The organism is Saccharopolyspora halophila (genome assembly GCF_039531955.1).
Classification (GTDB): domain Bacteria; phylum Actinomycetota; class Actinomycetes; order Mycobacteriales; family Pseudonocardiaceae; genus Saccharopolyspora; species Saccharopolyspora halophila.
The window spans coordinates 511612-569282 of the sequence record NZ_BAAARA010000004.1 but is presented as its reverse complement, the minus strand read 5'-3'; the positions used below and the strand labels follow the sequence as shown (position 1 = coordinate 569282).

54 protein-coding genes (2 of these 54 only partly in view) are annotated in these 57671 nt (G+C 69.9%); 22 read left to right on the top strand and 32 right to left on the bottom strand.

Annotated features, from left to right (window positions below):
- The 6 genes from pheT to infC all read right to left on the bottom strand — a co-directional run.
- Window positions 1-461, bottom strand: partial view of a phenylalanine--tRNA ligase subunit beta gene (gene pheT, locus ABD289_RS10165; RefSeq protein WP_344129130.1) — the start only. The gene continues 2032 nt to the left of window position 1, outside the view; 461 of the gene's 2493 nt are visible here — the first part of the coding sequence; the start codon lies at window positions 459-461; the stop codon falls past the left edge of the window.
- A 45-nt stretch (window positions 462-506) separates the two neighbouring features.
- Window positions 507-1568 (bottom strand): phenylalanine--tRNA ligase subunit alpha, encoded by a 1062-nt coding sequence (pheS, locus tag ABD289_RS10160; protein WP_344129128.1) that lies wholly within the window; start codon window positions 1566-1568, stop codon window positions 507-509.
- Window positions 1569-1779: 211 nt separating this feature from the next.
- The gene (locus ABD289_RS10155) at window positions 1780-2622 is read right to left on the bottom strand and encodes a TrmH family RNA methyltransferase (RefSeq protein ID WP_344129233.1); all 843 of its coding nucleotides are present in this window, start codon (window positions 2620-2622) and stop codon (window positions 1780-1782) included.
- A complete protein-coding gene (gene rplT, locus ABD289_RS10150; RefSeq protein WP_344129126.1) occupies window positions 2619-2987 on the bottom strand; it encodes a 50S ribosomal protein L20 in 369 nt (122 codons plus the stop codon). Before rplT ends, ABD289_RS10155 begins: the two co-directional genes overlap by 4 nt.
- A 99-nt stretch (window positions 2988-3086) precedes the next feature.
- The gene (gene rpmI / locus ABD289_RS10145) at window positions 3087-3281 is read right to left on the bottom strand and encodes a 50S ribosomal protein L35 (RefSeq protein WP_344129124.1); all 195 of its coding nucleotides are present in this window, start codon (window positions 3279-3281) and stop codon (window positions 3087-3089) included.
- An 87-nt stretch (window positions 3282-3368) separates the two neighbouring features.
- Entirely contained in the window at window positions 3369-3944 is a 576-nt protein-coding gene (infC, locus tag ABD289_RS10140) for a translation initiation factor IF-3 (RefSeq protein WP_344129122.1), read from the bottom strand.
- Between the two features lie 299 nt (window positions 3945-4243).
- On the opposite strand from infC, the gene ABD289_RS10135 reads away from it, so the two are divergent.
- Window positions 4244-4600: a DUF1844 domain-containing protein gene (locus ABD289_RS10135; RefSeq protein ID WP_344129231.1), complete on the top strand. Its 357-nt coding sequence runs from the start codon at window positions 4244-4246 to the stop codon at window positions 4598-4600.
- 100 nt (window positions 4601-4700) lie between these two features.
- Here the strand turns inward: ABD289_RS10135 and ABD289_RS10130 are convergent, their stop codons facing one another.
- Window positions 4701-5444, bottom strand: coding sequence for an IclR family transcriptional regulator (locus ABD289_RS10130; RefSeq protein WP_344129120.1), 744 nt, complete (start codon window positions 5442-5444; stop codon window positions 4701-4703).
- Window positions 5445-5634: 190 nt separating this feature from the next.
- Here ABD289_RS10130 and ABD289_RS10125 point away from each other — a divergent pair, with 190 nt between their 5' ends.
- Window positions 5635-6870 carry an amino acid deaminase gene (locus ABD289_RS10125; RefSeq protein ID WP_344129229.1) on the top strand — a complete coding sequence of 412 codons (1236 nt, stop codon included), beginning with the start codon at window positions 5635-5637 and terminating at the stop codon, window positions 6868-6870.
- A 40-nt stretch (window positions 6871-6910) separates the two neighbouring features.
- Here ABD289_RS10125 and ABD289_RS10120 read toward each other — a convergent pair whose 3' ends face one another.
- Window positions 6911-7300: a RidA family protein gene (locus tag ABD289_RS10120; RefSeq protein ID WP_344129118.1), complete on the bottom strand. Its 390-nt coding sequence runs from the start codon at window positions 7298-7300 to the stop codon at window positions 6911-6913.
- 150 nt (window positions 7301-7450) lie between these two features.
- On the opposite strand from ABD289_RS10120, the gene ABD289_RS10115 reads away from it, so the two are divergent.
- The 8 genes from ABD289_RS10115 (at window position 7451) to ABD289_RS10080 (ending at window position 17115) form a co-directional block, all read left to right on the top strand.
- Window positions 7451-9031 carry an N-acyl-D-amino-acid deacylase family protein gene (locus tag ABD289_RS10115; RefSeq protein ID WP_344129116.1) on the top strand — a complete coding sequence of 527 codons (1581 nt, stop codon included), beginning with the start codon at window positions 7451-7453 and terminating at the stop codon, window positions 9029-9031.
- A 163-nt stretch (window positions 9032-9194) separates the two neighbouring features.
- Complete coding sequence (locus tag ABD289_RS10110; RefSeq protein WP_344129114.1) at window positions 9195-10607, top strand: GntP family permease; 1413 nt, start codon at window positions 9195-9197, stop codon at window positions 10605-10607.
- A gap of 385 nt (window positions 10608-10992) precedes the next feature.
- Window positions 10993-11982, top strand: a complete 990-nt coding sequence (locus ABD289_RS10105; RefSeq protein ID WP_344129112.1) for a lactonase family protein — start codon at window positions 10993-10995, stop codon at window positions 11980-11982.
- A gap of 155 nt (window positions 11983-12137) precedes the next feature.
- A complete protein-coding gene (locus ABD289_RS10100) occupies window positions 12138-13424 on the top strand; it encodes an extracellular solute-binding protein (RefSeq protein ID WP_344129110.1) in 1287 nt (428 codons plus the stop codon).
- Window positions 13425-14303 (top strand): carbohydrate ABC transporter permease, encoded by an 879-nt coding sequence (locus ABD289_RS10095; protein WP_344129108.1) that lies wholly within the window; start codon window positions 13425-13427, stop codon window positions 14301-14303.
- A 5-nt stretch (window positions 14304-14308) separates the two neighbouring features.
- On the top strand, window positions 14309-15151 hold the full coding sequence (locus ABD289_RS10090; protein WP_344129227.1) for a carbohydrate ABC transporter permease: 843 nt from the start codon (window positions 14309-14311) through the stop codon (window positions 15149-15151).
- Window positions 15148-16614, top strand: coding sequence for a beta-N-acetylhexosaminidase (locus tag ABD289_RS10085; RefSeq protein WP_344129106.1), 1467 nt, complete (start codon window positions 15148-15150; stop codon window positions 16612-16614). Before ABD289_RS10090 ends, ABD289_RS10085 begins: the two co-directional genes overlap by 4 nt.
- A 72-nt stretch (window positions 16615-16686) precedes the next feature.
- Complete coding sequence (locus ABD289_RS10080; RefSeq protein WP_344129104.1) at window positions 16687-17115, top strand: hypothetical protein; 429 nt, start codon at window positions 16687-16689, stop codon at window positions 17113-17115.
- Between the two features lie 33 nt (window positions 17116-17148).
- Here ABD289_RS10080 and ABD289_RS10075 read toward each other — a convergent pair whose 3' ends face one another.
- From ABD289_RS10075 to uvrA, 3 genes are all read right to left on the bottom strand, one after another.
- Window positions 17149-17592, bottom strand: coding sequence for an SRPBCC family protein (locus ABD289_RS10075; protein WP_344129102.1), 444 nt, complete (start codon window positions 17590-17592; stop codon window positions 17149-17151).
- A gap of 107 nt (window positions 17593-17699) precedes the next feature.
- Complete coding sequence (locus ABD289_RS10070) at window positions 17700-19139, bottom strand: alanine/glycine:cation symporter family protein (RefSeq protein WP_344129100.1); 1440 nt, start codon at window positions 19137-19139, stop codon at window positions 17700-17702.
- 322 nt (window positions 19140-19461) lie between these two features.
- On the bottom strand, window positions 19462-22317 hold the full coding sequence (gene uvrA / locus ABD289_RS10065) for an excinuclease ABC subunit UvrA (protein WP_344129098.1): 2856 nt from the start codon (window positions 22315-22317) through the stop codon (window positions 19462-19464).
- A 324-nt stretch (window positions 22318-22641) separates the two neighbouring features.
- On the opposite strand from uvrA, the gene ABD289_RS10060 reads away from it, so the two are divergent.
- From ABD289_RS10060 to ligD, 3 genes are all read left to right on the top strand, one after another.
- Complete coding sequence (locus ABD289_RS10060) at window positions 22642-23409, top strand: maleylpyruvate isomerase N-terminal domain-containing protein (RefSeq protein ID WP_344129096.1); 768 nt, start codon at window positions 22642-22644, stop codon at window positions 23407-23409.
- 145 nt (window positions 23410-23554) lie between these two features.
- Window positions 23555-24232 carry an MBL fold metallo-hydrolase gene (locus ABD289_RS10055; RefSeq protein ID WP_344129094.1) on the top strand — a complete coding sequence of 226 codons (678 nt, stop codon included), beginning with the start codon at window positions 23555-23557 and terminating at the stop codon, window positions 24230-24232.
- A 78-nt stretch (window positions 24233-24310) separates the two neighbouring features.
- Complete coding sequence (gene ligD / locus ABD289_RS10050) at window positions 24311-25312, top strand: non-homologous end-joining DNA ligase (RefSeq protein WP_344129092.1); 1002 nt, start codon at window positions 24311-24313, stop codon at window positions 25310-25312.
- 161 nt (window positions 25313-25473) lie between these two features.
- On the opposite strand, the gene ABD289_RS10045 is transcribed toward ligD, so the two are convergent.
- Window positions 25474-25707 carry an HC3 family zinc finger protein gene (locus tag ABD289_RS10045; protein WP_344129090.1) on the bottom strand — a complete coding sequence of 78 codons (234 nt, stop codon included), beginning with the start codon at window positions 25705-25707 and terminating at the stop codon, window positions 25474-25476.
- 255 nt (window positions 25708-25962) lie between these two features.
- On the opposite strand from ABD289_RS10045, the gene ABD289_RS10040 reads away from it, so the two are divergent.
- Together ABD289_RS10040 and ABD289_RS10035 are read left to right on the top strand one after the other, a co-directional pair.
- Window positions 25963-26820: a helix-turn-helix domain-containing protein gene (locus ABD289_RS10040; protein WP_344129088.1), complete on the top strand. Its 858-nt coding sequence runs from the start codon at window positions 25963-25965 to the stop codon at window positions 26818-26820.
- 2 nt (window positions 26821-26822) lie between these two features.
- Window positions 26823-27017 (top strand): DUF397 domain-containing protein, encoded by a 195-nt coding sequence (locus ABD289_RS10035; protein WP_344129225.1) that lies wholly within the window; start codon window positions 26823-26825, stop codon window positions 27015-27017.
- Window positions 27018-27204: 187 nt separating this feature from the next.
- Here ABD289_RS10035 and bla read toward each other — a convergent pair whose 3' ends face one another.
- From bla to ABD289_RS09965, 14 genes are all read right to left on the bottom strand, one after another.
- Window positions 27205-28095, bottom strand: coding sequence for a class A beta-lactamase (bla, locus tag ABD289_RS10030; protein ID WP_344129086.1), 891 nt, complete (start codon window positions 28093-28095; stop codon window positions 27205-27207).
- A gap of 149 nt (window positions 28096-28244) precedes the next feature.
- Window positions 28245-29138, bottom strand: a complete 894-nt coding sequence (locus ABD289_RS10025; protein WP_344129084.1) for a serine hydrolase — start codon at window positions 29136-29138, stop codon at window positions 28245-28247.
- Entirely contained in the window at window positions 29135-30010 is an 876-nt protein-coding gene (locus ABD289_RS10020; protein WP_344129082.1) for a LysR family transcriptional regulator, read from the bottom strand. Before ABD289_RS10020 ends, ABD289_RS10025 begins: the two co-directional genes overlap by 4 nt.
- A 115-nt stretch (window positions 30011-30125) precedes the next feature.
- The gene (locus ABD289_RS10015) at window positions 30126-31259 is read right to left on the bottom strand and encodes a L,D-transpeptidase (RefSeq protein WP_344129080.1); all 1134 of its coding nucleotides are present in this window, start codon (window positions 31257-31259) and stop codon (window positions 30126-30128) included.
- Window positions 31260-31585: 326 nt separating this feature from the next.
- On the bottom strand, window positions 31586-33439 hold the full coding sequence (gene dnaK, locus ABD289_RS10010; RefSeq protein ID WP_344129078.1) for a molecular chaperone DnaK: 1854 nt from the start codon (window positions 33437-33439) through the stop codon (window positions 31586-31588).
- Window positions 33440-33520: 81 nt separating this feature from the next.
- Window positions 33521-34666: an MCE family protein gene (locus ABD289_RS10005; protein ID WP_344129076.1), complete on the bottom strand. Its 1146-nt coding sequence runs from the start codon at window positions 34664-34666 to the stop codon at window positions 33521-33523.
- The gene (locus tag ABD289_RS10000; RefSeq protein ID WP_344129074.1) at window positions 34663-35805 is read right to left on the bottom strand and encodes an MCE family protein; all 1143 of its coding nucleotides are present in this window, start codon (window positions 35803-35805) and stop codon (window positions 34663-34665) included. Before ABD289_RS10000 ends, ABD289_RS10005 begins: the two co-directional genes overlap by 4 nt.
- Window positions 35802-37007 carry an MCE family protein gene (locus ABD289_RS09995; RefSeq protein ID WP_344129072.1) on the bottom strand — a complete coding sequence of 402 codons (1206 nt, stop codon included), beginning with the start codon at window positions 37005-37007 and terminating at the stop codon, window positions 35802-35804. Before ABD289_RS09995 ends, ABD289_RS10000 begins: the two co-directional genes overlap by 4 nt.
- Entirely contained in the window at window positions 37004-37975 is a 972-nt protein-coding gene (locus ABD289_RS09990) for an MCE family protein (protein WP_344129070.1), read from the bottom strand. The genes ABD289_RS09995 and ABD289_RS09990 overlap by 4 nt, the downstream gene beginning before the upstream one ends.
- Before the next feature lie 38 nt (window positions 37976-38013).
- Window positions 38014-39054 carry an MCE family protein gene (locus ABD289_RS09985; protein ID WP_344129068.1) on the bottom strand — a complete coding sequence of 347 codons (1041 nt, stop codon included), beginning with the start codon at window positions 39052-39054 and terminating at the stop codon, window positions 38014-38016.
- Window positions 39051-40364 (bottom strand): MCE family protein, encoded by a 1314-nt coding sequence (locus ABD289_RS09980; RefSeq protein ID WP_344129066.1) that lies wholly within the window; start codon window positions 40362-40364, stop codon window positions 39051-39053. The genes ABD289_RS09985 and ABD289_RS09980 overlap by 4 nt, the downstream gene beginning before the upstream one ends.
- Window positions 40365-40396: 32 nt before the next feature.
- Window positions 40397-41263 carry an MlaE family ABC transporter permease gene (locus tag ABD289_RS09975; protein WP_344129064.1) on the bottom strand — a complete coding sequence of 289 codons (867 nt, stop codon included), beginning with the start codon at window positions 41261-41263 and terminating at the stop codon, window positions 40397-40399.
- Window positions 41263-42045: an MlaE family ABC transporter permease gene (locus tag ABD289_RS09970; protein WP_344129062.1), complete on the bottom strand. Its 783-nt coding sequence runs from the start codon at window positions 42043-42045 to the stop codon at window positions 41263-41265. The genes ABD289_RS09975 and ABD289_RS09970 overlap by 1 nt, the downstream gene beginning before the upstream one ends.
- 50 nt (window positions 42046-42095) lie before the next feature.
- The gene (locus ABD289_RS09965; protein ID WP_344129060.1) at window positions 42096-42980 is read right to left on the bottom strand and encodes a 3-oxoacyl-ACP reductase; all 885 of its coding nucleotides are present in this window, start codon (window positions 42978-42980) and stop codon (window positions 42096-42098) included.
- A gap of 394 nt (window positions 42981-43374) precedes the next feature.
- Between ABD289_RS09965 and ABD289_RS09960 the strand changes: the two genes are divergently transcribed.
- The 5 genes from ABD289_RS09960 to kstR all read left to right on the top strand — a co-directional run bounded on the left by ABD289_RS09960 (window position 43375) and on the right by kstR (window position 47791).
- The gene (locus ABD289_RS09960) at window positions 43375-44553 is read left to right on the top strand and encodes an acyl-CoA dehydrogenase family protein (RefSeq protein ID WP_344129058.1); all 1179 of its coding nucleotides are present in this window, start codon (window positions 43375-43377) and stop codon (window positions 44551-44553) included.
- A gap of 12 nt (window positions 44554-44565) precedes the next feature.
- Entirely contained in the window at window positions 44566-45663 is a 1098-nt protein-coding gene (locus ABD289_RS09955) for an acyl-CoA dehydrogenase family protein (RefSeq protein WP_344129056.1), read from the top strand.
- Window positions 45664-45757: 94 nt separating this feature from the next.
- Complete coding sequence (locus tag ABD289_RS09950) at window positions 45758-46906, top strand: 3-ketosteroid-9-alpha-monooxygenase, oxygenase component (protein ID WP_344129054.1); 1149 nt, start codon at window positions 45758-45760, stop codon at window positions 46904-46906.
- Window positions 46903-47199 carry a hypothetical protein gene (locus ABD289_RS09945; RefSeq protein ID WP_344129052.1) on the top strand — a complete coding sequence of 99 codons (297 nt, stop codon included), beginning with the start codon at window positions 46903-46905 and terminating at the stop codon, window positions 47197-47199. Before ABD289_RS09950 ends, ABD289_RS09945 begins: the two co-directional genes overlap by 4 nt.
- A 13-nt stretch (window positions 47200-47212) precedes the next feature.
- Complete coding sequence (kstR, locus tag ABD289_RS09940) at window positions 47213-47791, top strand: cholesterol catabolism transcriptional regulator KstR (protein ID WP_344129223.1); 579 nt, start codon at window positions 47213-47215, stop codon at window positions 47789-47791.
- Between the two features lie 199 nt (window positions 47792-47990).
- Here the strand turns inward: kstR and ABD289_RS09935 are convergent, their stop codons facing one another.
- Genes ABD289_RS09935 through ABD289_RS09925 form a run of 3 tightly spaced genes read right to left on the bottom strand, consistent with a single transcriptional unit; the run spans window position 47991 to window position 51183 of the window.
- On the bottom strand, window positions 47991-48749 hold the full coding sequence (locus ABD289_RS09935) for a glucose 1-dehydrogenase (RefSeq protein WP_344129050.1): 759 nt from the start codon (window positions 48747-48749) through the stop codon (window positions 47991-47993).
- 8 nt (window positions 48750-48757) lie between these two features.
- Window positions 48758-49603 (bottom strand): LLM class F420-dependent oxidoreductase, encoded by an 846-nt coding sequence (locus ABD289_RS09930; protein WP_344129048.1) that lies wholly within the window; start codon window positions 49601-49603, stop codon window positions 48758-48760.
- Window positions 49600-51183 carry an FAD-binding protein gene (locus ABD289_RS09925; protein ID WP_344129046.1) on the bottom strand — a complete coding sequence of 528 codons (1584 nt, stop codon included), beginning with the start codon at window positions 51181-51183 and terminating at the stop codon, window positions 49600-49602. The genes ABD289_RS09930 and ABD289_RS09925 overlap by 4 nt, the downstream gene beginning before the upstream one ends.
- A gap of 133 nt (window positions 51184-51316) precedes the next feature.
- Here ABD289_RS09925 and kstD point away from each other — a divergent pair, with 133 nt between their 5' ends.
- Complete coding sequence (kstD, locus tag ABD289_RS09920; RefSeq protein WP_344129044.1) at window positions 51317-52990, top strand: 3-oxosteroid 1-dehydrogenase; 1674 nt, start codon at window positions 51317-51319, stop codon at window positions 52988-52990.
- A gap of 77 nt (window positions 52991-53067) precedes the next feature.
- Window positions 53068-53874, top strand: coding sequence for a crotonase/enoyl-CoA hydratase family protein (locus tag ABD289_RS09915; RefSeq protein ID WP_344129042.1), 807 nt, complete (start codon window positions 53068-53070; stop codon window positions 53872-53874).
- Window positions 53875-53941: 67 nt separating this feature from the next.
- Here ABD289_RS09915 and ABD289_RS09910 read toward each other — a convergent pair whose 3' ends face one another.
- The 3 genes from ABD289_RS09910 to ABD289_RS09900 all read right to left on the bottom strand — a co-directional run.
- On the bottom strand, window positions 53942-56263 hold the full coding sequence (locus tag ABD289_RS09910; RefSeq protein WP_344129040.1) for an acetyl-CoA acetyltransferase: 2322 nt from the start codon (window positions 56261-56263) through the stop codon (window positions 53942-53944).
- 50 nt (window positions 56264-56313) lie between these two features.
- Window positions 56314-57414, bottom strand: coding sequence for an NAD(P)H-dependent flavin oxidoreductase (locus tag ABD289_RS09905; protein ID WP_344129038.1), 1101 nt, complete (start codon window positions 57412-57414; stop codon window positions 56314-56316).
- 72 nt (window positions 57415-57486) lie between these two features.
- Window positions 57487-57671 carry the 3' portion of an acyl-CoA synthetase gene (locus ABD289_RS09900; RefSeq protein WP_344129037.1) on the bottom strand. 1459 nt of this gene lie beyond the right edge of the window, so 185 of the gene's 1644 nt are visible here — the last part of the coding sequence; its start codon lies beyond the right edge, outside the window — the gene reads right to left on this strand; it ends in the stop codon at window positions 57487-57489.

Below are 57671 nucleotides of genomic sequence, written 5' to 3'. Positions count from 1 at the left end.
GCGCCGGGGTCGGCCGAACCGGGCGGCAGCACCAGGATGCCGTCGTGATCCTCGCCCAGGCCGAGCTCCTTGGCCGAGCAGATCATGCCCTCGCTCGTCCTGCCGTAGGTCTTGCGCGCGGTGATCTCGAACTCACCGGGCAGCACCGCACCGGGCAGCGCGACGACGACCAGCTCGCCCTCGGAGAAGTTGCGCGCACCGCAGATGATGCTCTGCAACTTCGGTTCGTCGTCCTCGGTCTTGCCCACCTCGACCTGGCAGTACCGGATCGGCTTCTTGAATTCGGTGAGCTCTTCGATCTCGACGACTCGACCGGCCACGAGCGGGCCGCGCACCTGGGTCAGGTGCTCGACCTCCTCGACCTCCAACCCGACCCGGACGAACGCCTCAGCCAGCGTCTCCGCGGTCGTCTCCTCGGGCAGCTCAAGGTGCTCGGCCAGCCAGGAAACCGGAATCCGCACTTGGTCAGGCCCTTCTCTCGTTCAGGTGGGTGGTTTGGACGGGCATCAGATGCCGAACGGCAGGGTGAAGCGGATGTCGCCCTCGACCATGTCGCGCATGTCCGGGATGCCGTTGCGGAACATCAGGGTGCGTTCCAGGCCCATGCCGAAGGCGAAGCCGGTGTAGACGTCCGGGTCGATACCGCTGGCGCGCAGCACGTTCGGGTTGACCATGCCGCAGCCGCCCCATTCGACCCAGCCGGCGCCGCCCTTCTTCTCCGGGAACCAGATGTCCATCTCGGCCGACGGCTCGGTGAACGGGAAGTACGAGGGCCGCAGCCGGGTCCCCGAGTCGGGGCCGAACATCGAACGCGCGAAGGCGTCCAGCGTGCCCTTCAGGTGCGCCATGGTCAGGCCCTTGTCCACGGCCAGACCCTCGACCTGCGAGAACACCGGGGTGTGGGTGGAATCGAGCTCGTCGGTGCGGTAGGTCCGGCCCGGGCAGACCACGTAGACCGGAAGCTCCCGCTCCAGCAGCGCGCGGATCTGCGACGGCGAGGTGTGCGTGCGCAGCACCAGGCCGGAGTCCTCCGGCGCCACGTAGAAGGTGTCCTGCATGGTGCGCGCCGGGTGGTCCTTGCCGAAGTTCAGCGCGTCGAAGTTGAACCACTCGGCCTCGAGCTCCGGGCCTTCGGCCACCTCCCAGCCCATGGCCACGAAGGTGTCCTCGATCTGCTCGGCGAGCTGGGTGAGCGGGTGCCGGGCACCGGCCGCGACGCGATCCCAGGGCAGGGTCACGTCGACGGTCTCCTCGCGCAGCACCTTCTCGTCGCGCTCCGCCTGCAGCGCGGCGCGGCGCTCGTCGAAGGCGTTCTGGATTGCCTCGCGCGCCTGGTTGACCCGCTTGCCCGCGTCGGAACGCGCCTTCGGCGGCAGCGCGCCGATCTCGCGCCGCGCGGTCAGCAGCGGCGATTTGTCACCGAGGTGAGCGGGCTTGACCGCGGCGAGCTCGTCCAGGTCGGCGGCTTCCGCGAAGGCCTTGGTCGCGTCGGCGACCGCTTGGTCGAGCGTCTCCGGCGACAGCGCGGCGACCTCTTTCGGGTCGTACGAGTCGTTGGCTCCAGACATCGTTAGTGCGTGACTCCCGTTGGTCCCGCAGGCAGCACCGCCCCGGCTGACCGGGCCGGCGAACCTGCTTGCGTTGCGTCCGGCTTGGATTGCATACGACTGCCGCCTGCGCCCCCGCGTCGCGCGGAGGCATCCGACTCAGAGCCGCGAGCTTGACCTTCGATTCTAAGCGACGGTCTCCAGCGCATTACGCGGAGATCTCCCGCTCGCGTCAGCGGCGCTGGGCGCGAGCTGAGGCGTAGAGGCACACGGCCGCGGCGGTGGCCAGGTTGAGGCTCTCCGCGCGCCCGTGCAGCGGCACCCGCAAGGTGGTGTCCAGCTGGGCCGTGACCTCCTCGGACAGGCCGTGCGCTTCGCTACCGAACACCCACGCGGTGGGTTCGGCCAGTTCACCGGACGCATCGGCGGTGTCGAGGTCGCCGGTGGCGTGACCATCGGCACCGACCAGGCGCAGCCCGGCCTCCCGGCAAGCGGCGAGCACGGCCGCGACATCGCGGTTCCTGGCGACCGGCAGGTGGAACAGGCTGCCGGTGGAAGCGCGCACCGCCTTGCCGTTGTAGGCGTCGACGGCGTCCCCGGCGAACAGCACCGCACCGGCTCCGGCGGCGTCGGACACGCGCACCACTGTCCCCGCGTTGCCCGGGTCGGCGATGCCGACCAGCACCGCGACCAGGCGCGGGCGCTGGGCGAGCGCGGTCGCCAGGTCCGTGCCGGGCTGGTCGCAGACCGCGACCAGGCCCTGCGGGGTGACGGTCTCGGACAGCGACGCGGCCGCCCGCTCGGTCACCTCGTGCACGGGGACGCCGGCCGCGCGGGCGCGATCGGCGAACTCGGCGTGCCGAGGTGCGTCGGTGACGAACACGTCGCGCACGCGCAGCTCGTCCGCCTCGTGCGCGGAGAGCGCCTCACCCACTGCCTGAGCGCCCTCGGCGAGGAACGCTCCGGCCTTGTCCCGGCCGGCGCGGCGGGTGAGCTTACGAGCGACCGCGACCCGGGAGGACCGCTCGGTGAGCGGGTTCCCGGGTCGCGGATCGGAGGTGTGCTCGACGCTCAGGCCGCACTCTCCGGCAGGTTCTTGCGCGCGACCTCGACCAGGCCCTCGAAGGCCTGCGGGTCGTTGACGGCGAGCTCCGCCAGGATCTTGCGGTCCACCTCGACCTCGGCGGCCTTGAGGCCCTGCACGAACCGGTTGTAGCTCATGCCGTGCTGCCGGGTCGCCGCGTTGATGCGGGTGATCCACAGCTTGCGGAACTCACCCTTGCGGGCGCGGCGGTCCCGGTAGGAGTAGGTGAAGGAGTGGAGCATCTGCTCCTTGGCCTTGCGGTACAGCCGGGAACGCTGACCGCGGTAGCCGCGGGTCGACTCGAGAATCGTGCGGCGCTTCTTCTGGGCGTTGACTGCCCGCTTGACGCGTGCCACGGGGTCCGTCCTGTTATCTCATCGGGGGCGGGTGCCCGCCCGTGCGGGTGGTTGGGTTCTCACGACTCGCGCTGTCCCGTCCGGGAAGCAGCGGCGTCGTCAGCGACCCAGCAGCTTGTTGACGCGCGGAGCGTCGTTCTTGGACACCTGCTCGGTGCCCTCGAGGCGACGGGTGACACGGCTGGACTTCTTCTCCAGGATGTGCCGGCGTCCCGCCTGCTCGCGCCGCAGCTTGCCCTTGCCGGTCACCTTGAAGCGCTTCGCAGTGCCCTTGTGGGTCTTGTTCTTCGGCATGCTCTCGTCCTCGTTTCGTACTGAGGCCGGGTGGGCGCGGAGTCGCGTCCAGCCCGGCGTCACATCACGAGCCCTGACGAATTCGTCTTACGCGTTCGCCTTGGGCTTGGTCTTGTTCGTCTTGTGCGGCGCAAGAACCATGATCATGTTGCGACCGTCCTGCTTCGGGTTCGACTCGATGAACCCGAGGTCGGCAACGTCATCGGCCAGTCGCTGCAGCAGGCGGAAGCCCAACTCGGGACGCGATTGCTCGCGACCGCGGAACATGATCGTCACCTTGACCTTGTGACCCTGACCGAGGAAGCGGGACACGTGGCCCTTCTTCGTCTCGTAGTCGTGCGGGTCGATCTTCGGACGGAGCTTCTGCTCCTTGATGACGGTCTGCTGCTGATTGCGGCGCGATTCGCGAGCCTTTTGCGCGCTCTCGTACTTGAACTTGCCGTAGTCCATGAGCTTGCAGACCGGCGGGCGCGCCTGCGGGGCGACCTCGACAAGGTCCAGATCCGCTTCCTGTGCCAGCCGGAGCGCGTCCTCGATGCGGACGATTCCGACCTGCTCACCGTTGGGTCCGACCAGTCGGACCTCCGGTACCCGGATGCGGTCATTGATGCGCGTCTCGGAGCTGATGGGGCCTCCTCGGTTCGATGGCTGTTGTAACTGCACCGCGGCGTGTAGAGCTCACCCCGGAATGCAAAAGTCCCGCTGGCTCCGCTCGACGCGGACCCGCGGGACCCTGACTCCAAACCGATCGAACCGGCGTCCAAGACACCGTTCGCACCACCGACAACCGCATGGACGTCGGTAGGACCGGAACCCGGAGACCTCTACGGCCTCGCGGGTGGGAGCGGGGCTCCACTTTGCCGCCCCCGGCTGAGCAGGGGCTGGTCGTGCGTGTCAGGGTAGCAGGCGTGACCGAACCGCAGCCAACCACTCCCCCCGACACCGCGACCTCCACCGATTCGATCGGCGAGCATGCGCACGACGCGGGCGACGATTCTAACGTCCGCGCGCTTCCCGATGTTCCCAGCGTCGAGGTGATCAGCCGGGCCGCGGTGATGCTGATGTCCGCCGCCGCCGAGAAGCTCGGCCTCTCCGACGAGGACCCGGACAACGCGCCCACGCGCGACCTGGACGAGGCCCGCCGCCTGATCACGGCGCTGGCCGGCCTGGTGACCTCCTCGGTCGAGTACCTCGGACCGCACGCCGGTCCGATCCGCGACGGTCTGCAGTCCCTGCAGCGGGCCTTCCGCGAAGCATCCGCCCACCCGGACGCTCCCGGCCAGGGGCCGGGCGAGAAGTACACCGGCCCGGTTTACTGACCGAACCCGGAACCCGCGCGAAAGAGAGGCGCCCGCGACCTTCCCGGCCGCGGGCGCCTCTTCGCGTTCGAGGGACCGCCGCGCGATCCGCGCGAACGGCTCAGTCCCGGCGCCCCAGCTCCGCCGAGATCGCGTTCGCCGTCGCCCGGAGGTCGTCGAGCCAGGTGAACAGCTCGGAGAGCGGGAGGATGACCTTCGGCACCGACATGGACACGGCCGCCACCACCTCGCCGCGGTGGTTGCGGATCGGCGCGGCCACGCAGTGCGTGAAGTCCTCGTGCTCGTTGCGGTCGACGGCGTAGCCCTGGTTGTGCACCCGATCGAGCTCGACGCGGAACCGCTCCGGCGAGTCGATCGTGTTCGGGGTGAACCTCGGATAGCCGATGCGCTGCACCAGGCGCTGCCTGCGCGATGCCGGCAGGTCGGCCACGAGGACCTTGCCCACCGCGGTGCAGTGCACCGGCGCCCGGCGGCCGATCCGGGAGTACATGCGCACCGGGTGCACGCTGTCGACCTTGTCGATGTAGACGACCTGGTCCTCGTCCAGCATCGCCAGGTGCGCGGTGTGACCGCTGCGCTCCCCCAGCCCTTGCAGGTGCGCGCGGGCGACGTCGCGGACGTCGAGGTCTTCGAGCGCTCGGTGCGCGAGGTCGAACACGGTGCTGCCGAGCCGGTAGCGGTGCGCGTCCTCGCGACGGACGAAACGGCCCGCCTCCAGAGTGCGCAGCAGCCGCATCACCGTCGTCTTGTGCACGCCGAGCCGCTCGGCGAGCTCGTCGAGCGTGCGCGGGCCGTCGGCGAGCGCGCTCAGCACCGCGAGTCCGCGTTCCAGGCTCTGGCTCACCGGCCCCTCCGATCAGCGTTGACGCACCGCAGCGCGCAGTGGTACATACCTCTTCGCCATTTGTGCAACGCGTGTTGCACCCTACGCAATGGGAGGCGCCGTGGCGGCATCGGGCAACGACCTGACGGGCATCGACACCAGCGCGGTCCGCGCGTTGCACGACGAGCGCATCGACTGGCGCTTCAAGGGCATGCCCTCGTCGTCCTTCGGCTCCACCGTCGGGGAGTTCCTCGGAACCCGGCCGAAGCTGTTCGAGGCGGGGTTCGTCGGACCGATCCTCACGCTCGACGACGCCGCGATGGAGCACAACCTCGCGACCATGGCCGGCTGGTGCGCCGAGCACGGGCTGCGGCTCGCGCCGCACGGCAAGACGACGATGGCACCGCGGCTGTTCGAGCGGCAGCTGGCGCACGGGGCGTGGGGCATCACCGCGGCCAACATCAGCCAGCTGCGGGTGTACCGGGCGTTCGGCGTGCGGCGGATCCTGCTGGCCAACGAGCTGGTCGATCCGCACGGACTGACCTGGCTGGCCGATGAGCTCGACGCCGACCCCGACTTCGCGTTCTGCTGCTACGTGGACTCGCCGCGCGGCGTGGAGCTGATGGCCGCCGCGCTGGCCGAGCACGGCGGCTCGCGCCCGGTGGACGTGCTGGTGGAGCTCGGCAACGAGGGCGGGCGCACCGGCGCGCGCACGGCCGCGCAGGCCCGCGAGCTGGCCGAGGCGGTGCGGGCCCGGCCAGAGCTGCGGCTGGTCGGTGTTGCCGGCTACGAGGGCGAGGTCGCGCACGACGTCGAGGAGTCGTCGCTGTCCGCAGTGGATGGTTACCTGCGCGAATTGCGCTCGCTGGTCGCCGAACTCGCCGCGGACGGGCATTTCGACGGGCTGGACGAGGTGATCGTCAGCGCGGGCGGCAGCGCGTACTTCGACCAGGTCGCCGAGGCGCTGACCCGCCCCTGGCCGGAAGGCCTGCCGGTGGTGCCGGTGCTGCGCAGCGGCGGGTACCTGCTGCACGACGACGGCTTCTACCGGATCCGCTCCCCGTTCGGCCGCCAGCACCGGCTCGCCAGCAGCGAAGCACCGTTCCACCCGGCGATGCGCATCTGGGCGCAGGTCATCTCGCGCCCGGAACCCGATCTGGCCCTGCTGACCATGGGACGCCGCGACGTCTCCTTCGACCAGGGACTCCCCGAGCCCCAGCTGCTGCGCGCGGCCGACGGAAGCGCCCGGGAGCTGCCCACCGGCTCGTGCCGGGTGCGGGGCCTGGCGGACCAGCACGCCTTCCTGGAGCTCGGCGGCGCCGAGCCGGAGGTCGGCGACTGGATCGCCTTCGGCCTCTCGCACCCGTGCACGGTCCTGGACAAGTGGACCCTCATCCCGGTGACGGAGGGGGACGAGGTCACCGATCTCGTCCGCACCTTCTTCTGATCCGCCCGGGGAACGCCTGCGGGCGCCCCGGGCGCGTCGATCAGTCCAGGACGGCCAGCGCGTCGATCTCGCAGAGGAGCCCCGCGGGCAGCCCGACGTAGACGGTGGTGCGCGCCGGGAACGGTTCGCCGACCACCCTCGCGTAGGTCTCGTTCATCTCGGCGAACTGCGAGGTGTCGGTGAGGTACACGCGCAGCATCAGGACGTCCTCGAGCGAACCGCCCTCGGCCTCGATCACCGCGATGACGTTCCGCAGGCACTGCTCGGTCTGCTCGGCGACACCGCCCTCGACGAGCTTGCCGGTTTCCGGGTTCACCGCGGTCTGCCCGGAAACCTGCAGCATGTTGCCCTTGCGCACGCCCTGCGACAGCGGAATGTGCGCGGGCGGCTTGGGTGCGTTGTCAGTGCTGACGACGGTCCTGCTGCTCATCGGGTGAATCCTCCCATTCGGCGATTCCGGCTGAGACGCACCGAAATCCGGCGGTAACGAGTACCGCGCGCGAGCCATTGCCATTCGCGATCGATCCTACCTAGGATCGCCCAATCTGGTGCAGACCAATCCACGTCGGAAGGACCACGGTTGGACCTCATCATCCGGGGAGCGCACATCGTCGACGGCGACGGCGGACCGCGCTACTTCGCCGACGTCGGGATCTCCGCGGGACGCATCGCCGAGATCGGCCACCGGCTCAGCGCCGAGCGCAGCATCGACGCGGGTGGATTGGTCCTGGCGCCGGGTTTCGTGGACATGCACGCGCATTCGGACCTGCAACTGCTGGCCGAGCCCGATCACACGGCCAAGGTCTCGCAGGGCGTGACGCTCGAGGTCATCGGCCAGGACGGCCTGTCCTACGCGCCCGTCGACGACGAGACGCTGGCGACCCTGCGCCAGCAGATCGCGGGCTGGAACGACGATCCGCCCGGTTTCGACTGGAACTGGCGCAGCGTGGCCGAATACCTCGACCGCCTGGACGAGGGCATCGCCACCAACGCCGCCTACCTGGTCCCGCAGGGCACCCTCCGGCTGCTGTGCGCGGGCTACGAGGACCGGCCGGTCACCGCCGACGAGCTCGACCGGATGCGCGAGGTGTTGGCGGAATCCCTGCGGCAGGGCGCCTTCGGGATGTCCTCGGGTCTGACCTACACCCCGGGCATGTACGCCGACACCGCGGAGCTGACCGCGCTGTGCGAGGTGGTGGCCGCCCACGGCGGGTTCTACAGCCCGCACCACCGCAGCTACGGCGCGGGCGCGCTGCAGGCCTACGCCGAGATGCTGGAGGTCGCCGAGCGCTCGGGCTGCCCGCTGCACCTGGCGCACGCGACCATGAACTTCGGGGTGAACGAAGGTCGCGCGAGTGAGCTGCTGACCATGCTCGATCGCGCCATCGACGACGGCCGCGACGTCACCCTGGACAGCTATCCGTACCTGCCGGGCGCCACCTCGCTGCACGCGCTGCTGCCGAGCTGGGCCATGGCCGGCGGCGTGTCGTCCACTCTGGACAGGTTGCGGGATCCCGGGCAGCGGGCCCGGATTCGTCACGAGCTCGAGATCACCGGATCCGACGGCTGCCACGGCGTTCCGGTGGAGTGGGACACCATCGTCATCAGCGGGGTCCGCGAGCCCGGCAACGCGCACCTGGTGGGGCGCAGCGTTGCCGATGCCGCGCGGGCCGCGGCCGAGCAGCCGACCGAGTTCTACCTCGACGTGCTGATCAACGAGCAGCTGGGCAGCTCCTGCTTGATGCACGTGGGCCACGAGGACAACGTGCGCGCGATCATGCGCCACCGCGCGCACACCGGGGGCAGCGACGGCCTGCTGGTCGGGGCGCGCCCGCACCCGCGCTCGTGGGGCACCTTCCCGCGCTACCTCGGGCACTACGTGCGCGAGACCGGCGTGCTGGAGCTCGAGGAGTGCGTCGCGCACCTCACCTCGCGTCCCGCCGACCGGCTCGGGCTCACCGACCGCGGCCGCATCCGCGCCGGCAACGTCGCCGACCTGGTGCTGTTCGATCCGGACGAGGTCGCCGACACCGCGACCTTCGAGGAACCGCGGCAGCAGGCCGCCGGAATCCCGCACGTTCTGGTCGGCGGGGTCGCGGTGATCCAGGACGGTCACCGCACCGATGCCCTGCCCGGCCGCGCGCTGCGCAAGAACCGCTAGGCAGTTCAGGAGCGCGGCGGAGCCGTCGTTTCGAGCACGAACTCTGCCCACCCCGCCGCGGGCTGCACGCCAATGCGCGCCGTGCCGCGCACCAGGAGCGGCGCAGGTCCCGTTGTCGCACCGCCGAGCGAAGCCGTTCCCGAGCAGACCCCAGGAGAGCCCGTTGGCCACCTTCCTGCACTGGCTGCAGCACGAGACACCCGGACTGCTCGTGCTCTGCGCGGCCGGGATCGCGGCGCTGCTGCTGATGATCATCCGCTTCCGGATCGAACCGTTCATCGCGCTGCTGGTTACCGGGCTGCTGATCGCCCTGGCTGCGGGGCTCTCGCCCGAGGAGATCGTCGGTACCGCGCAGTCCAGCGGCGACTCGCTGCTGGAGGACGGATTCGCCTCGATCCTCGGCCACATCACCGCCATCATCGGGCTCGGCACCATCCTGGGTTCGATGCTGGAGGCCTCCGGAGGCGCGCAACTGCTCACCCGCGAGTTGCTGACCGCAGTCGGGGAACGCCGCGCACCGCTGGCCATGGGGCTGTCCGGGCTGATCTTCGGAGTCCCGGTGTTCTTCGACATCGGCATCTTCGTGCTCGCCCCGCTGGTCTACGTCGTGGCGCGGGAGGGCAAGCGCTCCATCCTGCTGTACTGCCTGCCGCTGGTGGCCGGGCTGTCCATGACGCACGCGTTCCTGCCCCCGCACCCGGGACCGGTGGTCGCGGCCGGACTGCTCGGGGTCGATCTGGGCTGGATCATCCTGATGGGACTGGCCTGCGGCCTGCCGGCGTTCATCCTGGCGGGGCTGCTGTACCCGGTCTGGATCGGCAACCGGATCCACCTGCCAGTACCGGACGACATGCTCGCCACCGCCGACGCGATGGCGCGGGAGCGAACCGAGCAGGGGCGCCCCGATCCGGGCCTCGGGACGGTGGCGTTGATCATCGGGCTGCCGATGGTGCTGATCCTCGGCGGCACCTTCGGCAGCATCACGCTGCCGGCGGGAGGACTGCTGGCGACAGTGACGTTCCTGGGCAATCCGACCGTGGCGCTGACCATCGCGGTGCTGCTCTCGTTCTGGCTGCTGGGCACCCGGCGCGGCATGACCGGTGCGCAGCTGTCCGAGCTGACCGCTGGGGCGTTGCGCCCGCTCGGGATGCTGCTGCTGGTCGTGGGTGCCGGTGGTTTCTTCGGGAAGGTGCTGGCCGAGACCGGGGTCGGCGACGCGTTGGCGGGTTCGTTGCAGGCGACCGGCTTGCCGATGCTGGTGTCCGCCTACGTGATCAGCAGCGGGCTGCGGATCGCGCAGGGCTCGGCGACGGTGGCGATCGTGACCACCGGCGGCATCGTGGCACCGCTGCTGCAGGCCGGGGATCACTCGCAGGCTCAGCTGGCGTTGATCGCGGTGGCCATCGCGGCCGGTTCGATCATCGCCTCGCACGTCAACGACGGCGGCTTCTGGATCATCTCGCGGTACTTCGGCATTCCGGTCGCGGACATGCTCAAGAGCTGGACGGTGCTGGAGACGATCCTGTCGGTGGTCGCGTTCGCGATGGCGGCCTCGTTGTCCGTCGTCGCGGGGTGAGGGGCCTCGCAGCATGCGCCGGTGCGGGCCTCAACCGGCACCGCCGCGGGTTCTGACGCGTCGTGCGGCGAGGACGGCCGCTCGAGGAGCGGATCCCGCAGCCGCACGGCGCGTCAGGTTCCGCCACCAGCACCGCCACGCGAACCCCACACGGAAATGTCTCCTGAGTCCGCGCACCGGCGCGGTCAGTTCTCGCCATCCCGCCGTTTTGGTCTAGTCCACTGCGCGGCGAAGCGGCAGACTACACCGCATCGAGTCGTCGAGCCGGGAGGGCATCGTGGCGGTTTCGCGTCGTGGATTTCTGGGAGCCGTTGGCGCGCTAGGAATCGCAGGGAGTGCCGCGGGACCTGCGGCCGCAGCCGGAGGAAGACCTCGCGGCCGAGCGATGACCTTCATCGGCAGCTACACCTCCGGGACCTCGGGCGGTCGCGGGCTCGAGCTCGCGGAGCGGGGCGCGGACGGCGCGCTGACCCGGCGGCGGGTGCTCGACGGGATCGCTGACGTCTCGTTCTTCGCGTGGTCGCCCGACGGGAAGTTCCTGTACCTGACCAATGAGAACGCCCAGGGCTCGATCACCGCGATCGACGTCCGCGGCGAACCGACCGTGCGCGGCAGCGTCTCCAGCGGCGGAGCGGGACCGACCCACCTGACCGCGCACCCGAACGGGAAGTTCCTGCTCACCGCGAACTACACCGACGGGACGGTGGCCGTCCACCGGCTCGCCCCGAACGGCACGCTCGGCGAGAACACCGACCTGATCCAGCACCCCGGCGCCGAACCGCACGCCCACCAGGTGGTCGTCGATCCCAGCGGGCGGTGGGTGCTCGCGGTCGATCTCGGGGCCGACTCGGTGTTCATCTACGCTCTGCGCGACGGCAGGCTCGTCGAGAACCAGCGCCTCGAGTTGCCCGCGGGCACCGGGCCACGACACCTGGCCTTCCACGGCGATCGTGCCTACCTGCTCAACGAACTGGCCTCGAACATCATCGTGCTGGACTTCGACGCACAGACCGGGAGGTTGACCGCCGGGCAGGTGGTCTCCAGCCGGGCGCCCGGCGCTTCCGGGGAGAACTTCCCCGCAGAGATCGCGGTTTCGCGCGACGGATCGTTCGTCTACGCCTCCAACCGGGGCGACAACGACATCGCGGTGTTCGCCACGACTCCAGGAGGTCTGGAGTTCCGGTCGGTCACGCCCACCGGTGGTGACTGGCCGCGCTTCTGCGCGCTGGATCCGGCCGAGAGCTCGCTCTACGTCGCCAACCAGCGCTCCGGAACGATCACCCGGCTGACCCGGGACCCCGGAACGGGTTCGCTGGCACCGACATCGGACGAGTACGCCTGCCCGTCGGTGGCGGCGCTGACCTTCGGCCGCTGATCGGTTCACCGATCTCCCGTTTCCCCACCGCTTTTCGCCCAGCGGTAGGAACGACCTGAAGATTGGTCCAGACCTTGATTGGAAGAGGTCTGGACCATAACATCCGATTCCTCGGTATCCAGCCGACAATTCCATCGGGACCAACGGAGACCGCCATGCGCGCAGGAAAATTCGTCACCTTCGCCGCCATCGGCGCCCTGCTGGTGGCCTGCGGGCCACCGCAGGTCCAGCAGACCCAACCGGTCGAGGACCAGCGCACCGGGACGCTGCGGGTGTGGCTGTTCGACGAGGCCGACCGCGGCCCGAAGGAGAAGGTGGTCGACGAGGCGGTGAACCGCTTCGAGGCCGAACGCGCCGACGTCGAGGTCGACGTGCGCTACATCGCGGTGGAAACCCGAGCGGAGCGGTTCACCGGCGCGTTCAACGATCCCGCGAGCGCACCGGACGTCGCCGAGCTGGGCAACACCGACCTGGCGGGCTACGTGGCCGCCGGTGGCCTCGCCGATCTGACCGAGCACCTGCCGCGCTGGGACGAAGCCGCCGACCTGTCCCCCTCCGCGCTCGACACCGCTCGCGTGGACGGAAAGGTCCACGGCCTGCCGTTCTACACCGGGGTGCGCGCGCTGTACTACCGCACGGACGTCTTCGAGGAACTGGGGTTGCAGCCCCCGCGCACCTTGGCCGAACTCGTGGACACCGCGCAGCGGATCCAGCGGGAACGCCCGGACCTCTACGGCATCGCCGCGGGCGGCGAGTACCACTACGCGCTGATGCCGTTCATCTGGGCCGCGGGCGGCGAGCTGGCCCGCGAGCGGGACGGCCAGTGGGTCTCCGCGCTGGACACCCCGCAGGCCCGCGCGGGCGTCGAGACCTTCACCTCGCTGATCTCCGGTGGAGCCTGCCCGAAGGAGCAGTGCGCGGACATGACCGGCAGCCAGAGCGTGCAGGCGTTCGCCGCCGGCAAGGCCGCGATGACCATCGGCGGTGATTTCAACCGCTCGGCGGTGGAATCCGGTCCGGTCGGGGACGACTACGCCGTCGTCCCGCTGCCCGGCAGCGCTCCCGGTTCGACGGCCCCCGCCTTCGCCGGGGGCAACCTGCTCGGGGTGCTCAAGTCCTCGCAGAAGGCGACGCTGGCGCGGGAGTTCGCGCAGTTGCTGGCGGGCAAGGAGTACCAGCGCAAGCTGTACGAGGCGATGGGCAACCTGCCGACGTTCGTCGACGTGCAGCGCGAGGTCGCGGCCGCGGATCCGGCGTCGGAACCGTTCGTGGAAACCCTGCGCAGCGGAACCCGTTTCGTACCGGACACGCCCGCGTGGTCGCAGATCGACGCCCAGGACGTGCTGCCCACCATGGTGCAGCGGATCGTCAACGGAGTCCCCGTCGAACAGGCCACCGGCCAGGCCGCCGAGCGGATGAACGACGCCTTCGAGGGGCGCTAGATGCCGCTGCTCTACCTCATCCCGGCCGGGGTGCTGCTCGTCTGCATGATGGGCTACCCGCTCTACCAGCTGGTGCAGCTCTCGCTCTACGAGTACGGGCAGGCGCAGGCATCGGGCGGTGCCCCGCTGGAGTTCCTCGGCGCGGGAAACTACCTTGCGCTGCTCTCGGACTCCCGGTTCTGGACCATCCTGTTGCAGACCTGCCTGTTCGCCGCGCTGTGCGTGCTGGGCAGCCTGGTCCTGGGAATCGGGCTGGCGGTGCTGGCGACCAAGATCGGCCGGATCCCGCGGATGCTGCTGTTCCTGGCCGCGATCGGCGCTTGGGCGACACCGGCCGTGGCAGGTTCGACGGTGTGGCTGTTCCTCTTCGACCAGGACTTCGGTCTGGTCAACGAGCTGCTCACCGGCTCGGGAATGAGTGCGGCCGAGGGCTTTTCCTGGACCTACGACAAGTACGTGGCCTTCGGGTTCGTCGCCGCCGAGGTGATCTGGTGCTCGTTCCCGTTCGTGCTGGTGACCACCTACGCCGGTTTGACCGGTATTCCCGGTGAGGTGGTGGAGGCCGCGGCGCTGGACGGCGCTTCGGTGTGGCGCACCACGCGCAGCGTGCTGCTGCCGATGCTGCGCCCGGTGCTGCTCATCGCCACCATCCAGTCGATCATCTGGGACTTCAAGGTGTTCACCCAGATCTACGTGATGACCAACGGCGGCGGCGTCGCCGGGCAGAACCTGGTGCTCAACGTCTACGCCTACCAGGAGGCCTTCGCGGCCTCGAACTACGGGCTGGGCTCGGCCATCGGCGTGGTGATGACCGCGCTGCTGCTGGTGATCACGCTCGGCTACCTGCGCGCGCAGCGCGGAAGCGAGGTGACGGTGTGAAACCCGTGCGCAAACCCCGGCTGCTGGCGGCCAACGCGGTCGCGGTGGCCTTCGCCGTGGTGATCGCGTTCCCGCTCTACTGGATGGTGCTGGCGGCGTTCAAGCCCGAGGACGAGCTGCTGTCCACCGATCCCCGGCCGTGGACGACCGCGCCCACCCTGGACGGATTCCGACGGGTGCTGACCGTGGACGGCCTCGGCGGGTACTTCGTCAACAGCCTCATCGTGGCCGGCGCGGTGGTGGTGCTGTCGTTGTTCATGTCGTTCCTGGCGGCGGTGGCGCTGACCCGGTTCCGCTTCCGCGGCCGCGCGGTGCTGCTGGTCATGCTGCTGGTCGCGCAGATGGTCCCGGTGGAGGCGCTGACCATCCCGCTGTTCTTCCTGATGCGCCAAGTCGGTTCGGTGGCACCGGTGTTCGGCCTCAACCACCTGGGGTCGCTGGTGCTGGTGCACCTGGCCTTCTCGCTGCCACTGGCGATCTGGATGTTGCGCGGCTTCGTCGCCGCGGTGCCCACCGAGCTGGAGGAAGCCGCCACGCTGGACGGCGCGAGCCGGTCGCGCTTCGTCTGGCAGGTGCTGTTCCCGCTGGTCGCACCAGGACTCGTGGCCACCAGCGTGCTGGCGTTCATCCACGCGTGGAACGACTTCCTGTTCGCCCGGACGTTCATCATCTCGGCGACCGAGAACCAGACGCTGCCGATGGCGATCTTGGTGTTCTTCAGCCCGCAGGGCAACGACTGGGGTGCGATCATGGCCGGTTCGACGCTGATGACCATCCCGGTGCTGATCTTCTTCGTGCTGGTGCAACGCCGCCTCGTCTCCGGGCTCTCCGGGGCGGTGAAGCAATGAGCTGGGATTCCCTGCTGCCCCGTCCCGCCGAGGTCAGCCCTTCGCCCGGGACACTGCAGCTGGACGCGTCGACGACCGTGGGCGGCGAGCCCGCAGCGTCGCGGTGGTTCCGGCGGCACGTCGGCGCGGCGACCGGACTGCCGCTGGCCGAGTCGGACCGGCCGACGATCGCTTTCGAGCTCGATGCAGGCGTCGACGGCTACCGGTTGGAGATCTCCCCGTCCGGGGCGCGGGCCATCGCGAGCAACCCCGAACACGCGCACCACGCGGCCCAGACGTTGCGCCAGCTGCTGCCCCCGGACGTGTTCCGCTCGGCTCCCATCGCGCGCGGCCAGCTGTCGTTGCCGTGCGGAACGCTGTCCGACCGCCCGAGTTTCGGGTGGCGCGGCTGCCATCTCGACGTGGCCCGGCACTTCCTGCCCAAGCGGGAGGTGCAGCGGTTCGTCGAGCTGCTCGCGATGCACAAGCTCAACGTGCTGCACCTGCACCTCACCGATGACCAGGGCTGGCGCATCGAGGTACCGGACCTGCCGGAGCTCACCCGGGTCGCGTCCTGGCGATCGCGGTCGATGGTCGGCCGCGGCGAGCAGCCCGAGTACGACGACCGCCCGCACGGCGGTTACTACACGACCGAGGACCTGCGCGAGATCGTCGCGCACGCCGCCGAGCACCACATCGCGGTCGTCCCGGAGATCGACCTTCCCGGGCACAGCCAGGCCGCGATCGCCGCCTACCCCGAGCTGGGCACGGGCGAACCACCGCGGGTGTGGGACTCCTGGGGCGTCAGCGACAACATCCTGGCCCCGCGACGCGCGACCCTCGACTTCTACCGGACCGTGCTCGACCACGTGATGTCCGTGTTCCCCGCGCCGGTGATCTGCCTGGGCGGCGACGAGGTCCCCGGAGCCACCCCGGCGCACGGATCGCTGCTGCGGAGGTTGGCCGAGCACGTGCACGCCCGCGGAAGGCGCACCTCGGCGTGGGACGAAGCCGTGGACACGACCGAACTGCCGCGGGAGACGATCGTGCTGGCCTGGCGCGGTTCGGAGGCCGCGCACCGAGCCGCTGAGCTCGGTCACGACGTGCTGCTGTGCCCGGAGACGCACTTCTACTTCGACCACCGCCAGTCCGAGCATCCCGACGAGCCGATCCCGGTCGGTTACCTCAGCACCCTGAGCCACGTCCACGGCTACCGACCGGCGGTGCGAAACGCCTTGGGAGTGCAGGCTCAGGTGTGGACCGAGCACCTGGACTCGCCACGCCGCGTGGACTACGCGGCGTTTCCCCGGCTGTGCGCCTTCGCCGAGGTCGCCTGGAGCGCGCAGCGGGAACTGCCGGAGTTCGCGGGGCGGCTGACCGAGCACCACCTGCCCAGGCTGGACGCCTGCGGAGTGGAGTACCGGCCGCTCGACGGTCCGCACCCCTGGCAAACGCGGCCGGGTGTTCCCGGACAGCCGCGCTGACCACCGACCTTCCTGCGAATTGCCGCAAACCGGGTGCGCCCGGCTCGCCCGCTTCGGGAGCCACCGCTGCTGATGGCGGGGGACGACATCAACAAGTTCGTGCTCGACAGGGACCTGCCGAACGGGGTGACCCTGGAATACACCTCGTTCTACGGCGTCACCGAACGGCAGGAGGGCTTGCGCGGGCGCGCGCTGCTGGCCAACGACGCCGTCGAGGTCGTGCAGCTGGCGGTGCGGAAGGTGACCGGCGGCGAGGTCGACCCCGGCGGAGCCGAACCGGTTCCGCTGAACGGGCTGTCCGTCTGGCACGGCATCGCCGAGACCAACGGCACCGCGCACATGCCCGGCAGCACCGGATTCATCGACTACGGCGGGGAAACCGGGCAGGTACCGGCGAACAAGACCATCTCGATCCTCCGGCTCAACGGACCGAAAACCGATCCGCAGGTCGTCTGGGCGTGCGGGACGGCCGACGATCCGGGCTGCCGAGCGCCGGACTAGCTGCCGCCCGCCCGGCGCCGGAGCCTCGACTCCTCAGTCCGCGGCCGTCGCGAAATGGTCCTTCAACCGCTCCAGAGTCGTTCGGATGGAGGCCAGGTTCTCCTTCGGCACGCCGGTGCGGGAGACCACGCCCGGCAGCAACCTGCTGTAGTCGTAGGTCTCGGTGACCCGGGTCCGGTCGCCTTCCGGCTCCAGCTCGTAACGCCAGCGGTGCGGGAACAGGTTGCGCCACGCGATCCGGCGGTTCTCCTCCCACTCCACGACGCGGTTGGTCACCCGGTACGGCAGACCGCGCTTCATCCGCATCCCGAACTTCGCATCCAGCGACAACCGCTCGGGCGCGCGGAGTTCGCCCGTTACGGTGCCGGAACCATCGATGAGCGGGTGTTTCCGCGGGTCGGCCAACAGGTCGAAGACGGCTTCCGGAGTCGCGTCGACCAGCACGCTGTCGGACACCGATGTCTCGTTCTGCGTCATGCCCGCGAAACTAGCGACGCGACATCACGTTCCGGGAACGGTGCGGCGGATCCGCGAAAAGACGCGGGCGCCCCGTGCGAGGCGCCCGCGTCTCGTGGTTCGAAGCGTCAGCTGGTGACCTTCTCCCGGGGCTCCCAGCACTCCACGCCGGTGAGCTCCGGAATCCGGTCGCGGGTGAACACCGGGTCGATCCCCTGCTTGCGCTGCTCGTTGTAGTCGCGCAGCAGCTTGAAGGCGACCACGCTCAGCGGGGCGATCGCGATCAGGTTGACCAGCGCCATCACGCCCATCGTGGTGTCGGCGAGGTTCCAGACCAGTTCCGAGGAACCGATCGCGCCCAGGAAGGTCACGACCAGCACGAGCCACTTGTAGCCGGTCAGCACGCCCTGGTTCCGGGTCAGGAATCCGACGTTGGACTCACCGTAGTAGTAGTTGCCCAGTACCGAGGTGAACGCGACCAGCATGATGATCAGCGTGAGCAGGTGCACCGACCAGCCGCCCAGGCTCGCCTGCATGGCGTTCTGCGTCATGCTCGCGCCCTGGTCCTCGCCGTAGGTCGGGTTGGACAGCAGCACGATGAACGCGGTGGTGGAGCACACCAGCAGGGTGTCGAAGTAGACGCCGAGCGTTTGCACCAGGCCCTGCTTGACCGGGTGGCTCACCGAAGCGGTCGCACCCGCGTTCGGCGCCGAACCCAGGCCGGCCTCGTTGGAGAACATGCCGCGCCGCACGCCCTGCACGATCGCGGCGCCCAGGCCACCACCGGCGATGGCCTCGAAACCGAAGGCGTGGCTGAAGATGTCCGCGATGACGCCCGGGACCGCCGTGATGTTGAGCGCCACGACGACCAGGCCGAGGACCATGTACAGGCAGGCCATGAACGGGACCAGCAACTGCGCGGTGTGCGCGATGCGGCGCACGCCGCCGAAGATGATCGAGGCGGTGAGCACGACCATGATCAGGCCGAGCACCGGGGGAAGCCAGCCGCCGCCGTCGAAGCCGACCGTCTCCGCCGAGGTGACGATGGCGTCGACGATCGTGTTGCTCTGCACCGCGGTGAACACGAAACCGAACGTCACCGTGATGACCACGGCGAACAGCACGCCCATCCAGCGCACCCGCAGACCGTGCAGCATGTAGTAGGCCGGACCGCCCCGATATCCGGTCCTGTCCCGCACCTTGTACAACTGCGCCAGGGTGGACTCCACGAAGCTGGTCGAGCCCACGACCAGGCCCATCACCCACATCCAGAAGACCGCACCGGGACCGCCCAGCGCGATCGCGGTGGCCACACCGGCGATGTTGCCGGTTCCGATCCGGGCTGCCGCGGAGATCGCGAAGGCCTGGAACGACGAAACCGTCTTCCCGCCGTCCTCCGCGGTCTCGGACCGCCCGCCGATGGCGCGCACCATCTCGGGGAGCATCCGGATCTGCACGGCCTTGGACCGCACCGTGAAGTACAGGCTCAACAGCGCGAGCACCGGGATGATCAGGTAGAGCCAGAACGTGTCGTTCAGCGCGACGATCGCGTCGTTGAGCGCTTCCACTGGCGTTCCTTTCCGCATCGGGTGGTGCGGGGAATCAGGCGTCGGTCGGCACTCTCGTGAAGGCCTGCGACGTTCACCGCTCACTGTCGTCCGAAGCGGGCCGCCACCATGTGATCGGTGACGACCCGCGTCGTGTCGGACAGGTTACAAACCCGTGCACCCCTGGCTACCAGTGGGTAGACCCCCGGGAGGGCGATCACGCAACTCTTCGCCCAAGGCACGGCCGCGACAGTTTTGCCTAAAACTGCAGGGTCTCGGCACCCGAGGTGTTCGCACAGTTATAGGCAAAGCTGTCACGCGGCGGCGCCGCTCTCGACGGGGGTTAGTGCAGGACTTCCGCGAGGAATCTTCCGGTGTGGCTGTCCTCGATCTGGGCCAGGTCCTCCGGGGTGCCCTCGGCGATCAGCTGACCACCGCCGCTGCCGCCCTCCGGCCCCATGTCCAGGACCCAGTCGGCGGTCTTGATGACGTCCAGGTTGTGCTCGATGACCATCACCGTGTTGCCCTTGTCGACCAGGCCGTTGATCACGCCGAGCAGCTTGCGGATGTCCTCGAAGTGCAACCCGGTGGTCGGCTCGTCGAGGATGTAGACGGTCTGACCGGTGGAGCGCTTCTGCAGCTCGCTGGCCAGCTTCACCCGCTGCGCCTCCCCGCCGGAGAGGGTGGGCGCGGGCTGACCCAACCGCACGTAGCCGAGCCCGACCTCGACCAGCGTCTTGAGGTGCCGGTGGATGGCCTTGATCGGCTCGAAGAACTCCGCGGCCTCCTCGATCGGCATGTCCAGGACCTCTGCGATCGTCTTGCCCTTGTAGTGCACCTCGAGGGTCTCCCGGTTGTACCGGGCGCCCTGGCACACCTCGCACGGGACGTAGACGTCGGGCAGGAAGTTCATCTCGATCTTGAGCGTGCCGTCGCCCGCGCAGGCTTCGCACCGGCCGCCCTTGATGTTGAACGAGAACCTGCCCGGCTGGTAACCGCGCACCTTCGCCTCGCTGGTGGCCGCGAACAGCTTGCGGATGTGGTCGAACACGCCGGTGTAGGTGGCCGGGTTCGACCGCGGGGTGCGGCCGATCGGCGACTGGTCGACCTGGACCAGCTTGTCGACGTGCTCGAGGCCCTTGACCCGGGTGTGCCTGCCGGGCACCTGGCGCGCGCCGTTGAGCTTGTTCGCCAGCACCGAGGCGAGGATCTCGTTGACCAGCGTGGACTTGCCGGACCCGGACACGCCGGTGACGGCGAGCATGGTGCCCAGCGGGAACGAGACGTCGATGCCGCGCAAGTTGTGCTCGCGGGCGCCGACCACGGTCAGCCGCCGCTTGCGGTCGGGCACCCGGCGCTCCGTCGGGACCGGAATCTCCTTGCGGCGCGCCAGGTAGGCGCCGGTCAACGACTCCTCGTTCTTCTCCAGGTCCTCGTACGGCCCGCTGTGCACCACCCGGCCGCCGTGCTCACCGGCACCGGGCCCGATGTCGACCACCCAGTCCGCGCTGCGCACGGTGTCCTCGTCGTGCTCGACGACGATGAGCGTGTTGCCCAGGTCGCGCAGCCTGCTCAGCGTCTCCAGCAACCGGTGGTTGTCGCGCTGGTGCAGCCCGATGGACGGTTCGTCGAGCACGTAGAGCACGCCGACCAGACCGGAGCCGATCTGCGTGGCCAGCCGGATGCGCTGGGCCTCCCCGCCGGACAGGGTGCCCGCCCCGCGGTCCAGCGACAGGTAGTCCAGGCCGACGTCGAGCAGGAAGCCCAGCCGCGACTGCACCTCCTTGAGCACCCGGCCCGCGATCATCTGCTCCCGCTGGCCGAGCTCCAGCCCGCCGAGGAACTCGGCGCACTCGCTGACGCTGAGCGCGCTGGTCTCGGCGATGGACAGCTCGCCGAACTCCTCGTTGGCCATGGTCACCGCGAGGATCTCGGGCTTGAGCCGCGTCCCGTCGCACGCCGGGCACGGCACGTCGCGCATGTAGCCCTCGTACTTCTCGCGCGCGTAGTCGGACTCGGTCTGCTCCAGCCGCCGTTCCAGGAACGGGATCACGCCTTCGTAGGAGGCGTAGTAGGAGCGGGTGCGGCCGTAGCGGTTGCGGTAGCGCACGTGCACCTGGTCGTTGGTCCCGTGCAGCACCGCCTTCTTGACCTTGGTGGGCAGCTGCCGCCACGGGGTGTCCATCCGGAACCCGATGGCCTCCGACAGCGAGGTGAGCAGCCGGGTGAAGTACTCGGCGGTGTGCCCGCCCGCCCAGGGCGCGATGGCGCCGTCGCCGAGCGCCAGGTCCTCGTCCGGCACGACCAGTTCCGGGTCGACCTCCTTGCGGATGCCCAGGCCCGCGCACTCCGGGCAGGCGCCGTAGGGCGAGTTGAAGGAGAACGAGCGCGGCTCGAGCTCGTCCACGCCGAGCGCGTGGCCGTTCGGGCAGGCCAGGTTCTCGGAGAACTTGCGCTCGCGGTCCGGGTCGCTCTCGTCGAGGTCGACGAACTCGACGACCACCAGGCCGTCGGCCAGCCGCAGCGCGGTCTCCACCGAGTCGGTCAGGCGCTGCTTGGCACCCGACTTGACCGTCAACCGGTCCACGACCACGGCGATGTCGTGCTTCTCCTGCTTCTTGAGCTTCGGCGGCTCGTCGAGCGGGTAGACCGCGCCGTCGACGCGGGCGCGCGCGTAACCGGACGACCGCAGCTGCTCGAACAGGTCGACGTACTCGCCCTTGCGGCCGCGCACGACCGGCGCCAGCACCTGGAACTTGGCGCGGTCCGGCATCTCCAGCACCTGGTCGACGATCTGCTGGGGCGTCTGCTTCTCGATCGCCTCGCCGCAGGTCGGGCAGTGCGGTTTGCCCGCGCGCGCGAACAGCAGTCGCAGGTAGTCGTAGACCTCGGTGATGGTGCCCACCGTCGACCGCGGGTTGCGGCTGGTGGACTTCTGGTCGATCGACACCGCCGGGGACAGGCCCTCGATGAAGTCCACATCGGGCTTGTCCATCTGCCCGAGGAATTGCCGGGCGTAGGCGGACAGCGACTCGACGTAGCGGCGCTGCCCCTCCGCGAAGATGGTGTCGAAGGCCAGGCTGGACTTGCCGGAGCCGGACAGCCCGGTGAACACGATCAGGCTGTCGCGGGGCAGGTCGATGTCGATCCCGCGCAGGTTGTGTTCACGGGCGCCGCGAACGACGAGGCGGTCAGCCACGTTGATCCCTTCGAAAATGTTCTGGCGTTGCGTGGACGCGCGGCCGGCTGCGAGCGCACCGATGCGGGGCGCTTACCGCTGAGCGGATCGGGTCGCGACGTTGCCGGTTCCATGCTATTCCGGGCCACCGACAGACTCGGACCGACGGCGTCGGCCGGTCGGCACCTCCCCCGGCTCTCACCCGAACGAGCGAGTTTGGCTCGGGCGGATCCGCACCGGTCTCGACGATACGCAAATCCGCCCGCTTTCGGCACTGTTGCCGGTGTGGCCTGCGCAATTACGCTCAAGACGCACCTACGCCCCTCCCACCGCGTGAGGTAGCCCATGTCCGACACCGCTCTCGGCCCCGGTCCTGGGTCCGTCGATCTCGCAGCTCTCGCCCAGGAGGTCCGGCGCCAGCTGGCCGCGATCGAGCACGCGACCGAGGTGATGCTGGGCACCGTGGAGAGCTTCGACGACCTCTCCGTGGGGCAGCCGAGCCTGCTGGACGGGTGGAGCCGGGCGCACGTGATCACCCACCTGGCCCGCAACGCCGACGGCTGCACCAACCTGCTGATCTGGGCGCGCACCGGGATCGAACACCCGATGTACTCCAGCGGGGACGACCGCGACGAAGCCATCGACGAAGGGGCGGTGCACAGCCACCGGCTGCTGGTGGAGGACCTGGCCGCGGCGTCCCAGCGCTTCGCGACGTCGGCCCGCGCGCTGCCCACCCAGGCGTGGACGGCGGAGCTCTACGACGCGATCGGCGACCCGATGCCCGCCCATCACACCCTGCGCGCCCGCCTGCTGGAGGTGTGGGTGCACACCGTCGACCTGGACCACGACATCGACTTCGCCAGCATCCCGCCAGCGCACTCCGAACAGCTGCTGGAGGACGTCACCCAGTCCTTCGGCGGTCGCCCGGACGTGCCCGCGCTGAGCCTGGAGGTCGACTTCGGCACCCACCGCCGCACCTGGGAACTGCGCGGGACGACCGAGCGCCCCAGCAAGGTCAGCGGCGAGCCCGGCCCGATGCTCGGCTGGCTGCTCGGCCGCACGGGCCCCGAGGAACTGACGGGCGACCCGCCCGAACTGCCCGAATGGCCCTGATGCCGCATGCGGCTGCCCGCCGCGCACCGGAACAACCCGCACGGCCCGCTCCCCCGGGACCGGATCCGGTCCGTTCCGATTTTCCTGCCGAGGACGTCGCGCAGGCCCGCCACGAGAACCGGAAGCGAACGTTAGGCTCGCAAGCGTGCAGATTGTTGAGGAGTACACCGGACATGTCGAACCGGGCGGCGTCGCCGCCCGCCGCGTGCTCGACGCGCTGACGATCACCAAGATCTCGGTCGGCCCGATGAACAACAACGCCTACCTGCTGGTGTGCCGCAACACCGGGGACGCGCTGCTGGTCGACGCCGCCGACGATTCGGAGCGGCTCTCCGACCTGCTCGGGCACGATGATCAGCGGCCGCGGCTGCGCACCATCGTGACCACCCACCAGCACCCGGATCACTGGCAGGCGCTGGGCGCGATCGCGGGTCAGACCGGGTGCTTCACCGCAGCGCACCCGGCCGATGCCGAACAGCTCCCGGTGCCGCCGGACCGCCTGGTCGAGCAGGGCGACACCATCGCCCTCGGCGACTGCGAGCTGTCGGTGATCCACCTGCGCGGCCACACCCCCGGGTCGGTGGCGCTGGTCTACCGCGACCCGAACGGGCACCCGCACCTGTTCACCGGGGACTCGCTGTTCCCGGGCGGGGTCGGCAAGACCGGATCGCCCGCGGACTTCCGCTCGCTGATCGACGACGTGGAGAACCGGATCTTCGGCGAGCTGCCGGACGACACCTGGTTCTACCCGGGTCACGGCGACGACTCCACGCTCGGCGCGGAGCGCCCGAAGCTTCCCGAGTGGCGCGAACGAGGCTGGTGAGCGCCACGGCCGCGAGTCCGGCACCGGGCTCGCGGCCGTGATCTCGCCGTCGTCGGCCCGCGCCCCTAGTCTGGACCGGTGAGCGAGTCCGTCGCAGTCGACGTCGAAGGCACCGAGGTCACGGTGTCGCACCCGGACAAGATCTTCTTCAGCGAGCGCGGTGAGACCAAACTCGACCTCGTCCGCTACTACCGCGCTGTCGCGCGCCCGCTGCTGGACACGCTGGGTGGCCGTCCGCTGCTGATGGAACGCCACCCGGACGGCGCGGACGGCAAGTCGTTCTTCCAGAAGCGCGTGCCCAAATCCGCGCCGGAGTGGCTGCGGACCACCGTGGTGACCACGCCGAACGGCACCACCAGCGCGGCGCTGGTGGCCGCCGACCTGGCGCACGTCGTCTGGGCGGTCAACCTGGGTTGCCTGGGCTTCCACGTCTGGCCGTACCACGCGGACGCCCCGCAGATCGCCGACGAGCTGCGCATCGACCTCGACCCCGCGCCGGGCGTGACCTACCGGCAGGTGTGCGAGGCCGCGCTGCTGAGCCGGGAGATGCTCGCCGAGCACGACATCGACGTGCGGGTGAAGACCTCCGGCTCCCGCGGTCTGCACCTCTACGCCCTGCTGCAGCCGAGCTGGGACAGCTACCAGGTCCGCGCGGCGGCGGTAGCGCTCGCGCGCGAACTCGAGCGCAGGCACCCCGACCTGATCACCGCGAAGTGGTGGAAGGAGGAGCGCGGCGACCGGGTGTTCGTCGACTACAACCAGAACGCGCCGCACAGAACGGTTTTCGGCGCCTGGTGCGTGCGGCCCAAGCCCGGCGCGACGGTGTCCGCCCCGATCTCCTGGGACGAGCTGTCCGAGGTCGAACCCGCGGATCTGACCATCGCGACCGTGCCGGACCGGCTCGCCGAGCGCGGCGACCCGTGGGCCGACCGGCAGCCGCAGTCGATCGAACCGCTGCTGGAGCGCTCCCGCAGCGATCTGAGCTCGGGGCTGCAGGACGCACCGTGGCCGCCGGTGTACCCGAAGCAGCCCGGCGAGCCGCCGCGAGTGGCACCCAGCAGGGCCAAGCGCGACAGCTAGGACCGGCGCCGGGTGCCCTCAGGGGACGTTCCGGTTTGCAGCTTGCGCGCTGGCGCCGGGAGCGGAACCTCAGACGCCGCCGGCCTCCGGACTTCAGCGGCGACGGCCGCACCGCCGCGGCGCGTCTGCCGGACGGCATCGAGGCTCCTGCGGCCGCACCGTCATGCGAGAAGACCGGGTGAGACGCGGTTCGCGGATTCGGCGAGCTTGCGGGCCTCACCGTTGCACTCGAGGCAAGTTCCCCAAAGCCAGGCCTGCGCGGTGGCTTCGGCGACGACTTCCTGCCGGCACAGGGTGTTCACGCGCATGCCACTCGGATAGGCACTGCCCCAGGGACGCTTGTCCCGGCTAGCGTGCCGCTTGCCATCTCCCGGAACCCAGTGGAACGAATGCATCGATTCTCTTCCCCCTTGTCGTCGGCGGACACCGGCCACCGAACTGAATTCCCTTGCACCCGCGCGAGTTCCCTCCCTGGACCCGACGCAGGCTGCGATCAAGAGCGGCACCAATGCTGCTGGTCCCGAGACCACTGCGACAAGTCCCCGATCGCATGACTCCATTCGGTGCATCAGAAGCACTGCGTAGTCGCGAACTCGCGTTGCGTGCGACCCGCCGATTCGGCGCGCAGCCCACCTAATAAGCTGTGGTGCATGAGCGAGACCACCCCTGCACCCCGGGCATACGTTCTGGGTGCGGAAATCCGGGACGCGCGTTCGCGCACCGGTCTCGGACTGCGGCAACTCGCGGGCAGGCTCGACGTTTCGCACTCGGTAGTGGTGCGTTGGGAGCGCGGTGAACGCGTTCCGTCCACCGAGTCGGTGTCCGCCGTGTGCGCGGTCCTGGGGTTGTCGAGCCCTGCTCGCGACCGGCTGCTGCGACTCACCCGGGACGCTCAAGCGGAACCGCCGAACTCCGTGTCGATCGGGTCGGCGGGCGAGGCCGACCAGCTGACCGCGCTGCTGGAGTTCGAGCGGATCGCCACCACCATCACCGACGTCTCGCCCATCCTCATCCCCGGGCTGCTGCAGACGCCCGACTACGCCCGGGCGATCATGGGCACCGGCATTCCCGAGAACGAGGTCAGCACCCGCGTCGCGCTCCGACTCGGACGACGCGAGGTGCTCACCCGACCCGACGAGCCGGTTCATTACACGGCGTTCCTCCTCGAGTCCGTGCTGCACCAACCGATCGGTGGCCGCGCGGTGCTGCTGGACCAGCTGCGCCACGTGCTCGAGACCAGCCAACGGGACAACGTCGACATCCGCATCATCCCGCTGCACACGGGGTGGACGCCGGCGCACGCCGGGCCCTTCGTGCTCCTGGGGTTCGCCAAGGCGTCCCCGGTCGTGCACCTGGAACACCACCGGTCCAGCGCGTTCCTGCGCGATCCCGGTGACGTGACGGCATTCATCAAAGCAGGCAAGGATCTGGGGCAATTCGCGATGAGCTGCGACGACTCGGTTCGTCTCATCGCCGAGATCATCCACCGAGAGGAGACGACACCGTGACGTTGCTGCAGTCCCCGGTCGGCTGGCGCAAATCGAGCCGGAGCAGCCAAGAGACCAACTGCGTCGAGGTCGGCCGCGTCATAGGCGGGGCGGCTGTGCGCGACACCAAAGACCGTTCGGGCGGACTCGTGACGGCCGACAGCACCCAGTGGCGCTGCTTCGTGAAGGCGATCAAGACAGGTCGATTCGACCTCTGACCCGCGCGTCGCAGCACGACCGCAGCACCGGGCACCGGGGCGCCCCGCGCTCAACGCGGAGCGCCCCCGGCTCGCGCGCTACCGCCTTCGGGGATGTTCAGGATGCGGCGGCAGCCGCGTGCGGTGGGGATTCAGCCGGCACTGCGGCGGGTTCTCGGACGTCGTCGGGCGCGGCAGCCGCAGCGCTTCACGCCAACCGCCGGGCCACGACTCGAGCGGCCTCGGCGAGCAGGGCGTCGTCGTGCTCGTCGTGCTCGCGGTGACGACGCGTGAACAGCGCGACCACGATCGGCGTTCCGGCGCTCGTCCAGGTCACCGCGACGTCGTTGGCCACCCCGTAGGAACCGCCACCGGTCTTGTCGGCGGTGCGCCAGTCTCCCGGCAGACCGGCGCGAATGCGGTCGTCACCGGTGGTGTTGCCGAGCATCCAGTCGGTCAACCGCCGGCGTTCCGGGCCCGCCAGGACGTCGCCCAGCAGCAGCCGCTGCAATCCGGACGCGTAGGCGGCCGGGGTCGTGGTGTCCCGCTCGTCGCCGGGAACCGCGCTGTTGAGCTCGGTCTCCCACCGGTCGAGGCGGGTCATGTCGTCACCGATGGACCGGGCGAAGGGCGCGATGGCCCGCGGGCCGCCCAGTTCGCGCAGCAGCAGGTTGGCGGCGGTGTTGTCGCTGTGCTGCAGCGCGGCCGCGCAGAGCTCGCCGATCGTCATCCCGGTGTCCACCCGGGTCTCGGTGATCGGCGAGTACTCGACCAGATCGCCGCGCCCGTAGGTGATGCGGCGCTCGAAGTGGCCACCGGCCAGTCCGCGCTCGCGCAGCAGCGCACCGACCGCGTAGACCTTGAAGGTCGAGCACATCGCGGCGCGTTCGTCCGCTCGGTTGGCCAGCGTGCGACCGGTCGCCGCGTTGCGGGCGAACAGGCCCAGCCGCGCGTCGAAGCGGTGCTCCAGCGCGAGCAGTTCCGCATCGAGCCCGGGCGCGTCGGTGGCCGACGCGGGACTGGACCTCGGGGCGCACGCGACCACCGGGGCCGCCAGCAGCGCACCCAGCACGGAGCGGCGAGAGATGTTCTGGGACAAGGATTTCCCCTTCACGAGCAGGTTGTGCGCACCAGTCGACCACCGGCTCGCCGATAGCGCCAATAAGCTGACACCCGCTGCCCGATAGCGCCTCGATATCCCCGCAGGGTCCGGGATGCCCGGAGACCGCGACGCCGGGAAAAAATCTCCTACAACCGGCCCGAACGCAGGTCGGTGACCGCGATCCGGGCGCATTCGGCGATGGCCGAGTCCACCCGTGGCAACGCCGGATCGGCGCGCGCGGCGAGGGTGAACACGGCCACCGCGACCGGGTCCTCGCCTTCGAACTCGACCACCGAGACCTCGTTGCGGACCGCGCCGATCGTTCCCGTCTTGCCCGCGACGCGCACCCCCTGGAACGGGAAGCCCGCGCGGACCCGGTGCATCCAGGCCTGCCCGGCCAGCAGTCGGCGCATGAACGCGCACCGCTGCGGCGAAGCGATCTCATCGCCCCAGATCTGCCCGAGCAGCCGGGTCATCTCGCGCGGCGTCGTCGCCGACGCGTAGGAGGGGTCGTAGGCGCGGACCGTACGGGCTTCGTCGTTGTCGGCGAGCAGCGCGAAGGCCTCGGCAGCACTGCTCGCGCCCATCTCCTCGACGAGCGCGGCGTGCGCGTCAGCGGTGCCGCCGACCACCCGGGTGCGGGTCAGCTCCGCGGCGGCCAGCGCCTCGGCCACGGCATCGAGCCCGATCGCGCCGAGGATGACGTCGGCGGCGGCGTTGTCGGAGACCGAGATCATCGACGCGGCCAGGTCGCGCCAGGACAACCGCACCGGATCCAGGAAGGTGGACACGCCGGTCGGCCCCGGGGTGCACGAGGCCGGGTCCAGCAGGACGCGCTCGCGCGGATCGAGGGCTCCCGCGTCGAACGACCGGCACAGCGCGACCAGCAAAGCCAGCTTGTAGACCGATGCCGTGACCACCAGCTCGTCCGCGCCGACGTCGACCTCGCGAGCCCGACCGCCGCCGAGCCGGATCGCGTGGACCCAACCCTGCGCACCGGCGTCGGCGAGGATCTCCCGCACCCGCTGTTCCAAGCTCACGACATGCCCGCCAGCGCCGACTCGAGCGCATCGGGCACGTCCTGCTGCGGGACCGGGTCGGGCCGGACCACCCGGACGCGCAGCGCCAGCTCCTCGCCGACCGGCGCAGCGCGCACCCCGGGGGCCTCCAGCCGCAGGTCCGCGCTCAGCGCGAACGCCCGGCCCGCGACGACAGCGCTGAGCGCATCGCGGTCCCCGGGCGCGGGCAGGAACTCCGGGTCCAGCCCCTTCGCGCGCAACGTGTCCGCCAGCAGGTCGAAGGCGGCCGTGCCGTGCGCCCGGGGCGCGGTCGCGCACGCGAGCCCGCTCAGCGCGCGCAGCGAGGGCTTGCCCCGAGCGGCCGGGTGTCCGTCGGGCATCAGCAGCATGCGCGGGAGTTTGAGCACCGGTCCGGCGCGCAGTTCGCCGAGCAGCGCCGGGTGGTGCACCACGGCGCAGTCCAGCCGACCGCCGGTGACCGCGTCGACGAGTTCCGCCGTCGGTGCGGTGCTGATGATGACGGTCCGCGCGTCCGGGTCCGGCGCCGCCGCCCGAACCGCGGCGGTCAGCGCCGCGACCTGCAGGTCGCTGAGCGCGGCGATGACCCCGATGCGCACCGCGCCCCGGCTCTCCCGCTGGCGCCGAGCCGCGTCGAGGAACTGCTCGCGACCGTCCAGCAGGGCCCGTGCCCGCGGCAGCAGGTCCGCTCCGGCTGTGGTCAGCCGGACGCCGCGCGAGCCCCGGATCAGCAGGGTGACGCCGAGCCGCGACTCCAGCCGCCGCACGCCCTGCGACAGGGGCGGCTGACTCATGCCCATCCGATCCGCGGCGTGTCCGAAGTGCCCCTCCTCGGCCACCGCCACGAAGAAGCCCAGATGCCGAAGCAAGTCCACACCAGGATCCAAGCACGCGACGAGACGAGGGTGCGCGAAGGGCCGGACCGGACCCTTCGCGCACCCTCGTCGCTCACCTCAGTTCGAGCGCGACCGCGGCCGCACCGATCACGCCTCAGGGCTTCTCGTGGAGCGCGCTGCCCTTGACGTACTCCTCCCAGGGAATGGTCCAGTCCGAGATGTCCCCGTCGGCCGGGGTGAGCGGCCGCGAGGAACCCCTGATGTCGACCGGGTCACCGATCTGCGTGAAGTTCATGAACCAGTTGCCGTTGGCCGTCGAGAGGTTCACGCAGCCGTGCGAGACGTTGCTGCTTCCCTGCGCCCCGACCGTGTCCGGGTTGGAGTGGATGTACTCGCCGTTGTTGGAGATCCGCACGTTGTTGTGCAGGACCTCGTCGTAGAAACCGGCCTGACCGCGCGCCGGGCCGCCCCAGGAGTCCGAGCGCATCCGCACCGATTCGGCCTTCTCCGAGGCAACGTGGATGCCGTACTGCGTCGGGTAGACGGGTCGCCCGAAGGACGCAGGCATGGTCCGGATCTCCTTGCCGTCCTGGTAGACGGTCAGGGTGTGCGCGTTGACGTCGCCCACCGAGCGCTGATCGCGGCCGATCTTGAAGTGGGTCTGGAAGTTCCGGTCGGCCATCACGCCGCCACCGGCGTCCACGCCGTAGAGGTCGGCCTTGACCGTCACGTCGGTGCCGGCCTTCCAGAACTCCTTGGGACGCCAGTTCACCCGCTCGTCGCTCATCCAGTGGAACGACCCCTCGGTGGGCACCGACGCCTCGACCGAGAGATTGCGCTCCACTGCCGCGCGGTCCTGCACCGGCTTGTCGAAGTAGATGGAGATGGGCATCGCCACGCCCACCGTCTGCCCCTCGGCCGGCCAGGTGCGCTCGACCGCCAAGGTTTCGGTGGGCACCGCGGTCTTGAACGAGGAGTTCAGCGGTTCGGTGGTACGGCCCTTGCCGTCCCGAGCCTTGGCCTGCACCTGGTACTTCGCGCCGAAGTCCAGCGGACCGTTCGTGGACCACTTCGTCCCGCTGGGGTCGAGGGTGCCGGCCACCGGCTTGCCGTTCGCCGTCACCGACACCGACGTGAGCTGCCCCTTCTGCGCCGTCAGGACGAGCGGATCACCGGGCGCCTGGTTCTGCGCGGCGTTGGGGATCGACGAGCTCACCGACGCCGCGGATTCCTCGGGCTGCGTGCTGCACGAGGTCACCACGGCTGCGATCAGACTGACGACAACCAATTGACAAGCTGCTACCCCCCGCATAACGGCCTCCCAGCCACCAGCACTGTTGCGTCGTAAGCAGTAACTGTCCGGCCCAGGAGTGGGGTTATCAACACGATCAAGGCGACCGTCCGGGCCCGGCGGGGCCGACTGCCGCCGCAATGACCAGCGCGACGCGCCGATCATCACCACATCGAGTTAGGCAGAACTACCCGCAGGCATTGCATTCGTGATCAATTCCTACGTTCCGCATCCAAGAGCGTCGAGACCCCGAACCTCGCTACTTCGATCGGTGGAGGTGTTGGCGACGTCGCCGAATTCGGTGTCACCCCGGTGGCGGCGATTCAGTTCTTCTTGTCGTCCTCATCCACCACTTCGGCATCAACGACGTCCTCACCGTCCTGCGTCGTCGCACCGCCGTCGCCCCCGGTCGCCGCGCTCTCGGCACCCGGCTGCGCCCCCTGGCCGTAGACGGCCTGACCGATCGTCTGCGACTTCGCCGCCAGGTCGTCCATCGCGGCGCGGATGCGGTCGACGTCCTCGCCCTTGAGCGCCTCCTTGACCTCCGTGACGGCTTCCTGCACCGGAGCCCGGGTGTCGTCGGGAATCTTGTCGGCGTTGTCGGTGAGCACCTTCTCGGTCTGGTGCACCAGCGACTCGGCCTGGTTGCGAACCTCGGCCTCCTCGCGACGCTTCTGGTCCTCCTCGGCGTGCGCCTCGGCGTCGGAGACCATCCGGTCGATGTCCTCCTTCGGCAGCGCGGAGCCGCCGGTGATGGTCATCGACTGCTCCCGGCCGGTGCCGGTGTCCTTGGCGTTGACGTGCACGATGCCGTTGGCGTCGATGTCGAAGGTGACCTCGATCTGCGGCACCCCGCGCGGCGCTGGCGGCAGCCCGGTCAGCTCGAACATGCCGAGCTTCTTGTTGTGCAGCGCCATCTCCCGCTCGCCCTGGAAGACCTGGATCTGCACCGACGGCTGGTTGTCGTCGGCGGTGGTGAAGGTCTCCGAGCGCTTGGTCGGGATCGTGGTGTTGCGCTCGATCAGCTTGGTCATGATGCCGCCCTTGGTCTCGATGCCCAGGGACAGCGGCGTGACGTCGAGCAGCAGGACGTCCTTGACCTCACCGCGCAGCACACCGCCCTGCAACGTGGCGCCGACGGCGACGACCTCGTCCGGGTTGACGCCCTTGTTCGGCTCCTTGCCACCGGTCAGCTCCCGCACCAGGTCGGTGACCGCGGGCATCCGGGTGGAGCCGCCGACGAGCACCACGTGGTTGATGTCGTCGACGGAGATCCCGGCGTCGCGCACCGCGTTGGCGAACGGCTTGCGGCAGCGCTCGAGCAGGTCCGAGGTGATGCGCTCGAACTCCGCCCGGGAGAGGGTCTCGTCCAGGAACAGCGGGTTCTTGTCCGCGTCCACGGTGATGTAGGGCAGGTTGATGCTGGTCCGCGAGGAGGAGGACAGCTCGATCTTGGCCTTCTCCGCGGCTTCCTTGATCCGCTGCATGGCCATGCGGTCCTTGGTCAGATCGATGCCCGAGGAAGCGCGGAACTTCTCGACCAGCCATTCGACGATGCGCTCGTCCCAGTCGTCACCGCCGAGGTGGGTGTCACCGGAGGTCGCCTTGACCTCGACCAGCCCCTCGCCGACGTCCAGCAGCGAGACGTCGAAGGTGCCACCGCCGAGGTCGAAGACCAGGATGGTCTGTTCCTTCTCACCCTTCTCCAGGCCGTAGGCCAGGGCCGCCGCGGTCGGCTCGTTGACGATGCGCAACACGTTGAGCCCGGCGATCTGGCCGGCCTCCTTGGTGGTCTGGCGCTGCGCGTCGTCGAAGTACGCGGGCACGGTGATCACCGCGTCGGTGACCTCCTCGCCGAGATACGACTCGGCGTCGCGCTTGAGCTTCTGCAGCACGCGCGCCGAGATCTCCTGCGGCGTGTAGTCCTTCTCGTCGATGCCGACGGTCCAGTCGGTGCCCATGTGCCGCTTGACCGACCGGATGGTGCGGTCGACGTTGGTGACCGCCTGGTTCTTCGCGGGCTGACCGACCAGCAGTTCGCCGTTCTTGGCGAAGGCCACCGCCGACGGCGTGGTGCGGGCGCCCTCCGAGTTGGCGATGACGGTGGCCTCGCCACCCTCCAGCACAGCCACCACGGAATTGGTCGTACCCAGATCAATGCCGACCGCGCGTCCCATCGCGAGCTCCTCTCCGAGCCGATTGCGCAGGTCCTGCGAGCTTCACGGCCAGTATGCGAAGCAGCACGCAACGCGTCCAACTCACGGCCCCAGCGGCAGCGGTGGCGCGGCGGGATCGGGCACCGGGTACCGGATGGCGTTCTGCGACCCGCGTACCCCGATCGGGCTACCCTTGGGTTCATCGCAGCCGACGTCGTAGTTGGTGGGTCCTTCGGAGGTGTTGCTGCCCTCGCGGCGCGGCGTTCCCTCGTAGCCCTTCGTGCAGTTGGGCGGGTTGAACACGTTGAGCACGAGACCGAGGTGCCCGGTGCCGTCGGGCGCCAGCGAGTGGGTGAACGCCGAGATCATCGGCAGCGCGACCAGCGTTTGCTCCAGCCCGGGTTCGCGCACGCTGGTCAGCCGCGTGGTGGTCAGCAGGTTCGCGACCACCACGCCGAAGTCGTCACCGAGGTCGCGGGTGAGCTCGTGCACCTCGGTGGCCGCGCCGGGTGCCTTGTCGATGACCTCGCGCAGGTCCGGGTCGGAGGCCTTGAGCTGCCCGCCGATCCGGCGCAGACCGCCGGAGAACTCGGTGAGCCGCTGCGCCTGCTGCTGCTGGGTGCGCAGCACCGCATCGCCGTTTTCCAGCAGCGCCTGGGTCTGCGGCAGGTGCGCGTCGGCGGTGGCGGTGAACTCCCCCGCGGTGTCCAGCAGGCGCTGCAGGTGCGGGCCGGCGCCGTCGAACGCGGTACCGACCTCGGTAACGACCGTGCGCAGCGATTCGGTCGGCACGTCCGAGACCAGCCGATCGACGTTGACCAGCAACGTCTCCGGCGCGGGCGGGATGGCGGTGCGCTCGGCCGGGATCACCGCCCCCTCCGCCAGGAAGGGGCCGCCGCGCCGGTCGGGCTGCAGGTCGATGTACTGCTCGCCGACCGCCGAGCGGTTGGCGACCACGGCACGCGTGTTCGCCGGGATCGGCGGCGCGGAATCGTTGATGTGCAGCCGCACGGCGATTCCGTCGTGGGTCAGGCGAATGGCGGTGACCCGGCCGACCGTGACACCCCGGTAGGTCACTTCGGAGTTGGTGAACAGCCCGCCGGATTCGGCCATGTCCACGGTCACCGGGTACCCGTTGGATCCGAACAGCCGGTCCAGCCCGGCGTAGCGGCCACCGACGTAGCCGGTGCCCAGCACCGCGATCGCCAGGAACAGCGCGAGCTGGATCTTGACTTTGCGGCTGGTCACGAGCCACCTCCGAGCAGGTCGCCGGGTTCCGGGATGGGCAACGGCGGTAGCTGCGGGCCGTCGGGCGGAGCGGGCACGTCGGCGCCGGACTCACCGCTGTCGGAGATCCCGGGGATCGGAATCGGCGGCCCCGAGGAACGGGTGAAGTTCTCGTAGAGCCCGGACAGATCGAGGTCGACGTAGACGTCGGCGTTGAAGAAGTCGCCCTTGAGCGCGTTCATCGCGTATTCCGGGAACGGATAGGTGGACAGGAAGGCCAGCGCCCTGGGCAGATCGGATCCGGTGTTGGCGAGCTGGCGCAAGGTCGGAGCCATCGCCCGCAGATCGGCGACCAGGTCCTCGCGACTGCTCCGGATGGTCTGCGTCGCGGTCGTCGAGAGCTCGTCCAGAGATTCCAGCATCCCGACGAGCCTGCCGCGCTGCGCCTCGAGTTCGCGCAGGCCCGGGGACAGCTGATCGAGCCCGGTCTCGATGTCGCCGGTCTGAGCGCGCAGCGTGGCGGAGAGCCGGTCGAGCCCGTCGATGGCCTTGGTGATCTCGCCGCGCTGGGCGTCCAGCCGGGTCACCACGTCGTTGACGTTGCCCAGCAGGGACCGGATCTCGGCCTCGTTCCCGGTCATCGCCTTGTTGAGCTCGCCGACGATGGTGTGCAGCTGATCGATGCCACCGCCGTTGAGCAGCAGCGAGACCGCGCCGAGCACTTCCTCGATCTGCGGGTTGCGGTTGGTGCGTTCCAGCGGGATGACGGCGCCGTCGCGCAGCCTGCCGGTGCCGTTCTCCGGTGGCGGGGCGAGTTCGACGAACTTCTCCCCCAGCAGGCTGGATTGGCGCAGCCGCGCGTAGGAGTTGGCGGGCAGCCGCACGTCGCCGTTGACCCGCATGGTGACGACGGCAGTGGTGTTGTCCGGGCTGAGCGCGATGCGGTCGATGCGCCCGACGGAGACGTCGTTGACCTTCACGCTGGCCTGGGGCACCAGGTCGAGCACGTCGGCGAAGTGCACGGTGACTTCGAACGGCCGGTCGCCGAGTTCGGCGCCACCGGGCAGCGGCGTGTTGTAGAGGCCGTTGAAGCCCGCAGCGCCGCATCCGGTCGCCAGCAGCAGCGACAGCGGGATCACCAGGATCGCGGAACGCCTCATCGCTGACCCGCCCCTTCGCGCATCGCGTCCACCAGGGGCAGCGGGATGGGATTGGGACCGCGCTCCAGCCGGTCGGTGGCCTCACCGGCGCCCACCTGGAGGTTGCCCAGAACTTCCCCGACCGACGGCAGCGGGACCGCGCCCTGGATCTGCCCGCTGAGCTCGGCGCACGAGTCGCGCAACGCCTGCGGAATCCCCTCGGGACCGGGCGTCACGCCCGCGATGAGCTTGCACAGCATCAGCACCGGGGGCTCGGTGAGCTCGTTGGGATGCCAGCGGGAGGTGACCGAACCGGACGCGGAGTCGTAGGCGTTGATGAAGTTCGTGGTCGCCAGCGGCATCAGGTCCAGGACCTCGGCGAGCGCCTCGCGCTGGTCGACCAGCGCCTGCGTGACGCCGGTGAGGTTCTCCACGTTGGCCGAGACGTTCTCGCGGTTGTCGCGCACGAAGTGCTGCACCTCGCCGAGCGCGCCGGCCAGCTCCTGCAGCGCGGTGCCGAGCTGTTCGCGCTCGCCCGCCAGGAACGTGGTGGTGTCGGCCATGCGCCCGTAGAGCTCCTGGATCTGCTGGTCGCTGCGCGCCAGCGTCGCGGTGAACTGGTTGAGGTGGTCGACGGTGGAGAACAGATCCCCGCGGTTCTCCGAGAGCACGGTGGACAGCTCGCCGAGGCGCTTGATGGTGGTGTTCAGGTCCTGGCCGTTGCCGTCCACCGTCGCCGCGGACGTGTTGATCAGATCCGACAGCGCACCGTCGCGGTTGGCTCCGTCCGGCCCGAGCGCCTCGGACAGCTTGTTGACGTTGGCGAACAGCTCGTCGAGTTCGGCGGGCGTGGCGGTGCGCTCGGGCTTCAGCACGGCGCCGGACGCGAGCACCGGGCCGCGGGTGTAGGCCGGGGTGAGCTGCACGTAGCGATCGCTGACCAGGCTGGGCGCCACGACCATGGCGCCCACGTCGCGCGGGATGCGCACCCCGTCGTCGACGTGCATGTCCACCCGCACGTTCGGCCCTTCCGGTCGCACCGACTCGATCTGGCCGACCTCCACGCCGAGCACCCGCACGCTGGATCCGGCGTAGAGCCCCACCGCGCGATCGAAGTAGGCGGTCACGCGGGTACCGCTGGCGCTGAACATCCACCACATCCCTCCCGCGGTGACCAGCACCAGCGCGGTCAGCAGTGCGAGGAAGCGGTAACGCCTGCTCATTGGCCACCTCCGCCGGGGACCGGGATGGAGCACTCGGGCTCGTTGGTCTGCACCGGGCCCGAGCTGATCGGCGGCGGCAGCAGACCGCAGAAGTAACCGTCGAACCAGCGCCCGTTGCCGATGGTGTTGTTGAAGCCCCGCACGTAGGGCGCGAGCGCGCCCAGAGCCTTGTCCAGGCTCTCCTGGTTGTGCTGCAGCATCGAGGTCAGCTCGTCGAGCTGCGCCAGCGCTGGCTGGATCTGCTGCTGGTTGTCGGCGACCATGCCGCGCAGCTGCCGGGAGACCTCGCGGGTTCCCTCCAGCAGTCCGCTGATGGCCTCCTTGCGCGCCTGCACCTCCGACAGCAGCAGGTTGCCGTCCTTGATGAGCCGGTCGACCTGCTGATCGCGGGAGGCGACGATGCCGGAGACGTCGCTGGCGTTGCGCACCAGATCGGCCAGCTGCTGATCGCGCTTGGCCACCGCCTCGGAGAGCTTGGCCAGCCCGTCGACGGCCCGGCTCATGTGCTGCGGCGCGCCGCGCATGGTGTCGGACATGGTCTGGAAGCTCGCGGCCAGCTTCTCCGCGTCGAGCTCGCCGGTGGTGTGGGTGAGCTCGTCGATGGCGTCCGGGATGTCGAAGGGCGCGGTGGTGCGTGACAGCGGGATCGCCTCGTCGAGCTCGCGCGCCCCCGCGGGTTCGAGTTCGAGGAACTTCTCGCCGAGCAGCGTTTTGATCTGAATGCTCGCGGTGGTGCGATCACCCAGCTCGCGTCCATCCACCGTGTAATCGACGAGGACCCGGTTTCCTTCCAGGGCAACCGAATCCACCTCGCCGACCTTGATACCGGCGATCTGCACCTCGTCGCCGGAGTCGAGCCCGGCCGACTCGGAGAAGTAGGCCTGGTAGCCCGTTCCCGAGCCGACCAGCGGGAGGTCCTTGGCGGAGAACGCCAGCAGCGTTCCCGTCACCAGCAGCACGAGGGTCACCACCCCTACAGTGGCCTGGTTGCGTTCCCGAAGCGGTTTCACTGGCACCTCTCCGGCATCTCGGAGGTGGGCACGGGCGTGATGGGCACGTTGATCTCGAGCTGATCGACCCGGATGCGGCCGGTCACCCGGCAGGCGTAGTAGTTGAACCAGCTGCCGTAGCTGACCGTCCGGGTCAGCCGGTTGAGCCGGTCGGGCATCGTCTGCAGGGTGCGCTCGAGCATCGGGAGGTCCTCGTTGAGCACTCCGGTGACGTCGCGCAGCGCGCTGATGTTGTCCCGCAGCGGTTTCCGGGCATCGTGCACCAGGCCCGCGGTGGTGTTGGTGAGCTCATCGAGCGCCACGATGGCCTCGCCGACCGGTTCGCGCTGCTCGGCGAGTCCGCTGGTGAGCTTCTGCAGCGCGTCGATGAGCTCTTCCAGCTGCGGCCCGCGCGCGTTGACCGTGCCCAGCACCGCGTTGAGGTTCTCGATGACCTGACCGATGACCTGGTCCTTCTGCGCCAAGGTGTTGGTCAGCGAGGCGGTGTGCTGCAGCAGGTTCTCGACGGTGGCTCCTTCGCCCTGCAGCACCTGCACGAGTTCCCCGGCCAGCTTGTTGACGTCCTCGGGCGAGAGCGCTTTGAACAGCGGCTGGAACCCGTTGAACAGCGCGGTGAGGTTCAGCGCCGGGTGGGTGCGTTCGATCGGGATCTGAGCGCCCGGCTCCAGCACCTCGCCCGGGTCGCGCAGCGGCGCGTCCAGGTCGAGGTAGCGCTGGCCCGCGATGTTGCGGAACTTCACGGTCGCTTCCACGTCGCGGGGCAACTTGCGGTCGGCGGCGAGGTCGAAGCGAACCAGCGCGTGCTTGCCGTCGACGATCTCCAGTTCGCTGACCCGCCCCACGCGCACCCCGGCCATCCGCACGTCATCGCCTTCGCCGAGCCCGGAGGCGTCGGCGAACTTCGCGGAGTAGATCTCCGAGTCGCCCGCGTCGTTGGCCGCGATGGTGGAGACCAGAATGCCCGTGAGGGTGACCGTGACCAGCACGAAAGCGGTGAGCTTGAGCAGTGGCGCGGTGATCGACCTGGCCGATCTCATTTCAGGTTCACCTCCGTTCCCCGGTAGACCGGACCGACCAGCAGGGAGCTCCAGTCCGGCACGTCGGCCGGTCGGGCGTCGAGCTGCCCGGACAGCAGCACCGACAGCAGGTCCCGCTCGGCCGGGGAGTTGGCGACCGAATCACCGGTGGCCGCTTGCGGACTGGTGGAAGCCGGTGCGGGCGAGTCGTTCTCCCACGGGAAGACCTCCTCGCGCGAGCGCGGCGGTTCCGGGTGCATCGAGCCGTCCTGGATGGGCCCGCCGGGCGGGTACTGCGGGAAGGTGTCCGGCGGCTCCACGAACGGGTAGCAGCGGGGGCCGCGCTGGTCGAGGTTCTTCGGGTCGTCGCGCCCGGGAACGTACTTGCCGCGGCTGGCGGTCACCTCGAGGGTGAACTTGCCGATGTTGGGGTGCTTCGACCCCTTGCCGAAGGACTCGTTCGCCGGTTCGATCCCGGCCTCGAACTGCTTGAGCATGCAGGGATACTCCGGCGAGTACTCGGCCAGCAGTTCCAATGTGGACCGGGAGGTGTCCGCCAGTCGGATGAAGTTGCCCGCGTTGACCTCCATGAAGCGGTCGATATCGGTGCTCGCCGAGGTCAGCGTTCCGGTGAGGTGCTGCAGCTGGGTCTTCTGCTCCACGATGGTGCGGCTGGTCGTCGACATGTCCCGCACCGCGCGCAGCAAGTCGGGAGCGGCATCGGCGTAGGTGTTGGACACCTCGTCCAGACGGTCGATCACCGATTCCAGCTTGGGCAGCGACGGGTGGAACTTCTCCAGGTAGGCGTCCAGCTGAACCAACGTGTCGCCGAGCTGCTCACCCCTGCCCCGCAACGCCTGCGAGACCGCGTCGAGCGTGGTGGCGACCTGCTGCGGCTGCACGGCCTGCAGCACCGGCATCAGATCGTCCAGCACCTCCTCGATCTCCATGGCCGACTCGCTGCGGTCCTGGGCGATCACATCGCCGGAGGCCAGCGTGGCGTTCGCGGTGCGCTGCGGGATGTCGAGCGAGACGTAGCGCTCGCCGAAGAGCGTCTTCGGCAGCAACCGGGCCCGGACGTTGGCGGGGATCATCTCCGCCTTGTCGGGTTGCAGCGCCAGTCGCAGCCGGGCGCCGCCCCTTCCGGCGTTGATCTCGCGCACCTCGCCGACGACCACTCCGCGCACCTTCACATCGGCGCCGGATTGCATCTGGTTGCCCGCGGTGTCGGCCTCGAGGGTGATGGGGACGTGCGGGGTGAAGACCTTGTTGTAGGCGCCGATGGTGCCCGCGAGGAACATCGCGACCACGGCGAGGAACGCCACGCCCATCACCTGCAGCCTCCGCCGGCTCGGCCCCGCGCTCATCCGGCGATCCGAACGGTCGTGGTCGATCCCCAGATCGCCAGGCTGCAGAAGAAGTCCAGCACGGTCACCAGCACGATCGAGGTCCGCACGGCGTTGCCGACCGCGATCCCGACGCCCGCGGGTCCGCCGCGCGCGGTGAATCCGTAGTAGCAGTGGGTCAGGATCACCGCGACGCTGAACACGATGACCTTGCCGAAGGACCACAGCACGTCCTCCGGCGGCAGGAACAGGTGGAAGTAGTGGTCGTAGGTCCCCGCTGACTGGCCGTAGACCCAGACCGTGATCTGCCGGGAGGCCAGGTACGACCCGAGCAGCCCCACCACGTACAGCGGGATCACCGCGGCCACCCCGGCCAGCACCCGGCTGGTCACCAGGTACGGAACGCTGCGCACGCCCATCACTTCCAGCGCGTCGATCTCGTCGGAGATCCGCATCGAGCCGAGCTGCGCGGTGAAACCGCAGCCGACCGTCGCCGACAACGCCAGGCCCGCCGACAGCGGTGCCACCTCGCGGGTGTCGAAGTAGGCGGCGATGAACCCGGTCAGCGCCGCGGTCCCCAGCTGGTCCAGCGAGGAGTAGCCCTGCAGCCCGACCACGGCGCCGGTGGCCATGGTCATGCCGACCATCACGCCGAGCGTGCCGCCGATGATGGCCAGCGCGCCGCTGCCGAAGACCACCTCGGTGAGCAGCCGCAGGGTCTCCTTGCGGTAACGGCGCAGCGTGACCGGGATCAGCAGCAGCGCCCGCAGGTAGAACCACAGCTGCCACCCGAGGTTCTCCAGCACGTTGCCGGGCACCGCAGCGGCCTTGCGCAGTTCGCGCTGCGCGGTCGTCGACGTCGGGACGCGGTCCAGAACGGCCATCACAACCCCTTCGGCGGGACGAGCTGCAGGTAGATCCCGGTCAGCAGGAGGTTGATCAGGAACAGCAGCAGGAAGGTGATGACCACGGCCTGGTTGACCGCGTCACCCACGCCCTTCGGACCGCCCGTGGGGTTGAGCCCGCGGTAGGCGGCCACCACCCCGGCCACGAAGCCGTAGACGGCGGCCTTGAGCTCGCTGATCCAGATGTCGGGCAGGCTGGCCAGCGCGTTGAAGCTCGCCAGGTAGGCACCCGGGGTGCCGCCCTGCAGGATCACGTTGAAGAAGTAGCCACCGAGCACGCCGACGACGCTGACCAGCCCGTTGAGCAGCAGCGAGATCAGCACCGCCCCGCACACCCGGGGCACGACGAGGCGGTGCACCGGCGAGACGCCCAGCACCTCCAGCGCATCGATCTCCTCGCGGATGGTGCGCGCCCCGATGTCGGCGCACACGGCCGAGCCGCCTGCCCCGGCCACCAGGAGAGCCGTGATCAGCGGGCTCGCCTGCTGCAGGATCGCCAGGGCGCTGGCCGCGCCGGTGAAGGACTGGGCACCGATCTGCTGGGTCAGCGAACCCAGCTGCATGGCGATCACGGCGCCGAACGGAATCGCCACCATCGCCGTGGGCAGGATGGTCACGCTGGCGAAGAACCAGGCCTGCTGGATCCATTCGCGCACGGCGAAGGGCCTGCGCGGGATGTTGCGCAGCACCTCCCACGCCAGGGTGGCGATCCTGCCCACGTGGCCGAACGAGGCCACTAAGCCCGAGGTAGGCGCGGTCATCGCGGCCCCACCGCGGTCGCGGTGCCCAGCCTCATCGTTCCTCCCGGTTCTCAGGGGATCGACAGCACGTCCGTCGCGGCGAACGTCCTGTCCGGGTCGCGGTCGGCGAAGTAGTCACCGAGCCCCTTCTCCAGCTCCTGCTGGGTCCACAGCGGGCCATCGGTCTCGAAGCGCTGCTCCACCGCGGGCGGTGCGAGCAGCGCGACCACACCGCTGTGCACCACGAAGACCTGCCCGCTGATCGCCCGCGCGCTCGGTCCGGCCAGGTAGGTCACCAGCGGTGCGACGTGCTCGACCGACAACGGGTCCACTCCCCCCTCCGGCGCCTCGCCGAAGGTGTGCGCGGTCATTCCGGTCCGAGCGCGCGGACAGATCGCGTTGGCGCGCACGCCCATTCGCGCCATCGCGCGCGAGGTGGACACGGTCAGCGCGGCGATGCCGCCCTTGGCCGCGGCGTAGTTCGGCTGCCCGGCGGAGCCCAGCAGGAACGCCTCCGAGGCGGTGTTGATGATGCTGCCGCAGGTCGCGCCGGTGTCCTTGTACTCCTGACGCCAGTGCGCGGAAACGTTGCGCGAGAGCAGGAAGTGACCGCGCAAGTGCACCGCCAGCACCTGATCCCACTCCTCGTCGGACATCTTGAACAGCATCCGGTCGCGCAGCAGCCCGGCGTTGTTCACCAGCACCTGCGGCCCGCCGAAGCGCCGCACGGCGACGTCGAGCAGCTCGTCGGCGGTCTCGCGCGAGGACACGTCGCCGACGACGGCGACCGCCCTGGTCCCGATCTCCTCGATCTCCGAGACCACCTCGTGCGCGGCCTCGCTGACGTCGTTGACCACCACGTCGGCGCCGTTGCGGGCCAGTTCCAGGGCTTCGGCGCGCCCCAGACCGGCACCGGCGCCGGTGACGATCGCTGCCTTTCCATCCAAACTCGACACTGAGCCTCACCTCTGTCGAAGGTGACGATGGCGTTGTACTGCCGTGACGTTAGCCACACACAGTAGAATGAGTTCTCGTTGCGGATCAATAGATGCCCTGAAATTACGGTCTTATGCCGCGTGTTCAGCGCAAATGGGCTTCCGCGTCCAGGTAAAACGTGTTCTAACAAATTGGACACGATGGTCGGCGCCGGAGCCCTCCGGCCGCCACGCCCGCCCCTTCAACGACCCTCCCCCGTCCGGGTCACTACTCCATTCGGGCAACGCCTGGACATTATTAGAACACGTTCTAGAATACGCCATGCGGCCACTGCCGCGCACTCTCGACCTCAACAGCGGTCGCGGTCTATGGTTTTAGAAACGTGTTTCACACGCTTCCCGTCCGGGAGGACGCATGCGCATCGCCTACACGCCCGAGCAGGACGAGCTGCGGCGGGAGTTGCGCGCCTACTTCGCCGACCTGATGACACCGGAGCTGCGCGCGGAGCTCACCGCCGGTGGCGACTACGGCGACGGGCGGGCCTACCAGCAGCTGGTCCGGCAGATGGGCGCCGACGGCTGGCTGGCCCTGGGCTGGCCGGAGGAGTTCGGCGGGCAGAACCGCTCGATGCTCGATCAGCTGATCTTCACCGACGAGGCGGCCATCGCCGGTGCGCCGGTGCCGTTCCTGACGCTCAACAGCATCGCGCCGACGATCATGCGCTTCGGCACCCCCGAGCAGAAGGCGCACTACCTGCCCAAGATCGCCGCAGGCGAGATCCACTTCGCGATCGGGTACTCCGAGCCCGAGGCGGGAACGGACCTGGCCTCGCTGCGCACCACCGCGGTGCGCGACGGCGACGAGTACGTGATCAACGGGCAGAAGATGTGGACCAGCCTGATCCAATACGCCGACTACGTCTGGCTGGCCTGCCGCACCGATCCGGAGGCGAAGAAGCACAAGGGGCTGAGCATCCTGGTCGTCCCCACCGAGTCGGAGGGCTTCTCCTGGACGCCGGTACGCACCGTCGCCGGCCCCACCACCAGCGCGACCTACTACTCGGACGTGCGGGTCCCGGCCTCCGAGCTGGTGGGCACCGAGAACGAGGGCTGGCCGCTGATCACCAACCAGCTCAACCACGAGCGCGTGGCGCTGACCTCGGCCGCACCTCTGCAGCTGGCGCTCTCGGAGGTCCGGGACTGGGCGCTGGCGACGCGGCTGGCCGACGGGCGCCGGGTCATCGACCAGGAATGGGTGCAGCAGCACCTGGCACGAGTGCACGCGGGCGCGGAGTTCCTCAAGCTGATGAACTGGAAGATCGCCACCACCGCCGAGCGGCACCCGACCCCGGCGGCGGCCTCGGCCACCAAGGTCTACGGCACCGAGTTCGCCACCGAGGCATACCGCCTGCTGATGGAGGTCCTCGGCTCGGCGGCCTACGTCCGCGGCGGCTCGGCCGGTGCGGTCCTCGCCGGACGCATCGAACGCATGCACCGCTCCGCCCTGATCCTGACCTTCGGCGGCGGGACCAACGAGGTCCAGCGCGACATCATCGCCACCGTCGGTCTCGGACTCCCGCACGCCAAACGCTGACCTGGAGACGACATGGACTTCGCACCGAGCGAGGAGCAGCAGGACCTGGCGGGGCTGACCGCGCGCATCCTCTCCGACCAGGTCACCAACGAGCGCCTCCGGGAGATCGAGGCGCTCGACGACCGGTTCGACCAGCGATTGTGGAAGCAGCTGGCCGAGTCCGACGTCCTCGGCGCGGCCCTGCCCGCTCCGGAGGGCGGCGGGTTCGGCCTGCTCGAGCAGTGCGGCGTGCTGGTGGAGCTCGGACGGACCGTCGCCCCGGTTCCGTACCTGTCGTCGATCACCGCGGGCGCGGCGATCCTGGCCGAGTTCGGCACTGCCGAGCACCGCCGCCGGTGGGTGGCGCCCGCCGCGCGCGGCGAGGTCGTGCTGACGGCGGCGCTGACCGAGGATCCCGGCACCGATCCGGGAACTCCGGTGACGCGCGCCGACCGCGACGGTGCCGATTGGGTCCTCACCGGCGCGAAGACGAACGTGCCCGCGATGGCCCTCGCCGATCTGATCCTCGTCCCCGCCGCGACCGAGCGGGGCACCCGGGTCTTCCTCGTCGAACCCGGCACCACCGGGCTTCGAGCGCAGCGGCAGGAGATCGTCGACTCCGACAGCGAGGGGTCGCTCGAACTGACCGCCGTGCGAGTCCCCGACTCCGAAGCGCTCCCGGCCGGGGCGTTCGAGGCGCTGCTGCAGCGGGCGACCATCGGGGTGTGCGCGCATCAGGTCGGCGTGCTCTCGGCCGCGCTGGAGCGGACCAGCGACTACGCGGGCCAGCGAGTGCAGTTCGGCCGACCGATCGGCGGCTTCCAGGCCGTGGCGCAGCGGCTCGCCGACGGCTTCATCGACGTCGAGGCCGCGCGGCTGACGATGTGGCAGGCCGCCTGGACGGCCGCCGAAGGCCTGCCGTGCACCACCGAGGTCGCCACCGCGAAGTTCTGGGCCGCCGAAGCCGGCCACCGGGTCGCGCACACCGCGGTCCACGTGCACGGCGGAGTCGGCATCGACCTGGACCACGAGCTGCACCGCTACTTCGTGGCGGCCAAGCGCGGCGAGTTCGCCCTCGGCGGCGCCACGACCCAGCTCCGCCGCATCGGGGCCCGTTTGGCAGCCAAGTAATGGAACCAGTTCTAGACCGGGTTGCCCGATCCCATAGCGCACATTGCACGCATTCCTATAACCTGTTTCAGATACTTCTCGATGGAGGGACACGATGAGCGGGACGGAGCGTGAGCACGGGGCGCGCACGATCGATGCCGGCGCCCCACCGCAACGATTCGCCCGGGGCTGGCACTGCCTCGGCCTTGCCGACGAGTTCCGCGACGGAAACCCGCACGCGGTGGAGGCCTTCGGCACCAAACTCGTCGTGTTCGCCGACAGCGGCGGCCAGCTGCACGTGCTCGACGGCTACTGCAGGCACATGGGCGGCGACCTCACCCAGGGAACCATCAAGGGCGACGCGGTCGCGTGCCCGTTCCACGACTGGCGCTGGGGCGGCAACGGCCGCTGCACCTCGATTCCGTACGCCAAGCGCGTGCCGCCGCGCGCGCGAACCCGGTCCTGGCCGACCATCGAGGAGAACAAGCAGCTGCTGATCTATCACGACCCGGAGGGCAATCCGCCGCCGGAGGACGTGACGGTGCCGCGCATCGAGGAGGTCTTCACCGACGAGTGGTCGAACTGGACCTGGGACCGGGTGCGCATCGACGACTCCAACTGCCGGGAGATCATCGACAACGTCGTGGACATGGCGCACTTCTTCTACGTGCACTACGCCTTCCCGACGTACTTCAAGAACATCTTCGAGGGGCACGTCGCCACCCAGTACCTGCGCTCGCGCGGCAGGCCGGACGTGGGCGCGGGCGGCAACTACTCCGGTGAGGACACCGAGCTGCGCTCCGAGGCGTCCTACTACGGGCCCGCTTACATGATCAACCGGCTGTGGACCGACTTCAAGGGCACGCCGATCGACGCGTTCCTGATCAACTGCCACTACCCGGTCTCGCCGACGAGCTTCGTGCTGCAGTGGGGTGTTTCGGTCAAGAAGCTGCCCGGTCTGGACGACGAGCAGGCGGACCTGGTCGCCGAGAAGTTCGCCAAGTCCTTCGGCGTCGGTTTCATGCAGGACGTGGAGATCTGGCGGAACAAGACCCGCATCGACAACCCGCTGCTGGTCGAGGAGGACGGGCCGGTCTACCAGCTGCGCCGCTGGTACGACCAGTTCTACGTGGACGCCGACGAGGTCACCGACGAGATGGCGGCCCGCTTCGAGTTCGAGGTGGACACCACGCGCGCGGTCGAGGCGTGGGAGGCCGAAGTGGCCGCCAACCTCGCGGCTCGGGAAGCGGAGAGCACGTCGTGACCAGCACCGAGTCGGACCGCCGGGAGTACCTCGACGGCGGTCTGCGCCCGCTGAGCTGCCGCGATTGCGGTGTCCACGTGCTGGTCAAGAAGCTCAGCCCGGAGCAGACCAGCATCCAGTGGACCGGCCCGGCGACGACCTGCCCGGAGATCGCCGCCCGTGCCGCGGGTGGCGAGCATCCGGCCGAGATCGACACCTGCCCGCGGCTGCGCAGCAGCATCCACCGAGCCATCGACGAGGGCCGGATACCGGTCCCGGGGGAAACGAGTGAGTCCAGCGAACCGCAGCGGTGATGCGCTGAGCCCGATGGCCGAAGCCGAGCTCAACGGCTCCGGGCAGCGCGATCGGCGAAAACGGATCATAGACGCGACGATCGCGCTGGCCGACAAGGGCGGGTTCGACGCGGTGCAGATGCGCACCGTCGCCGAACGCGCCGACGTCGCGCTGGGCACCCTTTATCGGTACTTCCCCTCGAAGGTGCACCTGCTGGTGGCCGGCCTGGTGCGCGAGCTGGAGCGCATCCAGGACCGGCTGGAACGGTCCCCGGTGCCCGGCGACACCCCCTACGAACGGCTCCTGGTGGTCCTGGGACGCCTGACCCGCGCCTTTCAGCGCAACCCCAATCAGGCCGAGGCGGTCACCCGCGCCCTCATGTCGGCCGACACCTCGGCCGCCGCCGAGGTCGACGCGGCCAACCACCTGGTGACCTCGATGTTCATCCGGATCCTCGCCGAGGGCTCCCCCACCGACGAGCAGGTCGCCATCGCCGGGGTCATCAGCGACGTCTGGCTGTCCAACCTCGTGGCGTGGGTGACCCGCCGAGCCACGGCCTCCGACGTCTCGCACCGGCTCGAACTAACGGTGCGCCTGCTGCTCCGCCCGTAGGTCTCGGGCGATGTCGCATCCCGGGCCCTGCGTGGCGGTGCGGGTAGCGGCTCCTCGGACGCCGCCGGGCGAGAACAGCCGGCAGCGCCGCGCAGGCAGCTGCTCGAGTCGCGGATCCCGCAGCCGGGCGGCGTCCGAGTTCCGCACCCCGGCACCGCCACGCAAACCCCAAACTGGAATACCCCGGAAATCGAAATACCTAGGGGCGGTAGAAGGCGTGGGTGGCGGTGCAGCCGCCGTCCGCGACGAACTCGGCGCCGGTGCAGTAGCCGCTCTCGTCGGAGGCCAGGAAGACCACCAGGCCGACCACGTCCTCGGGCTCGCCCGGTCTGCCGAGCGGGACCATCTCGCCGATCGGCGAGATGTCGCCGTCGCCGGTGAAGTCGCGGATCATGCCGGTGTCGACCATGCCGGGGTGCACCGAGTTGACCCGGATGCCGCGGCGGCCGAGCTCGGTGGCGGCGGCCTTGGTCATGCCTCGGATGGCGAACTTGCTCGCGGTGTAGGCGACGAGGTTGGGCATCCCGCCGAGGCCCTCGACCGAGGAGAAGTTGACGATGGAGCCGCCGCCCGCAGCGTCGAGCTCCGGAACCGCGGCGCGCATGCCCAGGAACGTGCCGAACTGGTTGACCCGCACGATGCGCTCGTACTCGGCGAGCTCCATGTCCTCCAGCGCGGAGAACGTGAGCACGCCGGCGTTGTTGACCAGCACGTCGAGCTTCCCGAACTGCTGGGTGGTGGCGACGACGGCCGCGGCCCAGTCGGTTTCGTCGGAGACGTCCAGCCGCTGGAAGATCGCGGCGTCACCGAGCTCGTCGGCGGTTCGCTTGCCCAGTTCCTCGCGCACGTCGGCGATCACCACCGAGGCGCCTTCGGCGACGAAACCCCGTGCGATCGCGGCACCTTGGCCGCGCGCCGCACCGGTGATCAACGCGACCTTGCCCGCAAGCCGTCCCATGCACCCTCCTAGATTCCGAGCTTGCCCGCCAGTCGCACGAGGAAGGATTCGACCTCGTCGGCGGGTTTGTGCTGAAAGCCGAACAACACCTCGGTGACGCCCAGCTCCGCCCAGCGCGCCAGCAGTTCCGGGTCGGGTTTGCCCGCCAGCGCCACGATCTGCGGTGCCCCGTCCCGGCCGGCCTCGCGCCAGGTCTGGTGCAGCAGCGCGACCTTGTCGTCGAGCGCGCCCTCGGTGGGCGTGGTGATCCAGCCGTCGGCGGAGCGCGCGATCCAGTCGAACGTCCGCTCCGTCCCGCCAGCGCCGATGAGCACCGGAACCCGGGGCTGCTGCGCGGGTTTCGGGAAGGCCCAGCTGGGCCCGAACGAGACGTGCTCGCCCTGGTAGGAGGCTTCCTGCTGACTCCACAGCGCTTGCATGGCCTCGAGGTACTCGCGCAGCACCGTGCGGCGGCGTTGCGGCGGTACGCCGTGGTGGACGAGCTCGTCGGTGTTCCAGCCGAACCCGGCCCCCAGGGTGACCCGCCCGCCGGTGAGGTGGTCGAGGGTGGCGATGGTCTTGGCCAGCGCGATCGGGTCGTGCTCGACGGGCAGCGCCACGGCGGTGGACAGCCGGATGCGCTCGGTGCCCGCCGCGATCATCGACAGCACCACCCACGGGTCCAGGGTCCGCAGGTACTTGTCGTCGGGCAGCTCGGAGGTCCCGGTTCCGGGGTGCGCGGCTTCGCGGGCTACCGGGATGTGGGTGTGCTCGGGCACCCAGAAGGAGTGGAAACCGGCCCGTTCCGCCGCTCGCGCGGCCTGCAGCGGTGACGGGCCGGTGTCGCTGGTGAACTGCACGATGCCGTACTTCATGCGCTGCTCTCCCGGGTGGCGACGTGGCGTCCCGCGCGGCGTCCGGAGTAGACGCAGTCGGCGAGGGACAGCCCGCTGACGTAGGACTCCGAGCAGATGCCGCTCGCGTTGCGCCCCGCCGCGTACAGGCCCGCGATGGTGCTGCCGTCGGCGCGCGCGACCAGACCGGAGGCCTCGTCGACGGCCAGTCCGCCGAGGGTGATCATCGGGCAGGGGTAGCCCTGCCGGGTGCGCAGCGAGCAGTCGAAGGCGTAGTACGGACCGCGCTCGATGGCTTGCAGGTACTGCTCGGCCTTGCCGAAGGCGTCCGGACCGCCCGCGTTGTAGGCCGAGAGCGTGCGCACCAGGCCGCGTTCGTCGATACCGGTACGGCGGGCGAGCTCTTCGACGCTGTCCGCCTTGATGTGGCCGGCGCGGAAGAGGTACTCCATCTGCAGCCGCTGGAACCACAGCGTCTGCTCGGGCAGCTGCCGCTTGGCCTCGTCGACGAGCCGCTGGTCGGCGATGAGGTACGCGATGCCGCCGTGCTCCTCGACCATTCGCTCGCCGACCTTGGCGCCGTAGGACAGCTCGTTGACGAACCGCTCCCCCGCCCCGTCGACCAGCACGCCCTTGGACAGGGCGACCGGCGGGTTGATGAACCGCCAGGCCGAGACCCGATGCATCCGGGTGGTGGCGCCGCCGACAGCTCGTCCCAGGCGAATGCCGCTGCCGTCGTCGCCGATGGTGCCCAGCGCCGATCCGGACCGGTAGGCGGGCGCGTGCTCGGTCAGCATCGGCTTGTTGAACACGAAACCGCCCGCGGCCAGCACCACGCCCCGGCGGGCCCGCACCCGGGTGAGCACGCCGGAGCGCTCGATCCGCCGGAGCGGACCGTCCAGGCGCTTGCCCAGCGGCCGGTAGTAGATGTTGAGCTTGCGGTTCCAGTTCGACAGCAGCCGGTGGGCGGCGCGTTTGAACCCGCCGGGCAACCGCATGCACTGAGCCCCGATGACGTTCCCGCTCGCATCGGTGATCAGCTCGGTGACGGTGCTCTGGCGCCACACCCGCACGCCCTTGGCGCGCGCGGCGGCGTCGAGGTTGTCGGTCAGCCCCTTGCCCGAGGTTCCCTTGCCGTGCACCCGGTGTCCGCGCGGGGCGGGTTCGGCCACCTCGGAGTACGGCGGGGTGATCTCGTTGCCCGAGTAGTACAGGTAGTGCTCGTTGGTCGGGTACGAGGTCTTGTACGGGCAGAAGCTGGAGTCGAACGGGACTCCGTGCGACTGGAGCCATTCGAGGTTGTCGATGCTGGTTTCGCAGAATTCGCGCAGGGTCTCGTCGGAGACCGCCCCGTTGGTCTCCAGCCGCAGGTACTCCAGCATCGCCCCGGTGGTGTCGGCGAAGCCGGCATCCTTCTGCTGGGCGGTCCCGCCGCCCGCGTAGACCACGCCGCCGCTGATCGCGGTCGCCCCTCCCCCGTCGAAGCGGTCCAGCGCGAGCACCTCCGAGCCGTTGTCGGCGGCTTCGATCGCGGCGCAGGCGCCCGCTCCGCCGAAGCCCACCACGAGCACATCGGTCTCGTCGTCCCACTGCTGAGTCATCGGCGCACCCCGCTCCGTGCAACAAGTTCTCGGGATATGGCGTTACCGCTGTCACTGGAAGACGAATGAACAGTAGCATCTCCGCGAGCAAAACTGTAACGTGTTTCAGCATCTTGAGGTCAATGGAGGTGCCATGACAGCGGCCGATTCCGAACCCGCCGACGAGGCCACCTTCGATGTCGTCGTGGTCGGCTCCGGAGCCGCGGGCATGACCGCGGCGCTGACCGCAGCGGACCGGGGCCTGTCGGTCGTCGTCATCGAAAAGGACCGCTACTACGGAGGTTCCACCGCTCGCTCCGGCGGCGGCGTGTGGGTCCCGGACAACGAACTGCTGCGCAAGGCCAACGCGGGCGACAGCGCCGAGCTGGCCGCCACCTACCTGGAAAACCTCGTGGGCGAGCAGGTCTCGGCCGAGCGCAGGCGCGCCCTGCTGGACAACGGCCCCGAGATGCTCTCGCTGGTGCTGCGCCGCACGCCGATGGAGCTGAAGTGGATCCCCGGCTACTCCGACTACTACCCGGAGCTGCCCGGCGGATTGGCGGGCGGACGCACCCTGGAACCCAAGCCCTTCGACGGGCGCCTGCTCGGCTCGGAGCTGGCGAACCTGCAACCGCCCTACCTGAAAGCCCCGGTCGGGATGACCGTCACAGCGGCCGAGTACAAGTGGATGAACCTCATCGCGCGGCACCCGCGCGGACTGATCACCGCAGCTCGCGTCGCCGTTCGCCGGATGATCTCGCTGGCCCGCAAGCGCCCGCTGCTGGCACTGGGGCAGGCCCTGGTCGCGGGCCTGCGCGCGGGCCTGCAACGCGCGGACGTGCCGGTGTGGTTGTCGACCTCGCTGCTGGAACTGGAGACCTCCGGCGACCGGGTCACCGGCGTGCTGGTGGAACGCCGGGGCGCCGAGGTCCGGGTGCGCGCCCGGCGCGGCGTGATCCTGGCCGCGGGCGGTTTCGAGCGCAACGAGCGGATGCGCAAGCAATACCAGCGCGAACCGATCAGCACCGAGTGGACGGTGGGCGCCCAGGAGAACACCGGAGACGCGATCGAAGCCGGGCAACGGCTCGGCGCGGCGCTGGACCTGATGGACGACGCCTGGTGGGGCCCGTCGATCCCGCTGACCGGCGGCCCGTACTTCTGCCTTTCCGAGCGCACCCTGCCCGGCTGCGTGATGGTCAACGCGGCGGGCAAGCGCTTCGTCAACGAGGCCACGCCCTACGTCGACGCGGTGCACGCGATGTACGCGGGCAACGAGACCGGGGTCTCGCACATCCCGTGCTGGCTGATCGCCGACCAGCGCTACCGCAACCGCTACACCTTCGCCGGACTGCCGCCGCGGCAGCGCTTCCCCGGCCGCTGGTACAAGGCGGGGGTGGTGCGCTCGGCGGACACGCTCGAGGAACTGGCCGAGGCGATCGAGGTCCCCGCGGGCGATCTGGTGCAAACCGTGCGCAGGTTCAACGGTTTCGCGCACCGGGGCACCGACGAGGACTTCCGGCGTGGTGATTCGGCCTACGACCACTACTACGGCGATCCGCGGCTGCAGAACCCGAGCCTGGCCCCGCTCGAGGTGGCGCCCTTCCACGCGGTCAAGATCGTGCCGGGCGACCTGGGGACCAAGGGCGGACTGCGCACCGACCCCAGGTCCCGGGTACTGCGCGCGGACGGCTCGCCCATCGACGGCCTGTACGCGGCGGGCAACGCCAGCGGTGCGGTCATGGGCAACACCTACGCGGGCGCCGGCGCCACGATCGGACCTGCCATGGTCTTCGGCTACCTGGCCGCCCAGACCATCGCCGATTCCTGACCCGCAACGAGTAGAACCTGTTCTCGCCGTCGGCTACCGTCGGTGCGGACGCAGTCGCGAACCGGGAGGCACCGGAGATGACCTCGACAAGCGCGCAGGCCGCGAACGAACCTCACTGCCTGCTCGAGCAACGCGGCAACGTGCTGGTGGTGACGCTGAACCGACCGCACGCCAAGAACGCGCTGACCGGCGAGATGGTCTCGATCATGATCGAGGCCTGGGACCGCGTCGACAACGACCCGGACATCCGGGCCTGCGTGCTCACCGGCGCGGGCGGTGCGTTCTGCGCGGGTGCCGATCTCAAGAGCATGAGCAACAACCACCCGGGAGATCGGCAATCCGAGTTCGATCCGGCCCGCATCGAGGGCCTGCTCAAGGGACGCAGGCTGACCAAGCCGCTGATCGCCGCGGTGGAGGGCCCGGCCATCGCGGGCGGCACGGAGATCCTGCAGGCCACCGACATCCGGGTCGCGGGCGAGAGCGCGCGGTTCGGCGTCTCCGAACCGCGCTGGGGCCTGTTCCCGCTCGGCGGCTCGGCGGTGCGGCTCCCCCGCCAGATCCCCTACACGGTCGCCGCCGACCTGCTGCTCACCGGCCGTCACATCAAAGCACCCGAGGCGAAGGATCTCGGCCTCATCGGGCACGTCGTGGAGGACGGCAGCGCCCTCGACAAGGCGCTCGAACTGGCCGACCTGGTCGCCTCCAACGGCCCGCTGGCCGTGCAGGCCATCCTGCGGACGATGCGCGACACCGAGGGGATGCCGGAGAACGACGCCTTCCAGGTCGACGCCGAGCTCGGAATGCGGGTGTTCACCAGCCAAGACGCCAAGGAAGGTCCCAAGGCCTTCGCGGAGAAGCGCACGCCCGACTTCAAGGGCCGCTGACCGGCCGGACGTCCGGCAACCGCCCTCCAACCCGCTCGGGCGGGGCGGAGGGCGGTTCCGCGTCGGCTCATTCCCTCCAGCGCGGGCGGCGGTTCTCGGCGTGGGCGCGCATGCCCTCGTGGTAGTCCTCGCTGAGCACCAGGTGGTCGTAGGCGTCGTGCGGATTCGCGATCGCCTCGGCCGGATCGGCGATACCGGTGGTGTCGGTCAGCACCCGCAGGCTCAGCTCGATCGCGCGCGGCGAGGCCGCGAGGATCTCGGAAGCCGCTTCCCTGGCCGTCTCGACGACCTTGCCCGGTTCGGAGAGCCTGCTGACCAGGCCGTGCGAATGCGCCAGTCCCGCGGCGACCCGGCGTCCGGTGAGCAGCATGTCGGTGGCGAGCTTCGCCGGGATCTCGCGGCGGAGGCGGACCAGTCCGGCCGCTGTGGCCAACTGCCCGGAACGGGCCTGGGCCAGGGCGAACTCGGCAGCCGGGTCGGCCACCACGAGGTGACAGGCCAGAGCGATCTCGAGACCCCCGTCGAGCGCCGGGCCGTTGACCGCGGCGATCACCGGTTTCGGCAGGTGCTCGCGAGCGCTCAGCCCGCCCTGACCGTTGCGGGGCGGCATCCACCAGGGCAGGCCGCTCGCCCGGTGGGCGAGGTCGTCACCGGTGCAGAAGACCTCCTCGGTCCCGGTCAGGACGGCCACCCGCAGTCCCGGGTCCGCGAAGAAGGCGTCGAAGACCTCGTCCAGCTCGGCGTGCGCCGGCGGGTGCAGGCTGTTGCGGTGCTCGGGGCGGTCGATGGCGATTTCCAGCAACGCCCCGTCCCTGCGGACCTCGAGGTGCTCGTAGGTCCTGCGGAAGGTGGCGGTCCGCGCGGCGGGCTCGTCCCGGGTGATGCGGTTGCCCTCGGGAGTGGAGCGCACGTGGACGCGCTCCCCGATGGGCTGATCGTTGGCCAGCAGCGCCGGATCGGCGGTGGCGATGAAGCGCCTGCCATCGCGTTGCAGCCGTCCGACGACCACGCCCTGCTCGCTCCCGTGCCGGACGGTGAAGGTCTCGATCCGCGCGGGGCCGTCGGCGCGCTCGGCCTGCGCGACCACCGGCTCGGAGTCGATCTCGGCCTGCAGCTCGGCGTTCCTGGGCTCGCGCCACGGCACCGGGGTGCTGGCGTAGAGCCCGGTCGAGTACTTGCTCTGGATGCCGCCGTTGGCACCGACCAGGCCGAACGAGCCGGGACGTGCCCGCAACCGCTGCGCGGTTTCGGCGATGGCGTGCATCGAGTAGTTGTTGCCCGCGCCCCCGAAGAACGGCAACCCGCCGGTGACCGTGAGCCCGCGCGGGTCGTCGGGCGCCAGGCCGAGCGCGTCGCAGATGTTGAACACCGCGATCGGGAAGCAGCTGTAGAGGTCGATGGTGGTCAACTCGTCCAGGCCGATGCCCGCCAGTTCCAACGCGTGCCGGACGGCGAGAGCCGAGGCCGGGCCGGTGCTGAGATCGGCGCGTTTGAGCAGCTCCTGCTCGCGCAGGTCGGCGCAGCCCGCCAGGAAGACCCACTTCCGCGGGTCGATGCCCAGCCGCCGCGCCGCGCCCGCCGACATCAGCAGCAGCGCCGCGCCCTGGTTGACCTTGTCCCGCGCGCACGCGTAGCGCAGGTAGGGCTCGGCGATCGGGCGGTTCGCCGCGCTCGGTTCGGCCAGCTCCTCGACGCTGCGCGCGACCGGCGAGGCAGCGTGCGGGTTGGCGGCCGCGACCCGGCTGAACGGGGCCAGCAGCTCGGCCATCGCGCGAGCGTACTCCGTCCGCGATGCGCCGAGCCTTGCGCGGCGGGCGTTCTCGGCCAGCGCGTACTGGCTGGCCGGCTCCACCAGGCCGTGCAGGGCGATCATGCGGGTGACGATGCCCTCCAGCCCGTGCCCGCGGTCCTCCAGCTGGCCGTCGATGCGCTCGGTGAAGTCGGCCTGCCGCCCGGACTTCAGCAGGTGCTGCTGGGTGGAGACCGCATCCGCCCCGCAGATCAGCGCGACCCGGTGGGAACCACCCGCGATGGCACCGGCCAGCTCGTTGACCAGTTGTTGCGGCGACTGCCCACCGGTGACCGGCAGGATCGCCCGTTCCGGATCCGCCCCGATTCGCGAGGCGACCGAGCGCGGGAAGTTGTCCGAGCGCCCGTGCGGAGCCGGGGTGAACGGATCGGAGTTCTCGAACTGCCGGGTTCCCGCCACCACGTCGATCTCACCTGCGAGGTGTTCGACACCGGTGTCGGACAACGCCTCTCGCGCGGCCGCGGCGGCGAGTTCCACCGCCGGAAGTGCCCGGTACCCGGACTCGTCGATCCGCTCGGAGAACTGCCCGGCTCCGACCAGCACCGGTGTATCGGCGTGCACGCCGTCGAACTCGCTCACCACGTCTCCTCGGGGCGCTCGGTTGGGCCGTCGACTCAACCGAACCGGTTTCAGCGAAGCTTGTCCAGCCCGGTGAAGGTCTCCTCCAGCTCTCGCAGGAGATCGGCGAACACCTCCGAGACCGGTCGGACTTCGTTCATCCGGCCGACGATCTGCCCGACCGGCATCGACACCGCCTGGGGATCGGCCGCCCGCATCATCCGCTGGTGGGCCTGGCTGACGAGGATGTTCTGCAGCGGCATCGGCAACGGCTCGGGCGCATCGGGAGATTCCCAGGCCTCGGTCCACTTCGTCTTGAGCAGCCGGGCGGGCTTGCCGGTGTAGATGCGCGAGCGGACCGTGTCGCTGGATCCGGCCGCCAGCAGGGCCTGCTGCAGCACCCCGTCGCCCATGGACTGGGCGTACTCCGAGGTGGTCAACCAGTAGGAGCCCATCCAGGCGCCGGAGGCGCCCAGCGCCAGTGCCGCCGCGATCTGCCTGCCCGAACCGATGCCTCCCGCGGCCAGGACCGGTGCGCGGCCGCCCAGCGCGTCCACGATCTCCGGGATGAGCACCATGCTGGCGATCTCCCCGGTGTGCCCGCCGGCTTCGTGCCCCTGGGCGACGACGAGGTCTACGCCGTTGTCCACGTGCCGCACGGCGTGCTCGGCCTTGCCCGCCAGCGCCGCGACCAGGACGTCGTGCGAGTGGGCCTGTTCGATGATGTCCACCGGGGGTGAGCCCAGCGCGTTGGCGATCAGCTTGATCGGGTGGCGCAGCGCGACGTCGACGTGCGACCGGGCCACCGAGTGCAACCAGCCCAGCACCCCGTCCCGCTGCTGGCCTTCCGGCAGCTCGGGCACGCCGAGCTGCTGCAACGTGCGGTCCACGAACGCGCGGTGTTCGGCGGGGATGAGCTCGTCGATCTCGCCCGCGCTGCCCTCGGAGGGCACCTTCGCGGGCATCACCACGTCCACGCCGTAGGGCTTGCCCTCGGTGTTGGCGTCCATCCAGTCCAGCACGCCGTCGAGCTCGTCGGCGTCGTTGAACCGCACGCAGCCGAGAACGCCGAGCCCGCCCGCCTTGCTGACCGCGGCCGCGACGTGCTCGGAGGGCGTGAACGCGACGATGGGATGCTCGATGCCGAGCGTGTCGCACAGGGTCGTTCGCATGCTCTTCCTTTCCGTGCCTTTCCCGGACCCGCCGCTCGCGCCGCCGGGACGGGCGAGGGCGGGGGGCGTCGTTCAGCCAGCTGCGCCTTCGCGCCGCGCCTGGTCTTGCACAGCGGTGGGTTCGGTGCTCTCGACGTGCCTTCGGGCCCAGGTGTAGTCGGGTTTCCCGCTGGGCAAGCGGCCGAGCCGGTCGACGAGCCACAGGCTGCGCGGCACCTTGTAGCCCGCGATGCCGCGCCGCGCGTGCGCGTCCAGAT

Coding starts and splice junctions, on each gene's coding strand:
- pheS (WP_344129128.1), bottom strand. CDS start 1,568: ATGTCTGGAGCCAACGACTCGTACGACCCGAAAGAGGTCGCCGCGCTG.
- rpmI (WP_344129124.1), bottom strand. CDS start 3,281: ATGCCGAAGAACAAGACCCACAAGGGCACTGCGAAGCGCTTCAAGGTG.
- ABD289_RS10125 (WP_344129229.1), top strand. CDS start 5,635: ATGCCCTCGTCGTCCTTCGGCTCCACCGTCGGGGAGTTCCTCGGAACC.
- ABD289_RS10120 (WP_344129118.1), bottom strand. CDS start 7,300: ATGAGCAGCAGGACCGTCGTCAGCACTGACAACGCACCCAAGCCGCCC.
- ABD289_RS10105 (WP_344129112.1), top strand. CDS start 10,993: ATGACCTTCATCGGCAGCTACACCTCCGGGACCTCGGGCGGTCGCGGG.
- ABD289_RS10100 (WP_344129110.1), top strand. CDS start 12,138: ATGCGCGCAGGAAAATTCGTCACCTTCGCCGCCATCGGCGCCCTGCTG.
- ABD289_RS10095 (WP_344129108.1), top strand. CDS start 13,425: ATGCCGCTGCTCTACCTCATCCCGGCCGGGGTGCTGCTCGTCTGCATG.
- ABD289_RS10085 (WP_344129106.1), top strand. CDS start 15,148: ATGAGCTGGGATTCCCTGCTGCCCCGTCCCGCCGAGGTCAGCCCTTCG.
- ABD289_RS10080 (WP_344129104.1), top strand. CDS start 16,687: ATGGCGGGGGACGACATCAACAAGTTCGTGCTCGACAGGGACCTGCCG.
- ABD289_RS10075 (WP_344129102.1), bottom strand. CDS start 17,592: ATGACGCAGAACGAGACATCGGTGTCCGACAGCGTGCTGGTCGACGCG.
- ABD289_RS10060 (WP_344129096.1), top strand. CDS start 22,642: ATGTCCGACACCGCTCTCGGCCCCGGTCCTGGGTCCGTCGATCTCGCA.
- ABD289_RS10045 (WP_344129090.1), bottom strand. CDS start 25,707: ATGCATTCGTTCCACTGGGTTCCGGGAGATGGCAAGCGGCACGCTAGC.
- ABD289_RS10040 (WP_344129088.1), top strand. CDS start 25,963: ATGAGCGAGACCACCCCTGCACCCCGGGCATACGTTCTGGGTGCGGAA.
- dnaK (WP_344129078.1), bottom strand. CDS start 33,439: ATGGGACGCGCGGTCGGCATTGATCTGGGTACGACCAATTCCGTGGTG.
- ABD289_RS10000 (WP_344129074.1), bottom strand. CDS start 35,805: ATGAGGCGTTCCGCGATCCTGGTGATCCCGCTGTCGCTGCTGCTGGCG.
- ABD289_RS09995 (WP_344129072.1), bottom strand. CDS start 37,007: ATGAGCAGGCGTTACCGCTTCCTCGCACTGCTGACCGCGCTGGTGCTG.
- ABD289_RS09985 (WP_344129068.1), bottom strand. CDS start 39,054: ATGAGATCGGCCAGGTCGATCACCGCGCCACTGCTCAAGCTCACCGCT.
- ABD289_RS09980 (WP_344129066.1), bottom strand. CDS start 40,364: ATGGGCGTGGCGTTCCTCGCCGTGGTCGCGATGTTCCTCGCGGGCACC.
- ABD289_RS09975 (WP_344129064.1), bottom strand. CDS start 41,263: ATGGCCGTTCTGGACCGCGTCCCGACGTCGACGACCGCGCAGCGCGAA.
- ABD289_RS09970 (WP_344129062.1), bottom strand. CDS start 42,045: ATGACCGCGCCTACCTCGGGCTTAGTGGCCTCGTTCGGCCACGTGGGC.
- ABD289_RS09960 (WP_344129058.1), top strand. CDS start 43,375: ATGCGCATCGCCTACACGCCCGAGCAGGACGAGCTGCGGCGGGAGTTG.
- ABD289_RS09955 (WP_344129056.1), top strand. CDS start 44,566: ATGGACTTCGCACCGAGCGAGGAGCAGCAGGACCTGGCGGGGCTGACC.
- ABD289_RS09950 (WP_344129054.1), top strand. CDS start 45,758: ATGAGCGGGACGGAGCGTGAGCACGGGGCGCGCACGATCGATGCCGGC.
- kstR (WP_344129223.1), top strand. CDS start 47,213: ATGGCCGAAGCCGAGCTCAACGGCTCCGGGCAGCGCGATCGGCGAAAA.
- ABD289_RS09935 (WP_344129050.1), bottom strand. CDS start 48,749: ATGGGACGGCTTGCGGGCAAGGTCGCGTTGATCACCGGTGCGGCGCGC.
- ABD289_RS09930 (WP_344129048.1), bottom strand. CDS start 49,603: ATGAAGTACGGCATCGTGCAGTTCACCAGCGACACCGGCCCGTCACCG.
- ABD289_RS09925 (WP_344129046.1), bottom strand. CDS start 51,183: ATGACTCAGCAGTGGGACGACGAGACCGATGTGCTCGTGGTGGGCTTC.
- kstD (WP_344129044.1), top strand. CDS start 51,317: ATGACAGCGGCCGATTCCGAACCCGCCGACGAGGCCACCTTCGATGTC.
- ABD289_RS09915 (WP_344129042.1), top strand. CDS start 53,068: ATGACCTCGACAAGCGCGCAGGCCGCGAACGAACCTCACTGCCTGCTC.
- ABD289_RS09905 (WP_344129038.1), bottom strand. CDS start 57,414: ATGCGAACGACCCTGTGCGACACGCTCGGCATCGAGCATCCCATCGTC.